The organism is Pseudomonas sp. SDO524_S393 (assembly GCF_054071875.1).
The window spans coordinates 1-56,910 of the sequence record NZ_JBSVVZ010000010.1; the positions used below are offsets into that span (position 1 = coordinate 1).

Consider the following 56,910-nt stretch of genomic DNA (forward strand, 5'->3'; position numbering starts at 1 on the left):
TGCGGTGGGTCAGTCATAGATGTGTCAACTGAACCACCGCATTCGCGAGCAAGCCCGCTCCCACATTTTTTGATCTTCAGTGGCTTTTAGACTGTGTTAGATCAAATCTTGGCAGCCGCCAGGATCAGCGCTTTCATCTCGGCCACAGCCCCCTTGAAACCGACGAACAGGGCATGGGCCACCAGCGCATGGCCGATGTTCAGTTCGTTGATGCCTTTGATTGCGGCTACCGCTTCAACGTTGTGGTAGTGCAGGCCGTGGCCGGCGTTGACGATCAAGCCTTCCTTGAGGCCACAGCTCACGCCGTCGATGATACGTTGCAGTTCATCAGCCACTTCGGTTGGCGTGGTCGCATCGGCGTAGCGCCCGGTGTGCAGTTCGATTGCCGGTGCGCCAACGCGGCGCGAGGCTTCGATCTGACGCTCGTCGGCATCGATAAACAGCGAAACCTCACTGCCGATCTTCGACAGCCGCTCCACCGCCGCCTTGATCCGCGCCTCTTGGCCAGCCACGTCGAGGCCGCCTTCGGTGGTCAGTTCCTGGCGGGTTTCCGGCACCAGGCAGATGTGCGCCGGACGGATGCGCTCGGCAAACTGCATCATTTCTTCGGTGACGCCCATTTCGAAGTTCATGCGGGTTTGCAGCACGTCCTTGAGCACCAGCACATCACGCTCCTGGATGTGGCGACGGTCTTCGCGCAGGTGCACGGTGATGCCATCGGCGCCTGCTTCTTCGGCGTCCAGCGCGGCCTTGACCGGGTCCGGGTAACGGGTGCCCCGGGCCTGACGCAGGGTGGCGACGTGGTCGATGTTGACGCCAAGAAGAATGCGATTGCTGGTGGTCACGGAAGCGCTCCTGAAAAGGGAAAGAAACGCCGCACAGCATACACGGGGTTGTCAGGGCTTTCGAAACAACTCGCGGCTGACCAGCGGCCGTCCGCCCAAATGCACGGCCAGGGCCTGGCGCATCAGGCGCTTGGCAGCGGACAAGGCGCCGGGCGCTGTCCAGTCGGCCTCGCTCATGGCCAGCAACTCGGTGCCCTGGAACAGACCGGGTTGAAGCAGGTAGACACGTTCAAGACCCGCGTCCACTTGCAGGCGGTACATGCCGTCAGCGGCGATGGGCTCGCCGTGCAAGTCATTGGCCAGCTCAAAGCCGTAGCCCAAATCATCGAGCAGGCGCCATTCGAAGGCGCGCAGCAAGGGCTCGAGCGGGCGGCCTTCGGCAAGGGCGAGCAAGGTGGCGGCATAGTGATCGAACAGCCCCGGGTGCGGATCCTCGGCGGGCAGCAGGCGGGTCAGCAGTTCATTGAGGTACAGGCCACTGAACAACGCATCGCCGTTGAGCCAGGCGGAGGTACCGACGCTTTCCATGCGCCCGACGTTTTTCAGCTCGCCCTTGCCGCGAAACTCCACGTCCAGGGCCACAAATGGTCGCGCCAGCGTACCCGCCTTGCCCCGCGCGCTGCGCAGCACCGCACGCAAGCGACCCTGGGGCGTAAGGAAGTCCACCAGAGCACTGGTCTCGCGGTAGGCGCGGCTGTGCAGGACGTAGGCGGGTTGGCTGGGGAGTGGGGATTGGGACATGGAAGCCTCATTGCAGAACTCAAGAACAGCAACAAACCAATGTGGGAGCGGGCTTGCCCGCGATAGCTGTAGTGAATTCACCACCGCTATCGCAGGCAAGCCAGCTCCCACACAAGCCCGCTCACACAGAGGTTCCGCAGTGTGTCAGAGGTCGCCGTAGCCCAGGGAGCGCAGCGCACGCTCGTCATCGGACCAGCCGCCCTTAACCTTCACCCACAGGTTGAGCATGATCTTGGAGTCGAACAGCAACTCCATATCCTTGCGCGCCTCGGTGCCGATGCGCTTGATGCGCTCGCCCTTGTCACCAATGATGATTTTCTTCTGGCCATCGCGCTCGACGAGGATCAGCGCATGGATATGCAAGGTCTTGCCCTGCTGCTTGAACTCTTCGATTTCAACGGTGATCTGGTACGGCAACTCGGCGCCCATCTGGCGCATGATTTTCTCGCGCACCAGTTCGGCGGCAAGGAAACGGCTGCTACGGTCGGTGATCTGGTCTTCCGGGAAGAAATGCTCGTTCTCCGGCAGGTGCTCGGCAATCACACGTTCCAGGGCATCGAGGTTGTGCCCGTGCTGGGCCGAGATCGGGATGATCTGCGCGTTCGGCAACTGCTCCTGCAACCACGTAAGGTGCGGCATCAGCTCGGCCTTGTCTTCGATGCGGTCGGTCTTGTTCAGCGCGACGATCAGCGGGCCGGTGACGTACTGCACACGCTCCAGAACCATCTGGTCTTCTTCGGTCCACTTGGTGCGGTCGACCACGAAGATCACTACGTCCACGTCTTTCAACGCCGCGGAAGCGGTCTTGTTCATGTAGCGGTTCAGAGCCTTTTCGCCGCCCTTGTGCATGCCCGGGGTGTCGACGTAGACCGCTTGCACGTTGCCTTCGGTCTTGATGCCCAGCATGTTGTGGCGGGTGGTCTGCGGCTTGCGCGAGGTGATCGCCAGCTTCTGGCCCAGGATGTGGTTCAGCAGCGTGGACTTGCCCACGTTGGGACGGCCGACGATGGCAACATAGCCACAGCGCGTTGCGGTTGATTCAGTCATGGCCATTCTCCACGCCCAGGGCAATCAGTGCTGCTGCAGCCGCTACCTGTTCGGCAATACGACGGCTCACACCCTGACCTCGGCTTTTTTCGTTCAGTAAGGTGACTTCACATTCCACGAAGAACACGCGGCAATGGGGCTCACCCTGGATATCCACCACTTCGTAGCGTGGCAGTTCACACCCGCGGGACTGCAGGAATTCCTGCAGGCGGGTCTTGGGGTCTTTGTTGGTGTCGACCAGCGTCAGGCTCTCGATCTCGGAGGTCAGCCACGCGGTGACACGTTCCTTGGCCGCTTCGATACCCGCATCGAGGTAGATCGCGCCGATCAACGCTTCGAGCGCATCGGCCAGGATCGATTCGCGGCGAAAACCACCGCTTTTCAATTCGCCGGAGCCCAGGCGCAGGTATTCACCCAAGCCAAAGCCACGGGCCAGCACGGCCAGGGTCTCGCCCTTCACCAGGCGTGCGCGCAAGCGCGACAACTGGCCTTCACGGGCCTGGGGAAAGCGTTCGAACAACGCCTCGCCTGCGACGAAATTGAGGATGGCATCACCGAGGAATTCCAGGCGCTCGTTATTGCGCCCTGCAAAGCTGCGGTGTGTGAGGGCAAGGACCATCAATTCCTGGTCCTTGAAGGTGTAGCCGAGCTGGCGCTCGAGGCGGCTTAAAGAAACGCTCACGGTTTACCCATATCTGTTTGGTGGCACCGGCGGCCATCGACGATTGACGCAGTGTTCAAATTCAAATCCTGATTGGTACGGCATGGGGGCAGGCCATGAATTGTCCCTCCCCCAGAAAAGCATTCGGCGCTGTGATCACAGCGCCGCCTGTATTACTTGATCAGCCCGACCCGCGAGAAGTTCGGCAGGTGACTGAGCTTCGGTTCCGGCCAGCTCATCCAGACCGCGAAGGCCTTGCCGACGATGTTCTGGTCGGGAACCATGCCCAGCAGGTCCTTGGGAATGTTGGGATCATCCCAGTAACGGCTGTCATTGGAGTTGTCACGGTTGTCGCCCATCATGAAGTAGTGCCCGGCAGGCACCTTCCATTCGGTGTCAGGCGGCGAACGGTAGCGGCTCATTTCCTTGCGGATTTCGTGCTCCACCGCACCGAGTTTTTCCTGGTACAACTCGGCGCTGCCCAAGGTGTTCGGCTCGGCACCCAGCAGTTTCTCGGCCACCGACTCACCGTTGATGAACAGCCGCTTGTCGCTGGTGTAGCGAATCACGTCGCCCGGCAGCCCCACCACACGCTTGATGTAGTTGACGTTCGGGTCGCTCGGGTAGCGGAACACCATCACATCGCCACGCTGCGGATCACCGACTTCGATGATCTTCTTGTCGATCACCGGCAGACGGATCCCGTAGGAAAACTTGTTCACCAGGATGAAGTCGCCCACATCCAGGGTAGGTTTCATCGACCCCGAAGGAATCTGAAACGGCTCCACCAGGAACGAACGCAGCACCAGCACGATGAACAACACCGGGAAGAACGACTTGCCGTATTCAACCAGCAAGGGTTCCTTGTTCAGCTTCTCGATCACCACGCCATCGGGCTGGCTGACGCTGCCCTGATAGGACGCGATAGCCGCCCGCCGACGCGGGGCGAAGAACACCAGATCGAGCAACGCCAGGAAACCACAGACGGCTACGGCGATGACCAGCAACAGCGGGAAATTTAGCGACATAGGACCTAACTATCCAACCTGAGCACCGCAAGGAAGGCTTCTTGTGGAACTTCCACGTTACCTACTTGCTTCATGCGTTTTTTACCGGCCTTTTGCTTCTCGAGCAGCTTGCGCTTACGACTGACGTCACCGCCGTAGCATTTGGCCAATACGTTCTTTCTGAGTGCCTTGACGGAGGTCCGCGCAATGATCTGCCCGCCAATGGCGGCCTGGATCGCGACGTCGAACATCTGGCGCGGAATCAGCTCTTTCATCTTCTCGGTCAACTGCCGACCTTTGTAGTGCGCGTTGTCCTTGTGCACGATCAGTGCCAGGGCATCCACCTTGTCGCCGTTGATCAGCACGTCCAGTTTCACCAGATTAGCCGATTGGTAGCGATCGAAATGGTAGTCCAGCGAAGCATAGCCGCGACTGGTGGACTTGAGACGGTCGAAGAAGTCCAGGACCACTTCGTTCATCGGCAAATCGTAAGTCACTTGCACCTGGTTACCGAGGAACAGCATGTCGTGTTGCACGCCACGCTTCTCGATGCACAGGGTAATGACGTTGCCCAGGTGTTCCTGCGGCACAAGAATATTGGCCCGCACGATAGGCTCGCGCATATCGTCGATGGAGGACACGTCCGGAAGCTTGGACGGGTTGTCCACGTAAATCGTTTCACCGGTTTTCAGCAACAGCTCAAAAATAACCGTTGGCGCGGTGGTGATCAGGTCCAGGTCGTATTCGCGCTCGAGGCGCTCCTGGATGATTTCCATGTGCAGCATGCCCAGGAAGCCGCAGCGGAAACCGAAGCCCAACGCATCGGAGCTTTCCGGGGTGTATTGCAGGGAAGAGTCGTTGAGGGTCAGCTTTTGCAGCGCCTCGCGGAAGTCTTCGAAGTCGTCGGAACTGACCGGGAACAGACCCGCGTACACCTGTGGCTGAATGCGCTTGAAGCCTGGCAGCACGTCCACTTCAGGGGTGGAGCTCAGGGTCAGGGTGTCACCCACCGGTGCACCATGAATGTCCTTGATGCTGGCGATGATGAAGCCCACTTCACCGGCTTTCAGATCAGCGGTGGCGGTGTGCTTGGGGTTGAACACGCCCACGCTGTCGACCAGATGCACCTTGCCGGTGGACTTGACGAGGATCTTGTCGCCTTTCTTCACGCGACCGTTGCGCACGCGCACCAGGGAAACAACGCCCAGGTAGTTGTCGAACCAGGAGTCGATGATCAAAGCTTGCAGCGGACCTTCGATTTCGCCGGTCGGCGCCGGAATGGTCTGCACCAGGCGTTCGAGCACTTCGTCGACACCCAGGCCGGTCTTGGCGCTGCAGGTCACGGCGTCCGTGGCGTCGATGCCGATGATCTTCTCGATCTCGTCCTTGACGCGCTCGGGCTCGGCCTGGGGCAGGTCGATCTTGTTCAGTACCGGCATCACTTCCAGGCCCTGCTCGATTGCCGTGTAGCAGTTGGCAACCGATTGCGCCTCGACGCCCTGGCCGGCGTCCACCACCAGCAGCGCACCTTCACAGGCCGCCAGGGACCGGCTGACTTCGTAGGTGAAGTCGACGTGGCCCGGGGTGTCAATGAAGTTCAGCTGATAGGTGATGCCGTCTTTGGCCTTGTAATACAGGGTAACGCTGTGGGCCTTGATGGTGATCCCGCGCTCGCGCTCGAGGTCCATGGAGTCCAGCACCTGGGCTTCCATTTCACGCTCGGCGAGGCCGCCGCACATCTGGATGAATCGATCGGCCAGCGTCGACTTGCCATGGTCAATGTGGGCGATGATGGAGAAATTGCGGATATGACTCAAATCACTCACGGGTCAACACTCAAAAAGGCTGCAGGCAGATTGCCCGCCGAAAAATAGCCGGGAATTGTACCTGATGCTCAGCCCAGACGTCATCTTTGCTGACCAGAACAAAAATGCCCCGGCAGGGAGACCGGGGCATTTTTTGTTCATAAGCGCGGTATCAACCGGCCCGGCGTAGCAGCCAGAAGCCGGCCAGGGCACAAATGGCCGTCGGTACCAGCACCGCAAACAGCGGCGAGAAACCGAACACCAGGCTCGAAGGGCCGAGCAGATCCTGAGCAATACGGAAGGTGAAGCCCACCAGCACACCAGTGAATACGCGCTGACCCAGGGTCACCGAGCGCAGCGGACCAAAGATGAACGAGATGGCCATCAGCACCAGCGCAGCGGTCACCACCGGCTGCAACACTTTGACCCAGAACGCCAGCCAGTAACGGCCATTGTTCAGCCCCTGATCCTTCAGATAGTGGATATACCCCCATAGCCCGGAGATCGGCAGGCTTTCGGGGATCATCACGACCGTACTGAGCAATTGAGGCTTTAGCGCAATGTCCCACTGCTCGGTCGGCACGTTGATCACTTCAGTACTGGCCTTGGTGCCTTGGCCGACATTGCGGAAGTAAGTAGTGGTGATATCGGTCAGTTGCCACTTTTCGTCAGTGTATTGCGCACGTTTGGCGAAACTGGACGACAACAGGTGACGCTCCTTGTCGAAGGTGTAGCGCGTCACCCCAATCAGCAGGCCGCCAGGTTGCACGGCGTTGATATGAATGAACTCGTCACCCTGACGGTGCCACAGGCCATGCTTGGAACTTTGCGCGTCACCCGAACCCTGGGCCAGGGCGCGGTTGGCCTGGGCCGTGGTTTCGGACGGCGGCGCCACGTATTCACCAATCAGCACGCTGCACAGCATCAGCAGCAGCATGGGTTTCATCACCGCCCAGACGATACGACCGATGGACACGCCCGCCGCACGCATGATGGTCAGTTCGCTGTTGCTGGCCAGGCTGCCCAGGCCGATCAGGCAGCCGATCAGCGCTGCCATCGGCATCATGTCGTAGAGACGGCGCGGCGCGGTCAGGGCGACGAAGCTCAATACATCCCAAACCGTGTAGGTATCACTGACATTGCCCACTTCATCGATGAAGGCGAACAACGACGCCAACCCAAGAATGATGCCCAACACCGCCAGGATGGCGATCAGTACGCTGCTACCAATGTAGCGATCGAGCTTAGCCACGAGCCAACTCCTTCTGGCCGCGACGGCTCATCATTTTCAAGCGGATCGGCTCCCAGTAGAGCAACCCAAGGCCGATGGCCAGGAAAATTGCGTGTACCCACCACAGACCCAGGGTCGGCGACAGCTTGCCCTTCTCCAGGGAGCCACGGGCGGAAATCAGGATGGTCAGATAAGCCATGTACAGCAGGATTGCCGGCAACAGCTTGAGGAAACGGCCCTGGCGCGGATTGACGCGCGACAGCGGCACAGCCATCAGGGTCACGATAAACACCAGCAACGGCAGGGAAATACGCCATTGCAGCTCGGCGATGGAACGCAGTTCCTTGCTGCCCAGCAGGTCGGGCGTGGGGATGGCGTCGCGGTCGGTCACTTCATCGCTGACGTCCGGGCGAGCCAGCATCACGCCATAGGTGTCGTACTGGATAGCACGGTAATCGGCCTGACCAGGGCTGCCGTCATAGCGATAGCCATTTTCGAGGATCAGGTAACGGCTGCCGTCCGGACGCACTTCCTGGCGACCGGAATCGGCCACCAGCACGGAAATGCCACGGTCTTTCTTGTCCTGACCCAGGCGCTTCTCGGAAATGAACACCCCGCCCAGGTTGGCACGGTCATCGGTCAGGGTTTCGGTGTAGGTCACCCGCGTGCCGTCATTGAGTGCCTGGAAACGGCCCGGCTCGAGAGTGTCGAACTCGGTCATGGCGTCCTGCTTGTTGAGTACCAGCTGGAATTGCATCGCGCCCTGGGGCGCCAGGCTCAGGCTCAGCCAGGCCACGATCAGCGCGACACCGGCGGCCGGGATCATGGTCATGCCCAGCAGGCGCTGCTGGCTCATGCCGGTGGCCGACAAGACGGTCATTTCGCTTTCGAGGTACAACCGGCCATAGGCCAGCAGGATCCCGAGAAACAGCCCCAGGGGCAGGATCAGTTGCAGGAAGCCCGGCAGGCGAAAGCCCATGATCAGGAACAGCGACCCCGGATCCAGGGCCCCCGAAGCAGCCTGGGCCAGGTATTTGACGAAACGACCACTCATGATGATGACCAGCAATACCGCACTCACGGCACTCAGGGTCAACAGGACTTCGCGGGACAGATAACGGAAGACGATCAAACCAGACACTCCAGGGTTGTCAGGCTAAGGCGGCCAAACAAGCAAGCATACCGAGTCAGCCTGTTTGCACCAGGCCGACTAAAAAGATGGCGCATTATCCTGTGATTGACCGCGCCTGTCACTGCGCAACCTCGCGCACATGCACAAAGCTGCCGCCAAGGGTTGTCAGCCTCCGCTGGCGAGGTTCAAACTGCGGCCTTTGTCGCTGGCGGTTTACACAGCCGCCAAGCTTTAAAGCCTGGGTACAGACGCCAGGCTCTCAAGACCTTTATAAAGGGACCCGAACATGGAATTGGTTGTAAAAAGCGTTAGCCCCGAAACGTTGAAAACCGCCACCCTCGTGGTCGCTGTCGGCGAAGGCCGCAAGCTCGGCGTTGCCGCCAAACAACTCGACGAACTGAGCGGCGGCGCCATCAGCGCGGTCCTCAAGCGTGGTGACCTGGCCGGCAAAGTGGGCCAGAGTCTGCTGCTGCAAAGCCTGCCCAACCTCAAGGCCGACCGCGTATTGCTGGTGGGCGTGGGCAAGGACGCCGAACTGGGCGACCGCCCGTTCCGCAAAATCGTCAGCGGCATTCTGACTACCCTCAAAGGCCTGGGCGGCAGCGATGCAACCCTGGCGCTCGATGAAATCGTGGTCAAAGGCCGCGACAGCTATGGCAAGACCCGCCTGCTGGCTGAAAGCCTGGTGGACGGCGGTTACATCTTCGACCAGTTCAAGAGCCAGAAAGCCGAACCCCGCGCCCTGAAGAAAATCACCTTGCTGACCATCAAGGCGGCACAGGCTGAAGTCCAACGAGCCGTCACCCATGCCACGGCCATCGCCAACGGCATGTCGTTCACCCGCGACCTGGGCAACCTGCCGCCGAACATCTGCCACCCGACGTTCCTTGGCGAACAGGCCAAGGCACTGGGCAAAGAGTTCAAGGGCCTGAAGGTCGAAGTGCTGGACGAGAAGAAGATCAAGGAACTGGGCATGGGCTCGTTCTATGCCGTAGGCCAGGGCAGCGACCAGCCACCACGCTTGATCGTGATGCAATACAACGGCGGCAAAAAGTCCGAAAAACCTTACGCCCTGGTGGGTAAAGGCATCACCTTCGATACCGGCGGCATCAGCCTCAAGCCGGGTCTGGGCATGGACGAAATGAAGTACGACATGGGCGGTGCCGCCAGCGTGTTCGGCACCCTGCGCGCCGTGCTGGAGCTGAAACTGCCGATCAACCTGGTGTGCATCCTGGCCTGCGCCGAGAACATGCCGAGCGGCGGCGCCACCCGTCCGGGCGACATTGTCACCACCTTGAGCGGCCAGACTGTCGAAATCCTCAACACCGACGCCGAAGGCCGCCTGGTGCTGTGCGATGCCCTGACCTACGCCGAACGCTTCAAGCCGCAGGCCGTGATCGACATCGCCACCCTGACCGGCGCCTGCATCGTCGCCCTGGGTTCCCACACCTCGGGCCTGCTGGGCAACAGCGACGAACTGATCGAGCAACTGCTCAGCGCCGGTAAAGCAGCCGACGACCGCGCCTGGCAACTGCCGCTGTTCGACGAATACCAGGAACAGCTGGACAGCCCGTTCGCCGACATCGCCAACATCGGTGGCCCGAAAGCCGGCACCATCACGGCCGCCTGCTTCCTGTCGCGCTTTGCCAAAAACTTCAACTGGGCCCACCTGGACATCGCCGGCACCGCCTGGACCAGCGGCGGCAAGGACAAGGGCGCCACCGGCCGTCCGGTGCCGTTGCTGACCCAGTACCTGCTGGATCGCGCCAAGGCCTGACACTGAAGAATCCGGGGCGGCCCTCACGCCACCCCGGTCTCGGGAACCGCAATGACCCAAGTCGACTTCTATATCCTGCCCAGCGCCGACCCGCTCGCGCGCCTGGACTTCGCCTGCAAACTCACGGAAAAAGCCTGGCGCATGGGCCACCGCATCTACCTGCATTGCAGCGATGCCGCCCAGCGTGACGAGCTTGACGCACGCCTGTGGCGCTTCAAGGGCGAAAGCTTTGTGCCCCACGGCCCCGCCGAGTCGGAACCCGAAGGCCTGGTGGTGCTGGGTTTGGGCAATAGCTGCGGCGATCACAAGGACCTGCTGGTCAACCTGGACCTGAAAGTGCCGTCCTTCGCCAACTCTTTCGCCCGCGTGGCCGAAGTGGTGGTGGAAGACCCGGCTATTCGTCAGGCCGCGCGGGAGAGTTTCCGTTTCTATCGGGAACAGGGCTATCCTTTGCAGGATCACCGGCTACAACGACTTTGAGTACACGATGGACACGCCAAATCCTCTAAAAAAAGATGACCACCTGCTGGATGACCTCGAGTCGATCCGCCAGTTGTTGGGTGATGATGACTTGCAACCGCCGCTGCTGACCGAATCGGTCGAGGGCGAGGTACAGATTCCGCTGTTGTTCGATATGGTCGGCGGCAAACCCGCAGCGCCGGAGCCTGCCGAGGCAGCGCCCATTGCAGAAGAAGCCCCCGCTGCGGTTGAAAAAGCCCCGGACGCCCTGCTGCTGCACCTGGACAACGAGCTACGCGCCGCTGCGCAACTGATCATGCAGGACGTGATCGACGACTTTGCCCCGCATATCGAGACCGAGATCAAGCGTCGGCTGGATGCGCGGATGGAGCGGTTGCTCAGCCAGTACCAATCCTGAGACAGACAAAGATCGCCTGTGGGAGCTGGCTTGCCTGCTCCCACATTGTTATGCATCGACCTTTAGACCGTCTTCAACTCGCCCTCCACGCCCTGCCCCGTTATACTTGCCGGCTTTCCTGAATAAATGCCAACTAGGGTCCCGCCGCGCATGGATAAGACCTACCAGCCGCACGCTATCGAAACTTCCTGGTACCAGACCTGGGAATCCGAGAATTATTTCGCCCCGCAAGGCGCGGGCGATTCCTACACCATCATGATTCCGCCACCGAACGTCACTGGCAGCCTGCACATGGGCCATGGCTTCAACAATGCGATCATGGACGCGTTGATCCGTTTCCGCCGCATGCAGGGCCGCAACACCCTGTGGCAGCCAGGCACCGACCACGCCGGTATCGCCACCCAGATGCTGGTGGAGCGTCAACTCGAAGCCACGGGCCAGAACCGCCACGACCTGGGCCGCGAGAAATTCCTGGAAAAAATCTGGGAATGGAAGGACCAGTCCGGTGGCAACATCAGCCGTCAGATCCGTCGTCTGGGTTCGTCCGTCGACTGGAGCCGCGAGCGCTTCACCATGGACGACGGCCTTTCGGAAGCCGTAAAAGAAGCCTTCGTACGCCTGCACGAAGACGGCCTGATCTACCGCGGCAAGCGCCTGGTCAACTGGGACACCAAGTTGCACACGGCGATTTCCGACCTCGAAGTGGAAAACCACGACGAGAAAGGCTTCCTCTGGAACCTCAAGTACCCATTGGCCGACGGCGCCAAGACCGCTGAAGACAATGACTACCTGATCGTCGCCACCACCCGTCCGGAAACCATGCTCGGCGATTCCGCCGTCGCGGTTAACCCGAACGACGCGCGTTACCAGGCCCTGATCGGCAAGTTCGTCGAGCTGCCGCTGGTTGGCCGTCGCATCCCGATCATCGCGGACGACTACTGCGACCCTGAATTCGGCACCGGCTGCGTGAAAATCACCCCGGCCCACGATTTCAACGACTATGAAGTCGGCAAGCGTCACAACCTGCCGTTGCTGAACATCTTCGACAAGAACGCCTCCGTGTTGCCGGCCTGCCAGGTGTTCAACCTGGACGGTACGCTGAACGAGAGCATCGACGGCAAGATTCCGGCTGAATTCGCCGGCCTCGACCGTTTCGAAGCACGCAAGCAGATCGTTGCCGCCTTCGACGCCGCCGGCCTGCTGATCAGCGTCGACGACCACGGCCTGAAAGTGCCGAAGGGCGACCGCTCCGGCACCGTGATCGAGCCGTGGCTGACCGACCAGTGGTACGTGTCCACCCAAGCGCTGGCCGAACCGGCCATTGCCGCAGTGGAAGACGGCCGCATCCAGTTCGTGCCCAAGCAATACGAAAACATGTACTTCTCGTGGATGCGCGACATCCAGGATTGGTGCATCAGCCGTCAGCTGTGGTGGGGCCACCGCATTCCGGCCTGGTACGACGCTTCGGGCAAGGTTTACGTGGGCCGCGACGAAGCCGAAGTGCGCGCCAAGCACAACCTCGGCCCGGACGTTGCGCTGCAACAGGACAACGACGTACTGGACACCTGGTTCAGCTCGGGCCTGTGGACCTTCTCCACCCTCGGCTGGCCGGAAAAAACCGACGCCCTCAAGACCTTCCACCCGACCGACGTGCTGGTATCGGGTTTCGACATCATTTTCTTCTGGGTTGCCCGGATGATCATGCTGACCATGCACCTGGTGAAGAACGAGGATGGCACGCCGCAGGTCCCGTTCAAGACCGTCTACATGCACGGCCTGGTGCGCGATGGTCAGGGCCAGAAGATGTCCAAGTCCAAGGGCAACGTCCTGGACCCGCTGGACATCATCGACGGCATCGACCTGGAATCCCTGGTGCAGAAACGCACTTCGGGCCTGATGCAGCCAAAACTGGCGAAGAAGATCGAGAAGCAGACCCGCGACGAATTCGCCGATGGCATCGCCAGCTACGGCACCGACGCACTGCGTTTTACCTTCTGCTCGCTGGCGTCCACCGGTCGCGACATCAAGTTCGACATGGGCCGCGTCGAAGGCTATCGCAATTTCTGCAACAAGATCTGGAACGCTGCACGCTACGTGCTGGACAAAGGCGAAGACTGCGGTCAGAACGGCGAAGCCGTCGAATTGAGCCTGGCCGATCGCTGGATCATCTCGCAATTGCAGCGCACCGAAGCCGAAGTGACCCGCCAGCTCGACCAGTTCCGTTTCGACCTGGCCGCGCAGTCCTTGTACGAGTTCATCTGGAACCAGTATTGCGACTGGTACCTGGAACTGTCCAAGCCCGTGCTGTGGGACGAAAACGCGCCAATCGAACGCCAGCGCGGCACTCGCCGCACTCTGGTGCGCGTGCTGGAAGTGGCGCTGCGCCTGGCGCACCCGTTCATGCCGTTCATCACCGAAGAAATCTGGCAGCGTCTCGCGCCGCTGGCCGGCATTCAGGGCAAGACCATCATGCTGCAACCTTGGCCGGTGGCCAACGAATCGCGCATCGACGAAGCCGCCGAAAGCGATATCGAATGGCTCAAGACCCTGATGCTCGGCACGCGCAACATCCGCGCCGAAATGAACATCGGACCAGGCAAGCCACTGGCGGTGTTCGTGAAGAACGCCAGCGCTGAAGATCAGCGCCGTCTTGGCGAGAACGATGCGCTGCTCAAGAAGCTGGCGAAGCTGGAGTCCATCACCGTATTGGCAGCCGATGCCGAAGCACCGCTGTCTGCCACCGCCCTGGTCGGTGAGATGGAAGTGCTGGTGCCAATGGCCGGCTTGATCGACAAGGGTGCGGAACTGGCCCGTCTCGACAAGGAAATCGCGCGCCTGCAAGGCGAAGTGCAGCGAGTGGGCGGCAAGCTGTCCAACGCGGCGTTCGTCGACAAGGCGCCGGCCGAGGTGATCGAGAAGGAGCGCGCCAAACTGACCGAGGCCGAACAGGCGCTGGGCAAGCTGGCGGAGCAACATGCGCGGATTTCGAGCCTGTAAGGTGCGAGTCGCTTAAAAAGAGACCTTCGGGTCTCTTTTTTTTTGCCTTGAAAACATCACGCCCAGCTGAACACCCGTAGTTGACCGGGTTGAGCTCAGGATGTGTGACAATGTCCGCCACTTTGAGTCCAGTACCCGAATCATCATGACCGCCCCAACCTCGCCCAAACCACCCCGCAAGAAGCCCAACGCCGTGACGCCGGCCAAGCCCGTCACGGTGCGCAAAGAAGCCACCTTGCACCCACGCAATCGCCATCAGGGCCGTTACGACTTCCCGGCGTTGATCAAGACCACGCCGGAGCTGGCGAAATTCGTGATCATCAACCCCTATGGCAAGGAAAGCATCGACTTCGCCAGCCCGGATGCAGTGCGCGTCTTCAACCGAGCGCTGCTGAAAGCGTTCTATGGCATTCAGCACTGGGACATCCCGGCCGACTACCTGTGCCCGCCCGTACCAGGTCGCGCCGACTATGTGCACTTCCTCGCCGACCTGCTGGCCAGCGTCAACGAAGGCGTGATTCCCCGCGGCGCGCCAGTGAAGGTGCTCGACGTGGGCATGGGCGCCAACTGCGTCTACCCGCTGATCGGCTACAGCGATTACCGCTGGCACTTCCTCGGATCCGAGATCGACGCCACCGCCCTGGCGTCCGCCAAGGCCATTGTGCAATCCAACGGGCTGAACAAGGCCATCCAATTGCGCCAGCAAACCAACCCCAAGCAGATCCTGCTGGGCCTGCTGGAGCCGGGCGAACGGTTTGACCTGACGATGTGCAACCCACCCTTCCATGCCTCGCTGGAGGAAGCCACGCGGGGTAGCCAGCGCAAATGGCGTGCTTTGGGCAAGGCCGATCCAAAACGCAAGTTGCCGGTACTGAACTTCGGTGGCCAGGCGGCCGAGCTTTGGTGTGAGGGCGGCGAAGCGCGATTCGTCACGCAGCTGATCGCTGAAAGCGCGCAAATCGGCCATCGGGTCTTGTGGTTCAGCACCCTGGTGTCAAAAGCATCGAACCTGCCAGCCATCGAAACCGCACTGAAAAAGGCCGGCGTGCTGGAAAGCCAAGTGGTGGAGATGTCTCAGGGGCAGAAACAGAGTCGTTTTGTCGCCTGGACCTTCCAGACCCACAACGAACAACAGGTGTGGCGCCAAGGCTGGGCGCCCAAGCGCTGATAAATCACAGGCAACAAAAAACCGTGCCTGGATCGCTCCAGAGCACGGTTTTTTTTTGCGGCGTCTTACTTGTTGATGCTGTCGGTCAGCACTTTGGCTGGAACGAACTTCACCACTTTCTTGGCAGCGATTTCGATGGCAGCGCCAGTCGAAGGGTTGCGGCCGGTACGGGCAGGACGCTCGGTCACTTTCAGTTTGCCGATGCCTGGCAGAGTGATTTCGGCGCCGTTTTCCAGCTGATCGGCAACGATCTGGCCCAGTTGTTCCAGAGCTGCGCGCGCGGTGGTTTTTGGCGCGTCGATAGCTTCAGCGATATCAGCGATCAGTTGGTCTTTAGTCAAAGCCATTGTGGTGTTCCTTCCCTATCAAATTCATATGGATTGCAGAGTGCAGTGTCAGCCGTCGAGCCTGACCGTCTAGGCCTGGCACCCCCGGCCATAACCACGGAGATCGGGGTTATAGATGCCTGAAACGGGGATTGGTTCGACCTGACAGATGCTGAATGCACGCTTAACGCCGATACTTGGCGTAAGACGGGGCAAAACTAGCACAGAGACGGGGAAATATCCGCTTCTACCTACCCATTTGGTCAGCTTTATCGCTCTAAACCGTGAAAAAAAGGCATATGGCCCGTCGGAGACCACCCAAAATGGCCTTCGAAGCGCGTCTTGGCCAATGGGTGCGGTACACTGGGCGACTTTTCGGGGAGGCCCACCGCTCCCCTTCAACCAGCCGAGAAGCCCATGCCGATCCGTCATTGCATCGTCCACCTGATCGACAAAAAACCCGACGGCACACCCGCAGTTCTTCATGCCCGTGATTCGGAATTGTCCGAGTCGGCCGCCATCGAGAACATGCTTGCCGACCTCAACGAGAGCTACAACGCCAAACAAGGCAAGGCCTGGGGCTTTTTCCACGCCGAGTCCGGCGCGCACCCGTTCAGCGGCTGGTTGAAGGACTATTTCGACGGTGGCCAGGATTTCACCACGTTCAGCCGTACCGCAGTCGAGCACCTGCAGAAGCTGATGGAAGAGTCCAACCTGTCCACCGGCGGCCATGTGCTGTTTGCCCACTACCAACAAGGCATGACTGACTACCTGGCCATCGCCCTGCTGCACCACAGCGAAGGCGTAGCGGTAACCGACGAGCTGGACGTGACCCCTTCGCGCCATCTGGACCTGGGCCAGTTGCACCTGGCAGCACGGATCAACGTGTCCGAGTGGCAGAACAACAAACAATCCAAGCAGTACATTTCGTTCATCAAGGGCAAGAACGGCAAGAAGGTCTCGGAATATTTCCGTGACTTCATCGGTTGCCAGGAGGGCGTCGACGGCCCGGGCGAGACCCGCACCCTGCTCAAGGCATTCAGTGACTTCGTCGAAAGCGAAGACCTGCCGGACGAATCCGCCCGCGAAAAAACCAAGACCCTGGTCGATTACGCCAGCAGCCAGGCCAAGCTGGGCGAACCCATGGGCCTGGAGGAACTGTCGGGGCTGATCGATGAAGATCGACCAAAAGCCTTCTATGACCACATCCGCAACAAGGACTACGGCCTGTCGCCGGAAATCCCGGCGGACAAACGCACCCTCAACCAGTTTCGCCGCTTTACCGGGCGTGCAGAAGGCTTGTCCATCAGCTTCGAAGCGCATTTGCTGGGCGACAAGATCGAGTATGACGAAGCCGCCGGTACCTTGATCATCAAGGGCCTGCCGACCCAATTGACCGACCAGCTCAAGCGCCGCAACTGATGCTCGGCGGGGTCTTCAAGAAAGTCCTGCTGGTCTTGCTCGTGGTGGTGGTGTTTCAGAACTGGGGCAAGATCGAGCGGGTGTTCAACCCCTCGCAGGGGGTGCCGGAGCACGTACGCGCCTCGGCTCGCGTGACACTCTATGCCACCGAGTGGTGTGGCTACTGCAAGCAGATCCGCCGGTTCCTCGATCAGAAGGGCATTCCCTACCAGGCGTTCGATATCGAGAAGGACGCCCAGGCGCGCAAGGCGTATGAGGCGCTGGGGGGCGGCGGGATTCCGTTTGTGGACGTGAATGGGGTCTTGATTCGGGATTACAATCCGAAGGCCATAGAACACGCCTTGTCTGTATCAGAGGCACTGCGTAGCGCCTCTGATACAGGGATAGATCACAAATGATTGCAGCCGTACTTACGGGAGTTTGCGGTCGTGGTGGCAGGACGGAAAGGTTCGAGGTTCCATTGCGGTTTATTCCGTGCATCCAAGTAATGACAGATTAACTGCTCACGCATACTGGCCCCTGCGCCGGGTGGGGACTTCCACTGCGGATCGTTACCAAACAGTTTGACAATCTCAGCCATCACCTGGACGGTGGTGGCGTCATCCCTCACATTACGACCAAGATCGGTGGGGGTTAGTCGCAAACTCCATTCATTCTTGCCAGTACCGGGATCGTATCGATTGATCCACTCGCCTTTCTGAATGTATTGACCTACGGCGGGTGGCGGAACGCATGCCTTTTGGTCACCGGGATTGTAACTAAAGGTCGCCTTCTCTTGAGCAGTCTTTGGTAGAGTCAACCGAATAATCGGCAGAAACTTATCCGTGTACTTACAGTAATCGCCCTGATCATATTGAGCATCCAACAACCCCTGCCCTGCCCCCTGAGGATTGGGTATGAAATACACAGCTCTTATAGGCAAGGTAGCGGGGTCATTGTAGTCCCAGTAAACCGGATCATTCAGATTTGCAGGATTCGCAATACCCAACATGACTTCATTCTGTTGATTCAGAGGTTGTGGTGTAAGAAGCTTAGACGCCTCCACAAAAGCTTTAAATGCGTCCAGCGCGTCGATGCCTCGCCCCTCCCTTAAATTAAAGCTGCATTGCTTTTGATTGTCATACCCCTCTGACTTAAATTTTCCAATCCATTGAACACCCGTCAAGATATTTTGTGTCTCGCAGGATGCGCTTACAGCACCGCCATTTGAACTTACCCCGCACCCTTCTTGATTACGGAAATCAGTCCAACCATCTTTTGGGAACGCACAATTGATTGTAATATCTTTTTTATCAGGACGATTACCAATAGGCGGATCAACAAAAAAACCATTATCATCATCCCTTATCGTCCTATCAAAGTTTATGTCCCTACGCAGGTATGAAAATGACAGGCCATTTTTTTTTGCCGCATTCGGGCTAACCCCCCAGAACCGGAAGGTTGGGCCGGGAACCGTTGACCTTAACAAAACACCATTACACACAATACCCGGTGCTTTTGGACAACCATCACTTGTGTCATCGTATCGTTTGCTTAGTACCGTAGCAGCCTCTTGACCAATGGCATCCTCTGCAGGGCCAGCCAAAACTTCCCGCAGGGCTGCATTAGACAAGACCATGCCCAAGAGCACGAAAGCGCGCACGCAATTAGTTTTCATGAAAGTATCTCCTTACTGCCAAACCAGATTATTTAAAGCCAAACGATCGGCCCATTAATCCCCCGTTCCAAACTGGATCCCGTAAGTAGTTCAATTTAGGAGGGGTTGCACCCGGCAGCCACAGCTACTGCTTGGGTGGTATCTGACCTGAAAGGCTCTAAATTGTAATTTGTATTATCACGGTATGTTGCAAGGAGACAGGCTAATTGACGGCGCACACCTCCGTTATACTCAGCAACCCATTGAGGGTCCTTCCCATGTTTATCAACTATCTCCTTGTAGAAATTATCCAGTTGATTGGCCTGACTCAGTCGGCCGCAATCGGTAGGTGTCACTGACAAGGTCCATTTGTTGGCCTTGGCACCGGGATCATAGCGATTCACCCACTCGGTTTTATCTACAAAGCGGCGGCACATCACTGTGTTCAACGGTGCCTGGTCCGCTGGCGCGTAGAAAAACGTGGCATCCTCAGCCGGGGTCATAGGAAGGGTTATTCGGACAATCGGAAGGAAGTGGCCAGAGTCTTCATATATAGCCATCTGATCTTTTTGAGCCTCACTTTTTCCCGCTTCAGTTGCAGCCCCCGTCACAGTGTCTTTACTAATCCAAAAAATGGCCCAAATGGGTACTCGACTCCCATCACTTTGCGGCCATGACGCTATGCGAATTTCATTGTTGCTCAATAGATCCGCAGCGAAGTGCTCACTCTGAACTTCAGCAAAGGAATGAGCTTTAATAAATTGCATAAAAATATTCGCACTCGCCGGCTCAGTCGCGGGTTTTAAATCAAACAGGCACTGGCGATAGTGGGACTTTCCGTTTACCAAATAGTAAGCAAGCCATGCATCGGCAGTAGTAATACCTTGAGCCTGACAACTGCGTTCCACCTGCTCGGTATTGACAGCATCCCCGCAGCCCTTTTCTGTCACTCTACCGTGAGAGCCGGCGTCATTCACTGCGGCACATAACACTTGCAACTGAATATAATCATCCGGCGAATAAAACATTGAACGAATGATATAGCCATGTCGATGATCAGACGCCAATTGGCGAAATTTTGCATCTTTACGAATATAGGAAAACGCTGTCGCCTCCTTTGAAGCGGGACCAAAGTTCCAAAACCTGTATTCGGCGGAGTAAACGGTCCCTCGTATGAATATGCCAGAGCAGAGAAACGCAGGCCGCTTTGCCGACCCGCAATCAGCCACGGTCTTCTTGTAGGCGGCGTACATGTCAAATACTGTCTGCGCGCCCACTTGATCATGATTGAGATACTGAGCCGCTGCCAGGTTCGTCAAAAAAACATGAAACAGAAATATAAAATATATACATACACGTTTCATAGCATGCGCCTCCACACGTCGTTTAAATCTTCGACTTAATGGAAACGCACTCGCTTAAAATGATCTACTGTGAAGTCTGACAGGACCGAATACTCATTAGCAATTAACAACTAACTGTTATTCCAAAATTATTCAAACTATCGTCGGACTGCCAACATTAACAGTATCAAAACAGGGTGATTTCAGGCAAAGGACGCTTCAACGCAGCACAATCATCCGCCCCAGCACATGGTGCTGTTCAAACCCCAGCACCGCCTGCAATGCATTCAACACCGCCTGCGGGTCTTTGCTCGGAAAGCTGCCACTGACGCGCCGGGCGCCCATCTCGTCGTTGAGCAACAGGATGCGCCCCGGGTAGTAGCGCCCCAGGTCCTTGACCACATCGGCCAGCGGCGCCTTGTAATAATTGAGCCAGCCATCACGCCAGGCCAGGCGCGATTCGCTGTCCACGGCCTGCACAGCGTCGGCAACGCCCTCGGCATAGGCCACTTGCTGTCCAGCGGTCAGAATTTGCTGTGTGCCCTGCCGGGACGGTGTTACGCCGACCCGGCCGGACAACACGGTCACCTGAGCGCCGGCCGGCTGCAGGCGCACTTCGAATTGCGTGCCCAACACCCGCGTTTCGCCGCTGTCCGCTTCCACCACAAAGGATTGGCCGGTGTGGGTCACGCTGAAAAAGCCGGCGCCGCGCCGCAATTGGATATGCCGTTCGCCATGGCTGAAGTCCACGGCAATGGCACTGTCGGCGTCGAGGGTCACTTGGGATTGGTCGGCCAGCGTGACGGTTTTGATTTCGCCCGGCGCCGTCACGTAGTCCGCGCCGATGTGATCGACCCAGCGCGACGGCTGCCAGCCGGCGCCCATGGACACCATCAACAGCAGGCAGGCCGCCATCGCCAAAGCGCCGGACCAACGTATCGCCCGCGAGCGCTTTGAGGTGTTCATCGCATTGAGGTAGCCCTGCAACGCCAAGGCCTCCTCGCCTGCCAGCTTGCGCGCCGGCTCTTCACTCAGTTCCCATACCACCTGCGCCTGGGAGTACGCCTCGACATGCGCGGGGTCGGCGCGCAGCCACTGGCTGAACGTGGCCTGATCACCGCTGCTGGGTTGATCGTGCAGCAGGCTCAACCAGGCCAGTGCGGCTTGTTCCTGAGCGGGCGTGGGCGTGGTGGTCACGGTGCTTTCCCTGGCGTGCGTGGAGGCGATGGTTCACGAAGGCTGGCTTTGCAGGCTTCGAGGGCACGCATCATATGTTTTTCCACGGCACTTTGGGACAGGCCCATGGCCTTGGCGATTTGCGTGTAAGTGCGGCCGTGAATGCGGTTAAGCAGAAAGATATGCCGGGTGCGCTCCGGCAGGCTACGAAGGGCGGCTTCCACGTGACGCAGATCATTACCGGCTTCGAGGGCAGCCTGAGGCTCGCAACCCTGGTGGTCATGCTGTTCCGGCAGCCAGCCTTCACTGCTGCGCACGCGGGCGCCTTCGCTGCGCAGATGGTCGATGGCGATATTGCCGGCACACCGCAGCAGGTACGTGCTGAGTTCCTCGACCTGCACCAACGGCCGGCGCCAGAAGCGCAGGAACAGGTCCTGCACCAGGTCGGCCGCGGTCGCACGGCAGCCGACGCGGCGGCTGACCAGGGCTTCCATCTGCGAACGCTGGGACAAAAACACCTGCAGAAAATGCGCACGCCCACCTGCCGCATCGGCGTGCTGGCTGTCCTGGGACTCGGGTGGAGTGCTGATCATCATGCAGAGCTCAGAGGATGGCGAATGCCGCAACGGGGCTGGCCAGCAGACCGAAGCCCGCCAGGATCAAGGCCAGCCTTGGCCGATAGGGCAACAACAGCACCAGCAACAAGGCGCTGAGCATTAACACCGCACACCACTCCACCAGGCCCTGGGCCCAACCGGCAGCATCCACTGCCGGCCAGATCGAAACACTCAACAGGCCCGCACCGACAATGCGCAACACCAGACGCCGGCGCGCCGACAATTTGCGGCGCAACAGCTCACCGTGATGGCGATCGGTGGCCAGGCACAAAGCGGTGAACCCGGCGTAGCACATCAACAAGGCGACGAGCATTCAGTGGGCCTCGCGCTTGAGGGTCAACGGACGTGCGCGCTCGGCCTTGGGTAGGGGCGCCGCGCGCTGCTGCATCTTCCAGGCGGCCCAGGTGAGGAATACGCCGCTGCCCAGGCACGTGAGGTCAAAGCCGGCCATGGCCCAGTCGCCGGAGGCGAGTGAAACGCCCAGGTGATGCGATGTGGTCAGCGCGTTCAACAATGGGATCGCGACAAACATGAGTGCGGCCAGGCTCAGTTGCTCGACCCATCCCTGGCGCCCCCGGCGCAGCGCGGCGTGCAGCAGGCTCAGGCCCCAGGCGATGAAAAAGGTTTGCACCTCCCAGTCAGAACGCTCGGCAAGACCGATCGGCAGTACACGGTTGGCCCAGAAAAACGCCGCAATCGCGATGAGCAGCCCCGACATGCTGGTCATGTTCAGCACGTCGACCAAACGCAATTCAAACGGCATCACGCCGGTTTTCGCATGCTTGAGTTGGCGCTTGCCCAGCCAGATCACCAGGCCGGTGCCGATCATCGCCGTTCCCGCCAAACCGCAGATAAAGTACAGCCAGCGCAGCAGCGGGCCGGCGAAATGCCCCATGTGCAGGCCATAGAAACTGCCGCCGATCACCGCTGGCAACGACTGTTCGCCACTGACCCGCAACAGCTCGCCAGTGGCGCCGTTGAACGAGACGGTACTGCCAAAATCATGCACCACACGGTCGGAGCCGGCGCGGAACACATTGACCGACGCGTTCACATCCCCCGGATTGTTCACCGCCAGCCTGCCGACATGGCCGCCTGCCCACTGTGCGCGTGCCTGTTCGTACAGAGGCACCAGCGGCAACAGCTTGGCGGACTGGCCCGACGCCTGGGCGTTGTTGGTGGCGGGAAACACTTCGCTGAAGAAAGCGCGGGTGTCATTGCCATAAGAGGCGAGAATCGGCGCCGGCATGACCAGGCTCATGAAGATCACCAGGCTGCTGTAGGTGATCATCAAATGGAACGGCAGCACCAGCACGCCCACTGCGTTGTGCCCGTCAAGCCAGGAGCGCTGCCCCTTGCGGGGACGGAAGGTGAAGAAGTCCTTGAAGATTTTCTTGTGGGTGATGATGCCGGTGATCAGCGCGACGAACATCACCATCGCCGCGATGGTCGACAGCCAGCGGCCCCACGGATGGGGCATTTGCAACTGGAAATGGAACCGGTAGAAGAACTCGCCGCCCATGCTTTCACGGGCCTGGACCGGCTGGCCGGTGACGGGGTCGAGGACTTTCTGAATGAAGTCTCCGCGTTTGCCGGGGTCAACCTTGTCTTGCCACATCACCGACAGACCAGGGTCGCGGCTGTTGGGCAAGGTGATGAACCAGCGTGCGGCATTGGGCGCCTGCTGTTGCAGATAGGTTTGGGCCGCGCTCAGGCTGCGCGCGTCGTCAAGCGCGTGAGCCTGCACCTCGGGCTGCATCCAATGGCTGATCTCATCCTTGAAATACGCCAGGGTCCCAGTCAGAAAAATCGCAAAAAGCAGCCAGCCAAATACCAACCCGGCCCAGGTGTGCAACCAGGCCATGGCCTGGCGAAATCCCTCTTTCATGAACGCGCCACCCAAAAGCCGACACCCGCCAACGTGGCAAACAACGCACTGGGCAACATCACCCCAAACCAGGCGCGTGCGGCGCTACGGCAGGCGAAACACCAGAGCACCGCCAGCAGATAGAACACGAATGAACTCATCATCCCGGTAATCACCGCATCGGCGCGGGAAGTCGGCATCCATAACGCCAGGCAGATACTGGCCAGCGAGGCCATGAGATAACCGCCCACCACCGCGGCCAGCACGCGCGAGGTCACGGCGAGGCGATAGGAGACGGGCAGTGAGGTTTTGCTTTTCATGGGGAGACGCCCTGTTCATCAGAGCGCGATATTAATGATAAATATTCTCATAAGCAAAACAGAACAGATGAATCACCGCACCTGACGGATTGCCGAAGCAAACCTTGCGCCCTACAATGCGAACAATTCTTGTTCTCTAGAGCATGTTCATGCTTGCGGAGTGTTCGCGTTGCAACCGTCCAACCCTGTCGAAGTCCTGTATCACGACCATCACCACTGGCTCACCGGCTGGTTGCGACGCAAGCTCGGCTGCCCGGAAAGTGCCGCCGATCTGGCGCAGGACACCTTCATCCGCGTGCTCACCGCGCGCGAAACGCCGACATTGATCGAACCCCGCGCCTTCCTCACCACTATCGCCAAGCGGGTGTTATTCAACTTCTATCGACGCCAGGACCTGGAACGCGCCTACCTCGACGCACTGGCCCAAATGCCCGAACAGGTGGCGCCGTCGGAAGAAGAGCGCGCGATCATCCTGCAAACGCTGCTGGAGCTGGACCAACTGCTCGACGGCCTGCCCACCCAGGTCAAGCGCGCATTCCTGCTGGCGCAACTCGACGGCCTGACCTACGCCCAGATCGGCGCCGAACTGGGCATCTCGATTGCCACGGTCAAGCGCCACCTGAACAAAGCGGCGATGCGCTGCTATTTCGCCCTATGAACGTTTCTACCCAGGTCGCCGAACAAGCCGTGCACTGGCTGATGGAAATGCAGCAGGGCGCGCTCAACCCGCGTCAGCAGGCCGCCTGGCAACAGTGGCTCAATGCCCACAGCGAGCATCAGCGCGCGTGGGACCACATCCAGCGCGTCAATCAGCGCCTGCGCGGCATGCCTGCGCCTTTGGTCCATGCCGCGCTGAACGCACCGCAATCCGGCAGTCGTCGTCAGGCGCTCAAGTTGCTGTTGATCCTCGGCGCCGGTTCCGCCGCGGCCTGGAGCCTGCGCCAGCAACATATTCTGCCGCCCTTGACCGCCGACTATCGCAGCCCCATCGGCCAGCGCCGCAAGGTGCAACTGGCTGACGGAAGCCAGTTGCAGCTCAACACCGGCAGTGCAGTGGATGTGCATTTCGACGGCCAGCAACGGCTGATTCGCCTGCTCGAAGGCGAGATCATGCTCACCGGCCTGGCCGGCAATGCGCCCTTGCAGGTGCTGACCGGCCAGGGCTTGCTCACCAGCCAGGCCGCACGCCTGAATGTGCGCCAGTTCAACGACCACACCCAGGTAGCGGTATTCAATGGCCACGTCAGTGCCATGCCTAACCACTACAGCGGCTTGCCGTTGACGGTCGACGCTGCGCGCCAGGTCAATTTCACCCGCAAAGGCTGGGACACCCCACGCCCCACCGACGCCAACAGCGGCGCCTGGGCCGACGGCATGCTGGTGGCCGCCCATATGCGCCTGGAAGACTTCCTCGCCGAACTCGGCCGCTACCGCCGTGGCCAGCTCAATTGCGATCCGCAGGTGGCCAATCTGCTGCTGTCCGGCAGCTACCCGCTGGACGACAGCGAGCGCATCCTGGACCTGCTGGAAGTCAGCCTGCCGGTCAAGGTGCGACGATTTACCCGCTACTGGGTGACGGTGCAGGCGCGCGCCTGAAACTATTTTCAACCACGATGAGCCGTTTTCCAGCCCTCGCGTGACAGAGAAGGAAAGCCCCCTTGATCCTTCCTTCTCAGGACCGCTCTTTATGCTCCAGCACCCCACCCCTCTCGCCCGCACCCTGCGTCATCTGCTGCTGGGCGCCAGCCTCGGCTTTACGGTATTGCCCCCGCTGATGGCGGCCGAGGCCAAGCCTTATCACATCGCTCCAGCGTCACTGGAGGCCGCGTTGAATCAATTCGGGCGCGAAGCGGGCGTGCTGATTTCCTTTGGTTCCGAGGTCACCGCCGGCTTGCACAGCCCCGGTCTGAACGGCAATTACAGCGCCGCCGATGGCCTGCAAAAACTGTTGGAAGGTACCGGCCTGCAAGCGCGCGCCGAAGGCGATAACGCTTACAGCCTGCAACCTGCGAACGCGCCGGCGACCCTGGAGCTGAGTACGTCCAGTGTGGTCGGTGACTGGCTGGGCGATGCCGCGCAAACCCATGTGTTCGAACACCCCGGCGCCCGTGACGTGATCCGTCGCGAGGAATTCGAACGCCAGGGCGCTACCCAGGCCCGCGACGTGCTCAACCGCATCCCCGGCGTCAACGCGCCGGACAACAACGGCACCGGCAGCCACGACATGGCACTGAACTTCGGCATACGCGGCCTCAACCCGCGGCTCGCGTCGCGCTCCACCGTATTGATGGACGGCATCCCGGTACCGTTCGCGCCTTACGGCCAGCCGCAGCTGTCATTCGCGCCTATCAGCATGGGCAACATGGACGCCGTGGACGTGGTGCGCGGCGGCGGTGCGGTGCGCTACGGCCCGCAGAACGTCGGCGGCATCGTCAACTTCGTGACCCGCGCCATTCCCGATGCGCCGACGGTCAAAGGCGGCCTGCAGACCGAAACCAGCCCGTCTTCCAGCCACGATGGTTTCAAGACCACCGGCAACCTGCTGGCCGGCGGCACCGCCGACAACGGTCTGGGCGGCGCGCTGCTGTATTCCGGCACCCGTGGTGGCGACTGGCGCGAAAACAGTAATACCCGCATCGACGACCTGATTCTCAAGGGCAAATACCAGTTCGACGACGCCAACAGTTTCAACGCCATGGCGCAGTACTACGAAGGCCAAGCCGATATGCCCGGCGGCTTGAACGTCAAGGACTACAAGGCCGATCCGTATCAGTCCACCCGCCCCTACGACAAATTCTGGGGCCGCCGTACGATGTTCAACGTCGGCTATCGCTACGAGCAGGACCGTCGCGAATTCACCGTCAACAGCTTCTTCACCAAAACCCTGCGCAGCGGCTACCTGGACCAGGGCACGTTCCTCTCGCTGTCTCCGCGTGAGTACTGGGTGCGCGGCCTCGAAACCCGTTTTGCCCAAGGCTTCGACCTCGGCCCCACCAGCCACGAAGTGGGCGTGGGTTACCGTTACATCAACGAAGCGGGCCACGAGCTGCGCTATCGCACGCCCATCAGCGCCAACCAGCAGATCCCCAACACCAGCAGCCGCAACGACCGTGACACGCGGGGCGGCACCGAAGCGAATGCATTCTTCGTCGACGACCGCATCGATATCGGCAAATGGACGATCACCCCGGGTATTCGCTACGAGATGATCGAGTCCCAGCAGACCAACAACCTGAGCAACGTCAAATACAAGGGCGACTACAACACCGCGTTGCCGGCGTTGAACGTGCTCTACCATCTGACCGACGACTGGAACCTCTACGCCAACACCGAAGGCTCCTTCGGCAGCGTACAGTACAGCCAGATGCCCAACCGCGTGACCAGTGGCGAAGTGAAACCGGAAAAGGCCCGCACTTGGGAACTCGGCACCCGCTACGACAATGGCACCCTGCGTGGGGAAATCGGCGCGTTCCTGATCAACTTTGACAACCAGTACGACAGCAACCAGACCAACGACTCGGTGATTGCCCGCGGTGAAACGCGCCATCAAGGCATCGAATCGAGCATCAACTATGCCCTGGACGGTTTGAGCCCTGCACTGGCCGGTTTCGATGTGTACGCCACTTACGCCTACGTCGACGCCACCATCCGCGAAGACGGCCCGAACAAAGGCAACCGCGTGCCCTTCTCGTCCAAGCACAAAGGCACCCTGGGCGTGGGCTACACCGAGGGGCGCTGGAAACTCAACCTGGACAGCAGCTACCAGAGCAGCCAATTCGCCGACAACGCCAACACCCGGATGGAAAGCGCCGACGGCAGTACCGGACGCATCCCCGGCTACATGCTGTTCAGCAGCCGCGCGGCGTATGACTTCGGCCCGCAGCTGTCGGATTTGAATGTGGCGGTCGGAGTGAAAAACATCTTCAACAAGCAGTACTACACGCGCTCGTTCGACGATAACAACAAGGGCAAATACGTCGGTGAACCACGCACGGTGTACGTGCAGACATCCATCGCGTTTTGATCACCTGAAACCTTGATTTACCAGCAATGGCGATCCCCTGTGGGAGCAGGCTTGTCGGGTCGCCGCATCGCTGCGAAGACGGCGGCACTGCCGACACAGATGCCGACTGACCCACCGCTTTCGTAGACTCGCCGGGGCTCGACAACTCCCACAGGGGATTGGCAGTGGCTGAAAAAATTCTGTCAGCAGGGCCGGGCGCTTTCTCGCCAACAATAGAGATCCAATGTGAGAAGCCGGCCTTGCCGAGGAGCGGGTTTAACTACCCGCCAGGCAACTGGGGGTGCCCGCAACCAATGCATCGATTGCGCAGCGAACCTTGGCAGGCATGTGCGGTGCTGTGGGCCAGACCACATGGATCGGCGAAGGCTGGTTGCGATGGTTCGGCAACACAGCTTCCAGTTGCCCGCGCAATACGTAGTGAGCAATCAGCCAGCTTGGCAACCAGGCCAGGCCCACCCCCGCGATGGCGGCGTCGGCCACGGCCTGGAGGTCGTCCAGAATCAGCGGAGAGCTCAGCCGCGAACGCTGCGCAACGGTGCGGTAGGCAATCCCACGATGCCCGGCGAGGTCCGCGAGAGATTCGATACGCCCCACTCGTTGCAGGTACGCCGGTGACGCGGCCAGTCCCACCGACTGCTCGCCCAGGCGGCGGGCGCTCAAGCGGTCCGTGTCAGGCAAAGTGCCAATGCGCACGGCAATATCGAAGCCTTCCTGTGCCAGGTCTGTCATGCGGTCCGAGAAGCAAATCTCGATTTCCAGCGCCGGATAACGCTCCATCAACCCCCACAATGCAGGCGCCGCATAGTGATGCCCGAAAATCAGCGGCACGCTGGCGCGCAGGCGTCCGCGTGGCTGTTGTCGGCCACTGTCCAGCACTGACTCGGCGGCCTCCAACTCAGCCAGCGCCCGCAGACAGTGCTCGTAGTACGCCTGCCCATCTTCGGTCAGACGCTGACGCCGCGTGGAGCGTTGCAGCAGACGTGTGCCCAGGCGCGCTTCCAGTCGCGCCAGGCCTTTGCCCACAGCTGAGCGTGTGAGGTTCAGGCGTTCGGCAGCTTGCGTCAGGTTGCCGCTTTCGACCACCTGGAGGAACAGTTCAATGCCGTCGAAACGTGGAATGGCCATGTGTCAATTGTCGCTCTTTATTCCCTTATCAACGGAAAACTTATCACGAATAAAGAACTGGATTCCCCTGAAAATAATCCGATCCCCACCTTCAGGAGAATGTCATGCCATCCACCGCCACTGCGTCGGCCCTCAGCCCTCCACATACCCAACGAAATGGCCTCGCCCTCACCGCCGTGTGCCTGGTGCCCCTGATGTTCGGCCTGGAAATCTCCAGCGTGCCGGTCATCCTGCCCACCCTTGAACAGCAACTGGGCACGGGCTTCCAGGACGCTCAATGGATCATGAACGCCTACACCCTGGCCTGCACCAGCGTGCTGATGGCGGCAGGCACGCTGGCCGACCGCTTCGGACGTCGGCGCATCCTGGTGCTGTGCCTGTGGTTGTTTGGCTTGGCTTCTCTGGCTTGCGGACTGGCGGAGGATGCCGCCACCTTGATCGCCGCGCGTTTCGCTCAGGGCGTGGGTGGCGGAGCCATGATGATCTGCCAGTTCGCCATTCTGTCGCACCTGTTCCGCGAACCGGCGGCACGTGCGCGAGCCTTTGCGATCTGGGGCGTGATCGCCGGCGTGGGCCTGGGCTTCGGTTCCATCGTGGGCGCGTCGATCCTCGCCGTAGCGGATTGGCGCTGGGTGTTTCTCGTGCACGTGCCGCTCACCCTGGTCACACTGGGATTGCTGTGCATCAGCGTGCAAGAGTCCCGCGACCCGGCAAACAAACGCCTGGACATCGCCGGCATGCTCACCCTGACCCTCTCGGTGTTTGCCCTGGTTTACTTCATCACCCAAGGCACCGAAAGCGGCTTCGGCACGCCAGCCATGTTGGGCTGGGCCGGGTTTTCGCTGGTCACGCTGGTGCTTTTCCTGGTGATCGAAAAGCGCAGCGCGCACCCGATGTTCGATTTCTCGGTGTTCCGCCTGCCGCGTTTCAACGGTGCGTTGATGGGATCGATTGGGATGAACTTCAGTTTCTGGCCGTTCATGATCTACCTGCCGCTCTATTTCCAGGCGGGCCTGGGCTACGACACCCTGACCACCGGTGGCGCGCTGCTCGCCTACACAGTGCCCACGTTGCTGGTACCTCCACTGGCCGAACGCCTCGCCTTGCACTACGGCGCCGAACGCATCATCCCAATGGGCCTCGGCCTGATGGGCTCAGGTTTTATCGCCATGGCTGCGGCCAACAGCGTCGAGCATCCGAATATCGGGCTGGTGCTGCTCGGTTGCGCGATCGCCGGTATTGGCCTGGCCCTGACCAACTCGCCCACCACCAATACCACCACGGGTTCGGTGTCGGCTGATCGCGCAGGCATGGCCTCGGGCATCGACCTCAGCGCACGGTTGATTACCCTGGCATTGAACATTGCGTTGATGGGGCTGGTGTTGTTGCTGGGCATTGGTCATCGACTCGCCGAACTACCGCCCCTCGACATCGCCGCAGACTGGTCGAGCATCAGCCAGACTATTGCAGCGGGCAAGGTGGACGCCCTGAGCGCGCTGGGCCTGGCCGACTCGGCAGCCCGGTCCGCCCTGCGTCACGGCGTCGGCTGGGCCATGTTGTTCGCTGGCCTGGGCGCATGTGGGCTGGCGCTGTTGAGCCGGTATTTTTTCCGACCTATCCGATAAACGAAAACGGGCCTGCATCCGCAGGCCCGTCGTGGGGAGAGAAAGAACAGTCAGCTATTCAGCGCCGCGTTCTCGTTTTCCAGAAATTCCTCTTCAAGCGCATCATCGTTCACGGTGTTGGCCGAGCGATTTTTCGCGGCAGCGCGGGGCTTGCCTTGCAGTTTGCCGAACAGATGCTCCAGCGCATGTTCCAGCTTGGTGGCCGCACCGTCGATCGCCTGTTCCAGGGTATCGGCCTTGTGCAATACCGACAGCGGTTGATGGCCTTTTGGCCGCGCTTCCAGGCGGCAACTCAAATCATGGGGGCCCGGCTTGTCACCGTTCTCATCCCGCAGGTAGACCTCCACTCGGGTCAGATCTTCTTCGTAGCGTTCGAGCGTGCTCTCAATGGTCGTACGTACCCACTCCTCCAGTCGGATGCTGCTTTCAATATGGTTATCGCTATTGACTTGGATTTGCATAGTTCTTCCCTTATTTCAGCTAGCTCGCGGGAGGTCACAACTGCAACACCGGTGTGGTGAAACCATGACCTCTTGATTACAAGATTGAGCAGTCAGAAGAACAATTCAACCCCTTAGCAAAGATAAATCGCACATTACAAATTAAGTCTGACTACAAGCAAAAACGCTGGTAGGGTGGGGAGTTAGTTACATCTTCTTACGCCAGCCTTTCTCATCATTGCCCCTCTCCCAAGGGGTGCAATTCGCGAAAAATCCCGGCTTCTTCCACCAGCCAATCATGCACCGCCCGCACACCCGGATGGCTCAGCGCGCCCGGTGCGTAGAGCAGCACATAGCGCTTGTAATTGGGCACGGCAAGGCCAAAGGGGACGATCAAGGTGCCGCGCTCCAGCTCATCGTTGAGCAGGGTGCGTCGAGCGATGGCCACGCCCATGCCGGCGATGGCCGCCTCGATGGTCAGGTGGTTGCGGTTGAAGGTGTGCCCGCGCCGCACATCGGCGTCGTGGCAGCCGATGGCATTCAGGTAGAACTCCCACTCGGCGTACTCATAACTCCCACGCCAGGCGGTGATGTCGTGCAGCAGCGGAAAGTGCACCAGGTCGGCCGGCCCGTGCAACGGTGGGCGCCCGCGCAGCAGGCTTGGCGCGCACACCGGAAAGATCTGCTCGTCCAGCAGCGCTGTGGATAACAAGCCCGGGTAGCTGCCGTCGTTGAGGTCGATGGCCAGGTCGAAGTCGCCTTCATGCAGGGCGATGCTGCTGTCTTCGGCCACCATGCGCAACTGAATGTCCGGAAAACGTTGCTGCAACCGCGGCAGGCGCGGGGTCAGCCACTTGCCGAGAAACGACGGGATCGAACGCAAGCGCAAGGTTCCGCTGATCATCCCCGCATCCAGGCGCTGCAATTCAGCGTCGATACTGCCATAGGCCTCCCCCACTGTTTTTGCCAGCCGCTGGCCTTCGGCGCTGAGCTCCACGCCCCGGGCCCGTCGATGAAACAAACGAAACCCCAGACGCTCCTCCAATTGACGAATCTGCTGGCTCACCGCCCCCGGGGTGATGTGCAGTTCTTCGGCACAGCGGGTGAACGACAAATGCCGCGCCGCACAGGAAAAAACATGCAGCCAGACATACGTCTGGCCATGGAGAGGCCGCGTCATAGGGTTTAGTCCTGCTAAAGGGTGTCTTAGGATAATTCGTTGGTCAGTGCCGTTCCAGAGGCTCAGTATCGCGCCAATTCCGCTCGTCCTACAAAACATGGCAGCGATTTTTACTCCATTGCTTGTAAGGCTTTAGCATGGCTATCAGTGTTTTCGATCTATTCAAAGTGGGCATTGGTCCATCCAGTTCCCATACCGTCGGCCCCATGCGGGCGGCGGCGACCTTCGCCCAGGCCCTGACCGACCAACAATTGCTCAGCGAAACCCGCCGCGTCGAAGTGCGTTTGTACGGTTCACTGTCTGCCACCGGTGTCGGTCACGCTACCGATCGCGCCTGTGTCATGGGCCTGATGGGCGAATGGCCGGATCAGGTCGACCCCACCTCGATCAATCCGCGCATTCAGCAACTGCGTGAATCCGGTCGGCTATTGCTCGCCGGCCGGCAGGACATTGCCTTCAACTGGCAGCGCGACCTCCTGCTGCTGGACGAGAGCCTGCCCTACCATCCCAACGCCATGTCCCTGCACGCCTACGGCGACAACGGCCTGTTGAGCGAACAGACCTATTACTCGGTGGGCGGCGGTTTCATCATCGATGCCGCCGAGGCTGAGTCTGGGGCTGCACCGTCCGGCACCGTGCAGTTGCCTTATGACTTTTCCAGCGCCGCCGAGCTGCTGACCCTCTGCAACAAGCACGGCCTGCGGGTTTCAGAGCTGATGATGGCCAACGAGCGCGCGTGGCGCAGCGACGAACAGATCCGCAGCGGCCTGTTGCATATTTGGTCAGTAATGCGCGCCTGCGTGGAACAAGGCCTGCGCGATGAAGGCATCTTGCCAGGTGGCCTGGATGTGCCACGGCGCGCGGCGAAACTGCACCGCAGCCTGCTGGAAATCGGCAAGCCGAATGTCATCACCTCGACCCTGTCGGCCATGGAATGGGTCAACCTGTTCGCCCTCGCCGTCAACGAAGAAAATGCGGCCGGCGGGCGCATGGTCACCGCGCCGACCAATGGCGCGGCAGGAATCATTCCGGCGGTGCTGCACTACTACATGAAGTTCAACAGCGATGCGTCTGACGACGACGTGGTCAATTTTTTTCTGGCCGCTGCCGCAGTCGGCATTCTCTGCAAGAAAAACGCTTCGATCTCCGGCGCCGAAGTCGGCTGCCAAGGCGAAGTCGGTTCGGCCTGCGCCATGGCCGCCGCCGGCCTGGCGGACGTGCTGGGGGCCACCCCAGAGCAACTGGAAAACGCCGCCGAAATCGGCCTGGAACACAACCTCGGCCTGACCTGCGACCCGGTGGGCGGCCTGGTGCAAGTGCCGTGCATCGAGCGCAACGCCATCGCTGCCGTCAAGGCAATCAACGCCACGCAGATGGCCCTGCGCGGTGATGGCAAACACTTCATCTCCCTCGACCGGGTGATCCGCACCATGCGCGATACCGGCGCCGACATGCATGACAAATACAAAGAAACTTCACGGGGCGGCCTGGCCGTGAGCTGGGTGGAATGCTGAGGAGCATTTCCTGACCGCCCCAACGTGAGCCCGCGCAAAAATAATAACGAGGCAATAACGATGACCGATGTACGTACACCGGCAGCTGAAAATCCGGCTGCCACCGCCACCACCGTGACGTCCGGCTGGACCCGACACGACACCACCTGGATGCTCGGCCTCTACGGCACGGCCATTGGCGCCGGCACCCTGTTCCTGCCGATCAACGCCGGCGTCGGTGGCTTCTGGCCGCTGATCATCCTGGCGCTGCTGGCCTTTCCGATGACCTTCTTCGCCCAACGTGGGCTGACGCGCTTTGTGTTGTCGGGCAAATCCGGCGATATCACCGAAGTGGTCGAAGAACACTTCGGCGTGGGCGCGGGCAAGCTGATCACCCTGCTCTACTTCTTTGCGATCTTCCCGATCCTGCTGGTGTACAGCGTGGCCTTGACCAACACCCTGGGCAGTTTCATGCAACACCAACTGCACATGACACCGCCGCCCCGCGCCGTATTGTCACTGGTGCTGATCCTCGGCCTGATGGCCATCGTACGCTGCGGCCAGGGGGTGATCGTCAAAGCCATGAGCGTGCTGGTATACCCGTTCGTCGCCGCCCTGCTGTTGCTGGCATTCAGCCTGATCCCCAACTGGAACGGCGCGTTCTTCGCCTCTGCCGCTGAGGGCATGCCGCTGCCGGTGTTCTTCAAGACCTTGTGGCTGGCGATCCCGGTGATGGTGTTCTCGTTCAACCATTCGCCGATCATCTCCGCGTTCGCGGTCGATCAGAAACGCGTATACGGCCCCCAGGCCGAACGCAAAAGCAGCGGCATTCTCGCCACCGCACACGGCATGATGGTGCTGACCGTGATGTTCTTCTGCTTCAGCTGTGTACTGGCGCTATCGCCGGCTGACCTGGCCGCCGCCAAGGCGCAGAACATTTCGATCCTGTCGTACCTGGCCAACCACTTCCAGACGCCGGTCATCGCCTACGCCGCGCCCTTGATCGCGCTGGTGGCCATTACCAAATCCTTCCTCGGCCACTACATCGGAGCCAGCGAAGGCTTCCAGGGTCTGATCGTCAAATCCCTGCGCAGCCGCCAGCGCACGCTGTCGTCGAAATGGCTGGAACGCTGCACCGCACTGTTCATGGTGCTCACCTGCTGGGCCGTGGCCACGTTCAACCCGAGCATCCTGGGCATGATCGAAACCCTGGGCGGACCGGTCATCGCCTGCCTGCTGTTCCTGATGCCGATGTACGCGATCCGCCGCGTGCCATCCCTGCGCCAGTATTCGGGCCAGGTGTCGAATGTGTTTGTGGTGGTGATCGGGTTGATTGCGCTGTCTGCGATCGTTTTTTCCGTGTTGCCCTGAAACAACGCACAAGCCGCAAGAACAGCACTGAATCGATGTGGGAGCGGGCTTGCTCGCGAAAGCGGTGTTTCAGCTAATAAATACTTGGCTGAAGGACCGCATTCGCGGGCAAGCCCGCTCCCACATTGGCACCTCACCGCCAGGGAGCGCTCTAGACGGCACGGCCCTTGCTGTAGCGCTTGGGAGGGAAACGGACTTTGGCCGGTGGTCAGGCAACGCGAACTAATCCCGACATCGGTCGTCAATGACTGCAGGTTCTTATCAGGCGGTACGCACCATGGACAATCCTTTTCAGATCATCACCGACACCTTTACCCCCGACTACCGCGTCAACCTGAGCATCCAACGGCTCGACGGCAGCATCATGCTCACCCTCTCCAATGAGGACGGCGTGGTGGCCAAACGCATGATCAGCGCCGAGCAGCGCAACGACCCGCAGCGGCTCAAGCGCCTGGTACAAAGCATCCAATTCGGCATTGCCATCGAGCAGGGCCACAGTGCCCTGGACATTCTGGCCGTGATGACGGAGGGCGACAGCCACAAACTCTTGCAGCCGCCAGCCTCCCGCACCTTGCCCTTCAGCGTCGGGCTTTAAAGCTCGCCCTTCTCGGTTTCCAGGCTCGCCTCGCCCTTGCGACGCGGGCCTTCGACCTTCACCGACGGAAACGCCGACGACGCATAGCGCACCACCAGAATCGAGAACGCCAACAGCAGAATCCCGCCGCACAGGTAGATGATGCCCAGGTCCGGCGGGTTGTGGTGGGACACGTTGGAGATCAGCAGACGTGTGAGTGCGGTGATCGCCACGTAGATCAGGAAGCGCACCGGCATGTGGTTGGTCTTGAAGTAAATCCCGACCATCGCCCCCAGTTCCAGGTAGATGAACAGCAGCAGGATGTCATCGATCTTGATGTGCCCATTCTCCAGCATCCCCAGGAATTCCATCACGGCCGCCCAGGCGGTCACCGCACCAATGGCGAACAGCGCCAGGTAGTGGAACGACTCGACGAACAGGTTACCCAGGGACTCGGCCAGTTCATGCACGTTCTGGCGCAGCCTTTCGGCCCAGTTGATTTTCACGATGATGCTTCCTTAGGTCGACTCGACCGGATAATGCGGGTTGGACGTGACGGTTGTTCTGCATGCAGAAAAAAGGCCAGAGGCCGATATAGGATGATGGCGGCGTGACATGAGGCACGCCGAACCGCCATTTAGCGGCTACATTAAAAAACTGCTACCCAAACCCCGGTGGTTTGGCTTAACCTTTTAGCTGTATATAAATACAGTATTGGCAACACCCGAACACAAGGGCAACTCCCCTTCACTACTGCACCCTGATGACGAGGCCAAAAAATGGCTGTTGAAACCCTGTATCGCAGTACCCGCGACTTGGAGACTACATTCGTGGATCGCAAACTTGCCGACGCACACGACCAGATGCTTGAACTGGCAGAGTCTCTGATGGACGTCCTGTTGAAAAACGTCGAAGGCTTGACTGAAAAACAGGCAGAAGATGCCGGTATTTTCATGGCCAAGAACCGCGCAGCGTTCGCGGCGGCGTTCAAGAACAACGCCGCCGCACTGGCGGAAATCGGTCAGCCCGAAGCCGAGTAAGGGGGCCATGCCCCCTTGTTTTCCCCCTTTATGTACCACTGTGTATAGGCGCACCGGCGCGACATATTGAGGATACAAATCACCTGTCTACTGGGTCGGCATCCACCTTTCATTGCGAAAGGCAAATGCGCAAACACCTCGGACCCGGAGAACAAGAATGCATACCTCAGCACCGGTTGATCGCCTGCACGTCAACACCTATACCAATGGCCTCATCGGCCCAAGCCAGAAGATGCTCGGCCCGCTCGCCGACGGCGGCACGCTGGTTACCGGGACACCGCCTGGCTGCTGGGGCCCGATGATCACGCCGGCGTTCGAAGGCGGCCATGAAGTGACACAACCCGTCTTCATCGACGGTGCCGAAGTCGGTGATTCCGTCGCCCTGAAAATCAAGCGCATGCGCGTGACGTCCCAGGCCACATCCTCCGGCGTGATGAGCTTTGTCGAAGGGCGTTATCACGGCGATCCCTTTGTCGCCAAGTTCTGCTCCAACTGTGGGCAGGAACACCCCGCCAGTCATGTCGAAGGCATCGGCGCCGACGCCATTCGCTGCAATGCCTGCGGTGCGGAAGTCAGCGCGTTTCGTTTCAGCCATGGCTACGTCATCGTGCTCGACGACGAGCACCAGGTGAGCCTGACCGTGAACCAGGCCGTGGCCGATCGCCTGGCCGGTCGGGCGCCCGAAATCGCGGCGCTGCCGGAACTGTCCGCACAGCACTCCATTCTGTCCCTGGCCCGCGCCGATATCCCTGGGCTGGCCGCCCATATGCGGCCCTTCCTCGGCAATATTGGCACCACGCCTTCGCGCGACCTGCCGGACTCCCACAACTGCGCCGACTTTGGCCAGTACCTGGTCGGCGCCCCCCACCGCTACGGCATGACGCATGAGCAATTGCATGCGGCAAAGACCGATGGGCATATGGACACCAATTCGGTACGTGAGGGTTGCGTGCTGATCTGCCCGGTGAAAGTGCCGGGCGCCGGCGTTTACATGGGCGATATGCACGCCCAGCAAGGCAATGGCGAGATTGCCGGGCACGCCACCGATGTCTCCGGGGAAACCGAACTCACCGCCCACGTGATCAAGGGCCTGAGCCTCGAAGGCCCGATCCTGCTGCAAAATCTCGATGACCTGCCGCCCATGGCACGCCCGATGACCGCCGAGCAACGGCAACACGTCAAGGCATTGGGCGAGCGCTGGGGGCAGGTCGAAATCGAAGAGAATGGGCCCATTACCTTTATCGGCAGCGGCGCCAACCTCAACCTTGCCACGGACAACGGCCTGGAACGCGCCGCTGCGGTAACCGGGTTGTCCCTGGATGAAGTGCGCAACCGCGCCACGCTCAACGGCTCGATTGAAATCAGCCGATTGCCGGGGACGGTCCGCGTCACGATCCTGTGCCCTATGCATATCCTTGACCGCATCGGGCTGGGCTCACTGGTACGCGAGAAGTACCAGCTCTGACACTTCAGCGGTACAGCAAGCGCTCGGCCAGCTCGTCCGCCACCCGTGCGGGCGAGCGTTTTTCCGCCTGGGCGTGGGCAAAGATTTCCGTCAGGCGTGAACCGATATTCGACAGGTGGGCGGTGATGGTCGCCAGCTCAGCGCCGCCATGCTTGAGCGCCACGTAGATCAAACCACCGGAATTGATCACGTAGTCAGGCGCATAGAGGATGCCCCGGCCCTCCAACTGATCGGCGACTTGCAGGTTGGTCAATTGCGCACTGGCAGAGCCAGCCACGGCGGCACAACGCAGTTGACCGACGCTGTGGCGATTGAACACGGCGCCGAGCCCGCAGGGCGCAAGGATATCGCAAGGTGTGCTGAGCAGGGCGTCGTTGGCGATAGGGTGTGCGCCCAGTTGCTCCATGGCCAGTTGAACCTTGCCATGGTCGATGTCGCTGACCAGCAGCTCGGCACCCGCCGCATGCAATTGTTCGGCAAGGGCGTAACCGACATTGCCCAGCCCCTGGACTGCCACACGCAACCCTTCAAGGTTATCGCTGCCCAAACGCGCCATGGCCGTGGTGCGAATGCCGGTGAACACCCCCATCGCCGCATGGGGCGAGGGGTCGCCGGCGGCGGTGGTGCTGGTGACGAAACGGGTTTGTTGGGCGATGCAGTCCATGTCGGCAACTGAAGTGCCACTGTCGATCGCGGTAATGAAGCGGCCATCGAGCTGTTCGATGCAACGACCAAACGCCTCGAACAAGGCCGCGCGGCTTTCCACATGGGCCGGTCGCAGGATCACCGCCGTTCCGCCGCCCACCGGCAGACCCGCCAGGGCCGCTTTGTAGCTCATGCCCCGGGCCAGGCGCGCGGCATCGGCCACGGCACTTTCGTCGTCGGGGTAGGAAAGGTAGCGACAACCGCCCAGCGCGGGGCCCAGGCGGCTGTTGTGGATGGCTATGACCGCCTTCAGCCCGGTTACCGGGTCGATGCTCAAGTGCAGCGATTCAAGGCGGGTGCTGTGCATGAGAGCGAACATCGTCAAGCTCCCGAATCACTTCTGGTAGAGGCCCAAGTATAGGCTTGCGGCAGAAAACTGCCGGAGCGCGCTGGAATAAGCCGTGCGGTTTCGCGGGCGCGGCGACATAAGAGAGTGGGAAACTTCTCAAGGTGCTGGACGAAAATTCACGGCAAGGCTAAAACGGGGGCATCCGCCGGAGAACGCAATGAATCCCCGCACAGCCTTTCTCGCCTGCCTGGAACGCTCCCCCCCTGCGCTGTTCGAAGCGGCGCTGTGGATTGCCGCCGAGCATGACCCGGCGGTGCAGCCCTTGGCGATCCTGCAGGATTTCACCGCACTGCAACAGCAGGTCAGCCTGGGGATGCCCATGCTGCCGGCGGATGAACTCGGCCAACCCTTGCTGCGCCGCATGAATGACCTGGGTTTTGCCCAGGACGACTTCACTCCGCTGCGCCCCGCCGCCGCGCTGCTGGACAAGGTATTGCAGCGCAAGCGCGGGCAGCCCCTGGCCATGGGCCTGATCGCCCTGGAGCTGGCGCGCCGCCTGAACATTCCCATGGTGGGCGTGAACTTCCCCGGCCACTTCCTGTTGCGGGTGCCCAGTGCCGATCACTTGCTGGACCCTTGCGGCGGGCGGCGCCTGTATCCCAACGATTGTCGCGAGCTGCTGCAACGCCAATACGGTCCCAACCTCAAGTTACAGGCCGACCACCTGCACACCGCCGACCCGCGCGCGATCCTGCAGCGCTTGTCGCGCAACCTGCGGCAACTGCACCTGTCCAACGACGCCCCGCTGGATGCCCTGATCGACGCCGAGCGCGTACTGGAACTGGGCAACGCCAGCGCCGCCGATTACCTGGCCCGGGCCAGCCTGTACCAGCGCCTGGACTGCCCCAATGCCGAGCGGTTCGATCTGGAGCATGCGCTACTGCTCAGCGAAGACCCGATCCAGCGTCTGCGCCTGACCGAACGCTTGGGGCACCTTCCGCCCAACAGCGTTGTGCACTGACAAGCCAGCTCCCACATTTAATCGGCAGTGAATCAGTGATGTGACGGCGCCTTGAGAATATCCCCATGCAACGGGCTTTTCGGTGGCTCACTCCCCGGCGAGCGCACCTGGATGATCAGCAACGCCGCCATCACCGCCGGAATCGCGCAGAAGAAGAAAATCTGCGCCACCGGAATATGCATCGCCAGCAGCAAACTGCCGAACAACGGCCCCAGGATGGATCCGAACCGCCCCACACCCAGCGCCCAGCCCGTTCCCGTGGCACGCACGTGGGCCGGGTAGAAGTTGCTGGCAAACGCGTTAAGGGTCAGTTGACCACCAATGATGCAAAACCCGGCGGCAAACACACAGGCCACCAGATAGCGCGGGTTGTCATGGTTCAGCCCCAGCAGAATCGTGCACACCGCCGCCGCAGCCAACACACCGGACAGTAGCCGCACCTTGCTTTTCAGTCGGTCGGCAAACCAGGCCATGCCGATGGCGCCCAGGGTGCCGGCGAACAGGAACATCGAGGTCACCAGGTTAGCTTCCTTGAGCACCAGGCCACTTTCCAGCAACAGTGACGGCAGCCAGCTGATCATGAAATACAGCAGGATCAGGCTGACAAAAAAGGTCGACCAGATAAGCAGCGTGGGACGCGCGTAGCCATTGCGAAACAGCTCCAGCACCGTCAGTTTGCTGCCCTGGGCCTGACGTGTGTCTTGCTCCGTCGCCAGCGGCGGCTGCCAACCCGGCAGCACCTGCGCCGTGACCGCTTGCAACCGGCGATACGGCGGCGCGTCGCGCAGCAGGCGCGGAAGGGATTCGGGCAACAGCCACACCAGGAACGGAAACAGCAGCAAGGGCGTCACGCCGCCGGCCAGGAACACCGCCTGCCAACCGAAGCCCTCGATAAACCCGGCAGCCACAAAGCCCCCCGCCGCACCACCGAATGAAAACCCGCAGGCCGCCAGCGTCACCATCAGGGTACGCAAGCGTGGCGGCGAATAGTCCGACATCAATGCCATGGCACTGGGCATCGCACCGCCCATGCCGATGCCACAGATAAAGCGCGCCGCCATCAAAGTGCCGAGCGAGTTGGCGAACACCATCAACACCGTGAGGGTGGCGTAGATCAGCACGCAACCCAGCAGGATGCGCCGCACACCAAAACGGTCCGCCAGGGGCGTCACCAACAGCGAGCCCAGGGTCAGTCCCAACAGGTTGGCGCTGAACACCGGACCGAACGCGGCCTTTTCCAGCGCCCAATCCTTGGCCAGTGCTGGCACCACATAGCCCAGCACCTGGGCGTCATAACCATCGGTGACCAGCAGCAAGGCCAGCAACAGAAGAATCAACCACTGGTAACGCGACACCGGGCGGGCGTCGAGTGCCGCACGAAAGCTGGCAATCTGATTGTGCATCGCAAGAACCTGCTTTTATTTTTATGAACCAAAACGTCAGGCAGCCGGGGTATCCGGCTGGTTGGCAGGGTGTGCCTGCACGAACGCCGGGTGCTGTGCTGCCAGCGCCGCGACGCGCCCGATGCGCGGGTAGGCCGCCAGCGGCACCTTGAAGCGTTCGGCGGCGTACAACTGAGGAATCAGGAACACATCGGCCATCCCGGGCTGTTCGCCAAAACAAAAACCCGTGTCGCCGATCAATTGCTCCACCGCCCCCAGGCCCTGACTGACCCAGTGGCCGATCCATTCCTGTAGCTGTGCCTCGTCATGTCCCCATTGGCGCAACAGGTTCTGAGTACTGGAGTTATGCAGTGGGTGGATATCGCAGCCGATGATCGACGCCACCGCACGCTCATGGGCACGGGTCGCCAGGTCTTTTGAAAGCAGCGGTGCCTGGGGATAACACTCTTCCAGGTATTCGATGATCGCCGGTGACTGAATCAGCAACTCGCCGTCATCGGTGCGCAAGGCGGGAACACGGCCCTGGGGGTTGATCGCCAGGTAGGCCGGCTGCCGGTTGGCCCCGCCCGCCGGCACCAACAGGTTGACCGGCACGGCCGTGGCATCCAGCCCCTTAAGCGCCAACGCAATGCGCACCCGGTATGACGAAGTGGAGCGGTAGTAGGTGTAGAGTTCCATCGCCCTGCCCTCTTAGCGCGCCGCGATCACAGTGCCCCGGCATTCGCCGAAGCCGATGGAGGCAAAGCCTTCGCGACTGCAACGCGCCCGTAGGATGATTTCGTCACCGTCCTCGAGGAACTTGCGCACCTCGCCGGACGGCAGCTCGACCGCTTTCTTGCCACCCTCGGTCATTTCCAGCAGGCTGCCGAGCTGACCCGCCTGCGGCCCGGACAACGTGCCCGAACCGAACAGATCACCCGCTTGCAACTGGCAACCGTTGACGCTGTGGTGCGCCACCAATTGCGCGACCGTCCAGTACATGTGCAGGCTGTTGCTCAAGGCCAGGCGATGGGCCGGCAGGTTCTGTTCACGCATGGCGGCGGTGGTCAGCAGGACTTCCAATTCAATATCCAGCGCACCGGCGGCCTGATCCCGCTTGTCCAGCAAGTACGACAATGGCTGCGGGTCGCCTTCCGGCCTTGCCGGCTGCGCCTTGCGGAACGGCTCCAGCGCCTCGACGGTCACCACCCACGGAGAAATGGTGGTGATGAAACTCTTGGACAGGAACGGCCCCAGCGGCTGGTATTCCCAAGCCTGGATGTCCCGTGCCGACCAGTCGTTGAGCAGGCAGAAACCCGCGATATGGTCCGCCGCGTCGCCAATGGCGATCGAGTCGCCCATGGCATTGCCCTGGCCGATCCAGATACCCAGTTCCAGTTCGTAGTCGAGCCGCGCGCAGGGGCCGAAGGTGGGTTCGGTTTGTCCAGCTGGCAGAGTCTGGCCTTTGGGTCGGCGCACGTCGGTGCCCGAGGTGCGAATGGTTGACGCACGGCCGTGGTAGCCAATCGGCACGTACTTGTAGTTGGGCAGCAATGGGTTGTCGGGGCGGAACAGTTTGCCCACGTTTTGCGCATGTTCGATGCCGACGTAGAAATCGGTGTAGTCATTGATCCGCGCCGGTACGTGCATCTGGCAATCGGCGGCACGGTGCAACACCTGGGCCTCACGGGTTTGCAGCTTGCTGCCTTCAGCCAGCAGCTCCAGCAGGCGTTCGCGCAAGGCCACACGCGGGCCACGGCCCAGTTCGAAAAACCCGTTCAATTGGCCACCGGCGGTCGCCTCGACGGCGCGGCGGGCTTCCCCCTGGAATTCATCGAGGGCGGCGTGCAGATCCAGGATCGCATCACCAATCGCCACGCCCGCGCGCGGCGCCGAGCCATTGATGCTGAACACGCCCAGCGGCAGGTTCTGCAGGGGAAAGTCCGAATGACCATTGGCGGAAGCTACCCAACTGCGGGTAAGGGTGGGCTGAGTCATGGTTATCTCCGGTTCGGGTTGAAGGTGACGGGCAGCGAGGCCCAGCACGCGTCGTAAGTGTTTTGCCGTTGCGGGCATTCCAGGGCGAACTGGGTGGGACGCAGCACTTGGCTGGTCTCGAACATGAACGCCATGGTGCTATCGATCTTGTGGGGCGCCAGTTCCGCGTTGATGGCTTTGGTGCAGGTCTCGCCGTCCGGGCCGTGGGCGCTCATGCAACTGTGCAGCGACGCGCCGCCGGGCAGAAAACCCTCGGCCTTGGCGTCGTAGGCGCCGTGGATCAGGCCCATGTATTCGTTCATCAGGTTGCGGTGGAACCACGGTGGGCGGAAGGTGTTTTCAGCCACCATCCAGCGCGGCGGGAAGATCACGAAGTCGAGGTTGGCCAGGCCGTGGGTGCTGGTGGGCGAGGTCAGTACGGTGAAGATCGACGGGTCCGGATGGTCGAAACTTACCGTGCCGATGGTGTTGAAGCGGCGCAGGTCGTACTTGTACGGCACGTTGTTGCCATGCCACGCCACCACGTTGAGCGGCGAATGATCCAGCTCGCAGGCCCACAGCTCACCGAGGAACTTCTGCACCAGCGTGGTCGGCTTTTGCAGGTCTTCGTAGTGGGCCACCGGGGTGAGGAAGTCTCGCGGGTTGGCCAGGCCGTTGCTGCCGATGGGCCCCAGGTCGGGCAGGCGCAACGGCGCACCGTGGTTTTCCGCGACATACCCGCGCACTTGGGCGTCCAGCAGTTCGACGCGGAATTTAAGACCCCGCGGCAGCACGACGATGTCCAGCGGCTCCACCTCCAGCACGCCCAGCTCGGTGGCGATACGCAGACGGCCTTGCTCGGGAACGATCAACAGTTCGCCATCGGCATTGAAAAACACCCGCTCCATGGAGCGGTTGGCGCGGTAGTGATGAATGCTGATGCCTGAAGGTTTTTCCGACCCGGAATTAGCAACCATCCCTACGAGCCCATCGATGAAGTCTGTCGGCTCGCTCGGAACATCCAACGGGTTCCAGCGCAGGCGATTGGGCGTCACCGGGCCCAATGGGCCACCGGACAATTGCCGTTCAAGCTTGACGAACGCCGGGTGATTGGCCGACGGCTGAATGCGGTACAGCCAGGTACGCCGGGCTTCGCTGCGCGGCATGGTGAAGGCCGTACCGGAGAACAGTTCGGTGTACAGACCGTAAGGGGCTTTTTGCGGGGAGTTCTGGCCGACGGGCAGCGCACCGGGCAGCGCCTCGCTGGCGAATTCATTGCCGAAGCCGGACAGGTATTCGAGGGTCATGGATCATCCTCAGCTCGGAAGTTGTTTTTATCGTAATCCAGTTACGCATAACGTAATTTGATCACTCTCGACCGTCAAGCTATAAAGACGCCCACTTATCTCTCGGATTCTCGCCCTTCCATGGAAAAGCCCCGCGACACCGGTAAACAGAAAGTCCGCTCGGCCGAAGTGGGCACCGACATTCTCAAGGCGTTGGCCGAGCTGTCGCCAGCGACCTCGCTGTCGCGCCTGGCCGACCACGTGCAGATGCCGGCAAGCAAGGTGCACCGCTACCTGCAAGCGTTGATTGCCTCGGGGTTTGCCGAACAGGACACCGCCACCAACCATTACGGCCTGGGCCGCGAAGCGTTGCGCGTGGGCCTGGCGGCGCTGGGCAGCATGGATGTGTTGAAAGTCGGCGCGATGCCCTTGGCGGAGTTGCGCGATGAATTGAATGAAACCTGCTTCCTGGCGGTGTGGGGCAACCAGGGCGCGACCGTGGTGCAGATCGAACCGGCGGTGCGCGCCGTCACGGTGGTCACGCAGTTGGGCTCGGTACTGCCACTGCTCAGCTCCTCCACCGGACTGGTGTTCAGCGCCTACCTGCCCGCCCGGGAAACCGTGGAATTGCGCGAGCGCGAGGTCCAGGCCGGACTCGCTCACGCCCTGGCGGACGACCAGGCCTACGCCACTGCGTGCGAGCAGATCCGCCGCCGTGGCCTGCATTTTGTGCATGGTTTGCTGATGCCGGGGGTGGATGCGCTCTCAGCGCCAGTGTTCAATGCCATCGGCCAGGTGGCGGCGGTAATGACCGTGGTCGGCCCGACCTCGCTGTTCCACGCCGACGAAGACGGCCCGGCGGCGCAGCGTTTGCTGGCCGCCACCCGCGCCGTGAGCTGGCGCATGGGCTATCAGCCCTGAGCTAGTCGTGCCATTGGGTCAGGGCCAGCGCCACACGATTCTCCAGCGCGCGGACCGGCGCGGCATCGCTGAGGTAGTTATTGCTCACCATCGAGAACACCAGGCGTCGCCCGCTGGCGTCGGTGATATAGCCGCTCAACGACGACACGCCGGCCATGGAACCGGTCTTGGCGTGCAGGTTGTTTTCCGCCGCTGTGCCACGCAGGCGGTAGCGCAGGCTGCCACCGGTCATGCGGTCAGGGTTACCGGCGATCGGTAAAGCGTTGTACCAGGCGTCAAACCACGGCTGCCGGGACGTGGCCAGCAGCAAATCGGTAAGGGTTTGCGACGACACCAGGTTGCGCCGCGACAAGCCTGAGCCATCGACCTGACTGAGCGTCATCGGGTCCAGGCCCTGGCGCCGCATGAAATCCGCCACTGCCGCGACACCGGCTTGTGCTGTCCCTGCATTGGACACCTTGCGGCCCATGGCCTTGAGCAAGACCTCGGACATGCTGTTGTTCGATAGTTTGAGCAGCGGCGTGATCAACGTTTGCAGCGGTGCCGAGCGATGCTCGGCCAACACCGTGGCCGTCGCCGGGCTGGCGCCGCCGATCACCCGACGGCCCAGCACCTTGATCCCCTGCTGCGCCAACGCCTGTTCGAACAGGTTCGCCACCAGTTGCGTCGGCTCCCACACACTCACCCATTGCCGGTTCTGCTTGCCCGGCGCCAATGCCCCGCTGAGTTGCAGCAGGTTGGTGCCGTGCTGGCGGGTGATCGCATAGCTGTTGCCGGGGCCGCTGACGGCGCGGTTGTTGAGTTGCACATAATCGGTGGACGGGCTCACCACCACGCTCACCGGCTGCCCCACCATGACCGGCGCCTTCGCCGTTACCTGCAAAGTGCCGGCATCGAAGTCCGTATTGGGCGACACGGTCAGCGCGGAAATCTGCGCACCATAGTAGGTGCTTTCGTCGTCTTGCGACCAGTCCACACCCAGCCGTTCGCCGTCGAACCAGGTGTCATCGAACACCAGATCGCCCTGCACCTGCCGCACGCCCTGGCTCGCCAGTTGCGCGGCCAAGGCCTGGTAATCGGCGAACTGCAAGGTCGGGTCGCCCAGGCCGCGCAGGTACAGGTTGCCGGCCAGAACCTCACCTTGCTGGCGGCCGTTGCTCAGCAACTGGGTGGAAAAACGATAATCAGGGCCCAACACCTCCATCGCCGCCGCAGTCGTCAGCAACTTGAGATTGGAGGCAGGGATCAACCGCGTGCGCGGATTGTGTTGATACAACGTACTGCCGCTGTGGGCATCGCGCACCGTCAGCGAGACCGTAGCGCCATTGAGCGCCGGGTCAGTCAGCAAGTGCTCCAGGGTTGCCGAGGTGGAGGTCGGTGAAACGCTGGCACAGCCCCCCAGTAAAAAACTCAAGCCCGCCAGCATCGCGCTGGCATGCATCCATCTTCCCAACTGCATCAGTACCGTTTTCCGCAAAACCTTCAGTGGCGGCCACGCTAACAGCTCCACCCCTTTGTGGCGAGCGGGCAAGCCTGCTCACCACAAAAGCACCAGCACAAACAAAGCTCTCTGTAGTGAGCGGGCTTGCCGAATCGTCGTACCGCCCGCGCCGGGGCGCGAAGCGCCCCCAATAACGGCTCCGCGATTCAACCGCAAAACCGCAGCGGCAGGTCTTGGGGCCGCTGCGCAGCCCAGCGCAGGGCAAGCCTGCTCACTACAATAAGTACCGTTAGAACGTGAGGGTGCTGGACACCGACACCTGCCGCGCATCACCGATGGAAACGAACTGCGTATTCACCGATGAGGTGTAGTAAGTGCGGTCGAACAGGTTCTTCACATTCAGCTGGAACTTGACCTTTTGCCCATCGATTTTGGTGTCGTAAGTAGCGAACGCATCGGCCACGGTGTAGCTCGGCAGCTCAAAGCTGTTGGCCGCGTCTCCTGCCCGCTCGCCCACATACCGCGCCCCCGCGCCGACCCGCAGTTGGTCGCCGCCCAGAATGCTGCCGACGTCATACACCGCCGACAGCGAACCGGTATTTTTTGCCACGTTCTGCAGGCGATTGCCTTTGAAGGCGGGGTCTTGCGTCACCTCGGCGTCGGTGTAGGCATAGCTGCCGATCAGGCTCCATTTGTCGGTCAATTGCCCGCTGGCGTCCAGTTCCAGACCACGGGAGCGCACCTTGCCGGCAACGCTGTAGACCGAGGCCAGTCCATCACCGACCTGCACCAGCACGTTGCGCTTCTCGATGTCGAAGAGGGCCGCGCTCGCCGTGATGCGCCCCGGCAGGTCGAACTTGCTGCCCAGCTCCCAGGCCTTGGATTGTTCCGGCTCGAGACTGCCGTCGAGTACGCTTTTGTTCGCCAGCGGTGCAATGGTGGAGTTGGGTTTGAACGACTCCGTGTAGCTGCCGTAGAACGACAGCTCATCGGTATAGCGATACACCAGCCCCGCGCGCGGCACCCATTTCTGGCCGTTGCCGTCAGTGTTGGCGGTGAACGGTACGCCCTTGCCGGCATATTGGTCGTACATCTGGTAGCGCGCGCCGCCCACCAGAATCCACTGGTCGTTCAAATGAATCGCATCCTGGAAGAACAGCGAATCACTGCGCAACAGGTCGGTCTGATTGCTGTCCGGGGCGCTGACATTGGTGCCCGCCACCTCGTTGCCATACACCGGGTTGTTGTAGTTGAAGACACCGCGCGGCGCCTGGCGAATCAGGTCGGCCCGGTAGATTTTGCGGTACTCGTCGTCCAGACCGAACACCAGGTCGTGTTGCATGCCCGCGAGGTTGACCTTGCCCTCAAGGCTCGTGGTGGCGAAACGGTCAGTGGTCAGCGCGCCCTGGGTACCGTCCATGCTGCGGGTGAGGGTGCCGTTGGTGTTGACCTTGACCACCCGCACCTGGCTGGCATCGTACGTCTCACGGTTCCAGCTGTAGCCGAAGTGGGCTTTCCAGTCATCGTTCAAGTCGTGGTCGACTTCGAGACGATACAGGTCGGAACGGCCCTCCATGTTGTTGAACGGCTCATCCAGGCGACGGGTCGCGGGGATGTTCAGCGGGTGATTGGTCTTGGGGTCGATGGCGGTGCCCCGGTCGAACGGCGAGAGAAATTCGCGGTGTTCGTAGGCGAAAACCACTTTGGTGGTATCGCCGTACCAGGCCAGGGAAGGTGCGATCAGGCTCTCGCGGTGGGTGCCATAGTTGCGCCAGTAGTCTTCATCTTCATGATCGACGATCAGGCGATACGCCAGGCCGCTGTCACCGATAGGCCCGGTGGTGTCGAGGTTGCCGCCGCTGCCGTTCTTGCCGTCACCGAAGGTCGAGCCACGCGCCGTGAGCGAGGTGGACTGCACCAGTTCGGGCTTTTTACTGACGATGTTGATGACGCCGCCCGGGTCCTGGATACCGTACAACAACGAGGCCGGCCCCTTGAGCACTTCGACGCGCTCAGCCGTGGAATTCAACGCCCGACCCTGCACGATGGGCATGCCGTCCTGCATGATCGAACCGTTACGGTTATCGCCAAAGCCGCGCAGCATCACCGCGTCCTGGGTGCTGCCGAGGGTGTTGGCCTGGGTGATGCCGCTGATATTGCCCAGGGCGTCATCCAGGTTGCGCGGTTGTTGATCGCGCAGCACTTGGGCGGGCACCACGTTGACGGTTTGCGGGGTTTCCAGCAGCAAGCCGTGGGAACGCATGACCGAGCTGGTAGGCGGCGGCTGGTAGCTGGTGGTGTCTTGCGTCGGGTTGGCGCCGCTGATGGTGGTGGCGCCCAGGTTGACGGCACCGTCGGTGGGCACCGGCTCCAGGGCCAGGGTGCGGGCGTCGATCTGGCGGAAGGTGAAGCCCGAATTGCCGAGCAGGCGTTGCAAAGCCTGGGTTGCGCTCATCTGCCCGCTGACCGCCGGGGCGCTCAAGCCGTACGGTGCTTCATCGGTGTAGATCACGCTGATCCCGGTCACCCGGCTGAACTCGCTCAATGCCTGGGGCAGCGGCTTGGCTGCCAGGGCGAAGGTGAACTGGGCACTTTGCTGCTCCTGCGCCCGCGCCACGCTCAAGGGCAGCAACGCCAGCCCCGATACCGCCAATACCGAGGCTCCCAGCCACTGTTTAACCCAACCGCCCGCCGTCGACTTCATGCTCTGAGAACCCGTGTAGAAAACGCTGTTAATGCGAATTGATCGCAGTTTCAAGCACTACACGGATGGGCCGACGGTTTACCTCACCTTTCTTTGCAAAATATTTTTTCATTGCGCCTGGAGGCGAAAACCCAGACGCGGGAAGTGCACATGCACGGTGCCGGCGCGCTCGTCACTGCGACGCAGGATCAGCTCCTCACGGCCGGCAAACAGCAACTCGCCAACCACCGGATCGGTGCCGTAGTCAGTGGCGCAAATAGCCACCTGCTGACCCGCCTTGAAGCCGTTCAAGTCCTCAAAGGCTTCATCGGGCAACACCGCCGGGCTGGCAAGACGAGCCACTTCCAGGGCCTGCTCGGCGCTCATCGACGTCGAGGTGCCATGGCCTAACCCCAACACCCGGTCCAGCCAGGCAGCGACCACCGGATAAGCATCCACCAGGGGCGCAGTCACGGCGGTGCCCTTGAGAAACCACAAAGGATGGGCCAGGGCGAAGTCGGCGATGGACGGTTCGCCAAACAGGAAATCCCCCGCCTGATGGCGCAATTGCTGCTCGATGCGACTGATGATCGCCGGCCATTGATGCCTGGCCTGGTCCAGTTGCAGGCGACTCGCCGTCCCCCCACTGAACAGCTTGGTGCGGTCAGCCACCAGTGCCTGGATCATTTCCGGCGGCACCTTGGCAAATTTCACCGCCAAAGATTCAGGCTGGAACACCAGTGCGACGGCATGGGAAAACACCAGCGTGTCCGCCCAGGCGGCGAAACCCTGGGCCACCAGTGCCTGGCCTTGGGGAAACAGCGTCGGGCCGGCTTTCTCTTGTTCAAGGCGACGGGCAATCAGCGCAGTGTCGCAGTAGATATCGGCGCCTACCTGCAACACCGGCGTCTTGCGATAGCCACCCGTCAACGCCGTGAGGTCAGGCTTGGGCAACATCGGCGGGATGTGCACGGAGTGCCAGGACAGGCCTTTGAAGCCCAGCAACAGGCGGGCTTTTTCAGCGAAAGGGGATTGCGGGTAGTGGTGCAGGATCAACTCGGACATGCCAGGCTCCGCTTGAGAAGTGAGCCGCCAGCTTAGCCTGCAAAAACGCCCGTGGGTGTAATTGAAACCCATCAGTCAAATTGATGAGCCGGTTGCCGCCAGGCACTCCTTGGCGCTCTTCTTGAGCTTCTTGATCAGGCGTTCCTGACGCAACGCCTCGCCCTTGCTCGCGCACTGCTCGGTGTACACCAGCGCCACCGCCGGGCTGGACAGGAAAAACCGCGCGCCCTTGCCGCTCTGGTGCATGGCAAACCGGCGCACCGGGTCATTGCTGATGCCGCAGTACAGTGAGCCATTGGCGGCGCGTACCAGGTAGACAAACCAGGGTTTGGGTTCAGAAGTGTGAGTCACGGGTCGAGCCGGCAAAACCAGAAGAGCACCCAGCTTATCAACGACTGGCCTGGAATGCCTTCAAACCACGCAGGGCTTGGGTGCGCACGGCGTTTTTCACCAGCGGTGTCCAACCCAGCAACAAACCTTTGGTGCCCAGCGCCTGACGCGACCAGCGCCACAGATCGAAGCTGTCATGGTGTTCGCAGATCTTGCCGTCGCGAAACACGAAGCGCGCCTGGATATCGTTGACCACCGTGTTGCCAGTGGCACTGAACAGGTAAGTCGCGACCCAATGCGCGCCGCCGCTGCGCTCATCGCTGCGCACATTGTCGAAGGTCAGGGAAAAGTCCTTGGCGCGGGTGGTGAGCATGCGCCACATGTCACCGGCATCACGCCCGCGCAGCTCACCGAAAGCCGGGTCACTGAAGACCACGTCGTCGGTGTAGCAGGCCGCCATGGCTTCGGCATCAAGGCGCTGGAACGCTTCATAGAAACGGGTGATCAGGGTGGTGTGGGCATCACTCATGGGCAAGCTCCGCGAAATCGTTATGTGTGCTGCACGATAATCTGCAGTGGCGGGGAAAGCCATGGCCATTCGCCACGGGAATGAGTGATGCCAACTCGGCTTACAGGTACACGACGCTGAAACTGAGGTGACCATCCAGTTCAATTTCTTCGTCAAGCGGCAATGTATTTTTGTCGCTGATTAACGGCAGAACGACGACATCCGTCTGCAGGGTTTTCACGGCGAGCGGGAATAGATTGCTACCGCTCCCGCCGCCCAGGGTTCGCATCCAGCCGGGTTGCCAACCTGCACCGTCCACCGACATCCACCCCATCCCAAGGTCGCTGGTCTCGATCATGAAGCCTGAAACACCGTCACCGGTTTCGTTTTGGGTCAGCAGGTCATAGCCGCCGATGCGCTTACCTGAGGTCGACAGCCCCAGCCCGAAGTGACCTCCTGAAGCAGTACCGGTACGGTTATCGGTAGTTTTGATTGCCATCAATGTCTGCGCGTCGCACACGACGGTCAACTGCACCCTCGCTTCGGGAAGCTTGGTGAAGCCCGATGGGTTCAGATCCTGGACGGAGATCTTCCCGTAATCCACCACCCCACCGCCGGGCAGCGATGGCGTGCAGGCTGCCGGAGTGATCACTCCCTTGACCGTCAGATCGATACTGGAAACGGCGAACGTATGGGACGCGCCAGCCAAGGCAGATGCCAAAACGACAGTTTTAATCAGCAACTTCATAACAATGCTCTCTTTTGATCGATTATTTAATTGAAACAGTCGACGCACTTTTACTGCGTCGCCCTCTCAACCATCGATTCGATTAACAGACCAGGGACATCATGTTCAAGCCATACAATCAACGAGAACACCCCAATAATCTAGAGCAACCAACACTCAACTAACATACAAGTAATACGAACACAAAAACTCAAGTAATTACTCTAACAAAGTCTTCCACCAGGCATCATCAAGGCACCATCCCGACATCCCGAGCATACGCGAACAAATCAACATCGGTCGTAATGCACAACCGATGCATCGCGGTACTCTTCTGCTTACTGATCGTCGAAATACTGCGATTAACCCGCGCAGCAATCTGGCTGACGGTCATACCGCTGGCGAGCATGCGCACGACTTCCTGTTCCTTGCCGGAGAGTGTCGGCGTCTGGGTCGGTTGCGAACCACACACCTGGTCCAATTGCACACGCAGGCACTCACTGACAAATTGTCGGCCCTGCACCACGGCATTCAGCGCCTGGGGCAGCTCCCTGGCGGAGGCACTCTTGGCGATCACGCCTCGCGCGCCGTGGCTGAACGCTGCGCGCAGCGTAGCGACATTGGCAAACATGGTCACCAGCACAACCGGTAACGCCGGGTACTTTCGGTTCAACAAACCCAACAGGCCGTACCCATCGGCCTGCTGATTTCCCGGCATGGCGAAGTCGGTCACTATCACGTCGCAGGGTATACGGCTGACCAACGCCAACAATTGATCGGGTCCGTCGGCTTCACCGACCACTTTGCACTTGCCACTTGCCTCAATCACCACTTTTTGCCCAACACGAACAATGGGGTGATCGTCAGCAATAATGATGCGGATCATTGTTTTTTCCATGATGGCAGTTTGAGACTGGCAAAATACCCCGATCGCTTTTCTGCAACAACAGGTAATAACTCGTCATTAAGCGCGCCACCCCGTATTTAAAGCACCTCGAACTAATACCTACACAATTAAGAGAAATGGAATACAGAAAAGTACTACACCACAAAGTATGTGTTCCTTCAAAGCTGCGTAAGATAATTCAGGTACCGCTCGACATCGTGACAGAACGCTCTCAATGCCGGTGTATTGATTGCCACACCGTTTACCTGCACCCGTTTGATCAGGTCCACCGCCCTCGCATCCAGGCCAGTCGCCCCCAAAAACGCGACACTGCCCACTAACCGGTGCAAACGTTGGGCAGCCATAGTCGCGTCCTGAGTGGCCTGCGCGCGAGCCAGCACGGCGAGGTCCGCATCGGCCTCCTGAACCAGACTCAGCAACAGCGGCTCCACAACCTCCCACGTACCAAACGCCTCGATCAAACTGACGCGACTGGGCACAGTGACACCGGGCAAAGCCGCCGCCCCTGCGGGTAACCCCGCCGAAGGCAAGGGCCTCGGCGACGCCAGCCAGTAGCACAGCACTTCACGCAACTGGGCAAACCCTATGGGTTTGATCAGCCAGCCGTCCATTCCACAGGCCACACACTGGCGGATTTCTTCCGGCCCCAGGCCGCCTGTCAGCCCCAGGACAACCAGGGGAAGCCGCCCCTGGGCCTGCTCACGCACTCGCAGTTCGCGAGTCAGGGCGTATCCGTCCATCACCGGCATGCGGCAGTCACTGATCATCAGGTCGAAACACTCGGTAGTCAGCCGTTGCAGAGCCTCTTGACCATTGCAACAACACTGATAAGCGACGCCGAGTCGTTCCAGCAGCGAACCCAGCAGAAAACGATAGGCTGGGTGGTCATCCACTACCAGAACATGCGCCTGAGACACATCGGCATCAGAAAAAGAATCGCTCGAATCGCGTGCAGAAAACTGACCAGGCATGGCGCCCTCGAAAGGGGCGATCAGTTCGCCCGGACTTTTCGCAACTAAACAATGACCCCGATCCTTATAAAGGGATCCGGGCAATCAAAGATCGCGAAAAATATCCGAATACATAGCCGTCAGCGATACAACAACTACGACAACACCCAATAAAACCTATTAACCCAACAGCCCCGCCCCCTTCTGTCATTGCCACCCTGTCATTCGTATTAGTTGCATTTCCCGCCCTGTATCCCGGCGATAAATTCTCCCCCGCTTTCCCTGTAACGGCGCGTGCCCTCAATAAACATAAAACCCTGGGCAACTTCACCGCGCCGACCTGCCTCCCTGGCCCTTGCATAGGAATACCGTTCACATGAAAGACTCACTCATCGCCCTCGCCGGCGCATTGCTGATCGCCCACGGCACACTCGCGCTGGCCGCAAGCTCCGTGGATCTTTCGGTCAAAGGTGCCATTACCCCGAGCGCGTGCACGCCTTCCATCAACCAGGGGGGCTTGGTGGATTTCGGCAAGATACCTGCCAAGCACTTGTCCGCCGACACCACCACCCCCTTGCCATCGACGGTATTGAAACTGGGCGTGAACTGCGATGGCGCGACGTTCTTTGCCCTACGCGGCATCGATAACCGCCTCGGCACCGCCTATCTAGACGACGGTTACAACTATGGCTTGGGTGTGGCCAATGGTGATCCGACGCAAAAACTGGGTATGTATTTTTTAACGCTGTCCAACGCCGTTTCCGACATTGGCCCGTTGGACACGTTGATGAGCCAGGACGGCGGCAAGTTCTGGTGGAACTTCCAAAGTTACTACTGGTTGGTGAGTCATCTATGGGTGGCATTCGGCAGCAGCATTGACGGCATCGCCGCGCCGATTGCCGTGCGGCAGGTAACGGCCGACCTGCAGGTGTATGCCTGGCTCGCTCCCAGCCGCGGCCTGGATCTGAACGAACAAATTTCCCTCGACGGCTTCGCCACCGTAGAGCTGATCTACCTGTAACCCGACGTAGCCTCCCACAAGGATTTGTGCCCATGAAAAGAAATCCCCGCATCACCCTTGCCCTACTGCTGGCCACGATTGCGCCCGGAGCCTTAGCGGCCAGTAGTACGGACCTGAGCGTCTCCGGGACCATCACCCCCAGCGCCTGCGCCCCCGTGCTGTCGAACGGTGGCGTGATCGACCACGGCAAAATGACCTCCAAGGACCTGCAACCCAGCTCCCCCACGTTGCTCGATGCGGCCGAGATGCGCCTTGAAGTGCAGTGCGAGGGTGAGACGTTTTTCACCTTGACCACCGTGGATAACCGCGCGGGCACCTCCGCCATCAACCCGAGGCACCACGGCCTGGGCATGACCGCCGAGAAAGAAAAACTGGGCAGCGTGGCGTTTTCGCTGTTCGACCCGGTGGCCGATGACAAACCGGTCAAGGTCATCACTTCAAGCAACGGCGGCGCCAACTGGGCCGCCTCGATCTACCTGGGACATGAGGCGCTGACCTCGTTTGCTGCCCTCGACGGCCCCAACACGCCCATCGCCCTGAAAACCCTGAATGCCCGGCTGCGCGCATTCACCATCATCGTGCCCGCCACCGACCTGACCCTGCTCGATGAGGTGCCACTGGACGGCCAGGCCACGCTGCAACTCAAGTACTTGTGACCCTTTTCCCTCAACTTGCCTTGAAAGGAGCAACACCATGAAAGCCCTGAATGCCTTGTTCGCCACCCTGCTGCTCACCGGGACCGGCACTGCCCTCGCCGCCTCCAGCGTGGACCTGACCGTGCGCGGGTTGATCACCCCAAGTGCCTGCGAGCCGACGCTGTCCGGCGGCGGCAATGTGGACGTCGGCAAGATTTCGGCCAAGGACCTCAATGCCGATAAAGAAACCTCGCTGGCGAGACACACCCTGCAACTGACCGTCACCTGTGACGCCGCCACCTTGATGGCCATTGAGCCCAAGGACAACCGTGCGGGCTCGACTTCCTATACCGACGACGGCACTTTCGGCCTGGGCCTGGTCAATGGCACCGAAAAGCTGGGCTACTTCGTTATGGATATGGAATCGGCGGTGGCCGATGGCGTCGATGTAAGACCCATTGCTTCGCAAGACAGTGGCCTGACCTGGACACCCAAACTGAACCTGCTCAACAACGGCATCACCTCCGTCGCCGACAGCGCCACCGTCGCCCCCGTTCCGCTGCAATCACTGGTGGCCGAGTTGGTGTTCTGGCCTTTCATTGCCCCGGCCAACAGCCTGACCCTGACCGAGGAAGTGCCGATCGACGGCTCGACGACCCTGACCGTCAAGTACCTGTAATGGAAAACGGGCGCAGCCTTTGCGCGCTGCGCCCAGCGCCGCACTCACGGA

54 protein-coding genes are annotated in these 56,910 nt (G+C 60.6%); 21 read left to right on the forward strand and 33 right to left on the reverse strand.

The features are described from left to right. Positions 1-101 precede the first annotated feature (101 nt). The 8 genes from pdxJ to lptF form a co-directional block, all read right to left on the reverse strand. Complete coding sequence (pdxJ, locus tag ACW9IB_RS06715) at positions 102-845, reverse strand: pyridoxine 5'-phosphate synthase (protein ID WP_457412878.1); 744 nt, start codon at positions 843-845, stop codon at positions 102-104. Between the two features lie 51 nt (positions 846-896). Next, positions 897-1,586 (reverse strand): DNA repair protein RecO, encoded by a 690-nt coding sequence (gene recO / locus ACW9IB_RS06720; protein ID WP_457412879.1) that lies wholly within the window; start codon positions 1,584-1,586, stop codon positions 897-899. Between the two features lie 144 nt (positions 1,587-1,730). After that, positions 1,731-2,633, reverse strand: a complete 903-nt coding sequence (gene era / locus ACW9IB_RS06725) for a GTPase Era (protein ID WP_457368990.1) — start codon at positions 2,631-2,633, stop codon at positions 1,731-1,733. Continuing rightward, a complete protein-coding gene (rnc, locus tag ACW9IB_RS06730) occupies positions 2,626-3,315 on the reverse strand; it encodes a ribonuclease III (RefSeq protein ID WP_457368991.1) in 690 nt (229 codons plus the stop codon). Before rnc ends, era begins: the two co-directional genes overlap by 8 nt. Positions 3,316-3,467: 152 nt before the next feature. Beyond that, on the reverse strand, positions 3,468-4,322 hold the full coding sequence (gene lepB, locus ACW9IB_RS06735; protein ID WP_457368992.1) for a signal peptidase I: 855 nt from the start codon (positions 4,320-4,322) through the stop codon (positions 3,468-3,470). A 5-nt stretch (positions 4,323-4,327) separates the two neighbouring features. Continuing rightward, a complete protein-coding gene (lepA, locus tag ACW9IB_RS06740; RefSeq protein ID WP_457368993.1) occupies positions 4,328-6,127 on the reverse strand; it encodes a translation elongation factor 4 in 1,800 nt (599 codons plus the stop codon). A gap of 151 nt (positions 6,128-6,278) precedes the next feature. Further along, complete coding sequence (gene lptG, locus ACW9IB_RS06745) at positions 6,279-7,358, reverse strand: LPS export ABC transporter permease LptG (RefSeq protein ID WP_457412881.1); 1,080 nt, start codon at positions 7,356-7,358, stop codon at positions 6,279-6,281. Further along, positions 7,351-8,469, reverse strand: a complete 1,119-nt coding sequence (gene lptF, locus ACW9IB_RS06750) for an LPS export ABC transporter permease LptF (RefSeq protein ID WP_457368995.1) — start codon at positions 8,467-8,469, stop codon at positions 7,351-7,353. Before lptF ends, lptG begins: the two co-directional genes overlap by 8 nt. 286 nt (positions 8,470-8,755) lie before the next feature. On the opposite strand from lptF, the gene ACW9IB_RS06755 reads away from it, so the two are divergent. The 5 genes from ACW9IB_RS06755 (at position 8,756) to rlmF (ending at position 15,288) form a co-directional block, all read left to right on the forward strand. Continuing rightward, the gene (locus ACW9IB_RS06755; protein WP_457412883.1) at positions 8,756-10,246 is read left to right on the forward strand and encodes a leucyl aminopeptidase; all 1,491 of its coding nucleotides are present in this window, start codon (positions 8,756-8,758) and stop codon (positions 10,244-10,246) included. A gap of 51 nt (positions 10,247-10,297) precedes the next feature. Further along, positions 10,298-10,726 carry a DNA polymerase III subunit chi gene (locus ACW9IB_RS06760; protein WP_457412884.1) on the forward strand — a complete coding sequence of 143 codons (429 nt, stop codon included), beginning with the start codon at positions 10,298-10,300 and terminating at the stop codon, positions 10,724-10,726. Between the two features lie 7 nt (positions 10,727-10,733). Next, a complete protein-coding gene (locus ACW9IB_RS06765; protein WP_457368998.1) occupies positions 10,734-11,123 on the forward strand; it encodes a DNA polymerase III subunit chi in 390 nt (129 codons plus the stop codon). A gap of 150 nt (positions 11,124-11,273) precedes the next feature. Beyond that, complete coding sequence (locus ACW9IB_RS06770) at positions 11,274-14,120, forward strand: valine--tRNA ligase (RefSeq protein WP_457412886.1); 2,847 nt, start codon at positions 11,274-11,276, stop codon at positions 14,118-14,120. A 145-nt stretch (positions 14,121-14,265) separates the two neighbouring features. Beyond that, positions 14,266-15,288 (forward strand): 23S rRNA (adenine(1618)-N(6))-methyltransferase RlmF, encoded by a 1,023-nt coding sequence (gene rlmF, locus ACW9IB_RS06775; protein ID WP_457412888.1) that lies wholly within the window; start codon positions 14,266-14,268, stop codon positions 15,286-15,288. A gap of 65 nt (positions 15,289-15,353) precedes the next feature. Here rlmF and ACW9IB_RS06780 read toward each other — a convergent pair whose 3' ends face one another. After that, the gene (locus tag ACW9IB_RS06780; protein WP_457369001.1) at positions 15,354-15,635 is read right to left on the reverse strand and encodes an HU family DNA-binding protein; all 282 of its coding nucleotides are present in this window, start codon (positions 15,633-15,635) and stop codon (positions 15,354-15,356) included. Positions 15,636-16,031: 396 nt separating this feature from the next. Between ACW9IB_RS06780 and yejK the strand changes: the two genes are divergently transcribed. Further along, positions 16,032-17,036, forward strand: coding sequence for a nucleoid-associated protein YejK (yejK, locus tag ACW9IB_RS06785; RefSeq protein ID WP_177016398.1), 1,005 nt, complete (start codon positions 16,032-16,034; stop codon positions 17,034-17,036). Then, on the forward strand, positions 17,036-17,434 hold the full coding sequence (locus ACW9IB_RS06790) for a glutaredoxin family protein (protein WP_457412890.1): 399 nt from the start codon (positions 17,036-17,038) through the stop codon (positions 17,432-17,434). The genes yejK and ACW9IB_RS06790 overlap by 1 nt, the downstream gene beginning before the upstream one ends. Here the strand turns inward: ACW9IB_RS06790 and ACW9IB_RS06795 are convergent. The 7 genes from ACW9IB_RS06795 to ACW9IB_RS06825 form a co-directional block, all read right to left on the reverse strand. Beyond that, positions 17,425-18,693, reverse strand: a complete 1,269-nt coding sequence (locus ACW9IB_RS06795) for a DUF2599 domain-containing protein (RefSeq protein WP_457412892.1) — start codon at positions 18,691-18,693, stop codon at positions 17,425-17,427. The genes ACW9IB_RS06790 and ACW9IB_RS06795 overlap by 10 nt on opposite strands. A gap of 95 nt (positions 18,694-18,788) precedes the next feature. Next, a complete protein-coding gene (locus ACW9IB_RS06800; RefSeq protein WP_457412893.1) occupies positions 18,789-20,036 on the reverse strand; it encodes a DUF2599 domain-containing protein in 1,248 nt (415 codons plus the stop codon). Positions 20,037-20,234: 198 nt separating this feature from the next. Next, positions 20,235-21,212, reverse strand: a complete 978-nt coding sequence (locus ACW9IB_RS06805) for a FecR family protein (RefSeq protein ID WP_457412894.1) — start codon at positions 21,210-21,212, stop codon at positions 20,235-20,237. Next, entirely contained in the window at positions 21,209-21,787 is a 579-nt protein-coding gene (locus ACW9IB_RS06810) for an RNA polymerase sigma factor (protein WP_457369195.1), read from the reverse strand. The genes ACW9IB_RS06805 and ACW9IB_RS06810 overlap by 4 nt, the downstream gene beginning before the upstream one ends. A 7-nt stretch (positions 21,788-21,794) precedes the next feature. Beyond that, entirely contained in the window at positions 21,795-22,121 is a 327-nt protein-coding gene (locus ACW9IB_RS06815; RefSeq protein ID WP_457412896.1) for a DUF3325 domain-containing protein, read from the reverse strand. Next, entirely contained in the window at positions 22,122-23,696 is a 1,575-nt protein-coding gene (locus ACW9IB_RS06820) for a PepSY-associated TM helix domain-containing protein (RefSeq protein ID WP_457412897.1), read from the reverse strand. Continuing rightward, positions 23,693-23,995, reverse strand: coding sequence for a DUF3649 domain-containing protein (locus tag ACW9IB_RS06825; RefSeq protein WP_457369192.1), 303 nt, complete (start codon positions 23,993-23,995; stop codon positions 23,693-23,695). Before ACW9IB_RS06825 ends, ACW9IB_RS06820 begins: the two co-directional genes overlap by 4 nt. Before the next feature lie 169 nt (positions 23,996-24,164). On the opposite strand from ACW9IB_RS06825, the gene ACW9IB_RS06830 reads away from it, so the two are divergent. The 3 genes from ACW9IB_RS06830 to fecA all read left to right on the forward strand — a co-directional run bounded on the left by ACW9IB_RS06830 (position 24,165) and on the right by fecA (position 28,019). Continuing rightward, positions 24,165-24,653, forward strand: coding sequence for a sigma-70 family RNA polymerase sigma factor (locus ACW9IB_RS06830; RefSeq protein WP_457369191.1), 489 nt, complete (start codon positions 24,165-24,167; stop codon positions 24,651-24,653). Further along, positions 24,650-25,591: a FecR domain-containing protein gene (locus ACW9IB_RS06835; RefSeq protein ID WP_457412898.1), complete on the forward strand. Its 942-nt coding sequence runs from the start codon at positions 24,650-24,652 to the stop codon at positions 25,589-25,591. Before ACW9IB_RS06830 ends, ACW9IB_RS06835 begins: the two co-directional genes overlap by 4 nt. 91 nt (positions 25,592-25,682) lie before the next feature. Further along, the gene (fecA, locus tag ACW9IB_RS06840) at positions 25,683-28,019 is read left to right on the forward strand and encodes a TonB-dependent Fe(3+) dicitrate receptor FecA (RefSeq protein ID WP_457412899.1); all 2,337 of its coding nucleotides are present in this window, start codon (positions 25,683-25,685) and stop codon (positions 28,017-28,019) included. A 255-nt stretch (positions 28,020-28,274) separates the two neighbouring features. Here the strand turns inward: fecA and ACW9IB_RS06845 are convergent, their stop codons facing one another. Next, positions 28,275-29,144, reverse strand: coding sequence for a LysR family transcriptional regulator (locus ACW9IB_RS06845; RefSeq protein WP_457412901.1), 870 nt, complete (start codon positions 29,142-29,144; stop codon positions 28,275-28,277). 104 nt (positions 29,145-29,248) lie between these two features. Here ACW9IB_RS06845 and ACW9IB_RS06850 point away from each other — a divergent pair, with 104 nt between their 5' ends. Then, positions 29,249-30,769: an MFS transporter gene (locus ACW9IB_RS06850; protein ID WP_457412902.1), complete on the forward strand. Its 1,521-nt coding sequence runs from the start codon at positions 29,249-29,251 to the stop codon at positions 30,767-30,769. A gap of 50 nt (positions 30,770-30,819) precedes the next feature. Here ACW9IB_RS06850 and ACW9IB_RS06855 read toward each other — a convergent pair whose 3' ends face one another. After that, positions 30,820-31,230, reverse strand: coding sequence for an HPF/RaiA family ribosome-associated protein (locus ACW9IB_RS06855; RefSeq protein WP_457367120.1), 411 nt, complete (start codon positions 31,228-31,230; stop codon positions 30,820-30,822). A gap of 214 nt (positions 31,231-31,444) precedes the next feature. Next, positions 31,445-32,389, reverse strand: coding sequence for a LysR substrate-binding domain-containing protein (locus tag ACW9IB_RS06860; protein WP_457412903.1), 945 nt, complete (start codon positions 32,387-32,389; stop codon positions 31,445-31,447). A gap of 137 nt (positions 32,390-32,526) precedes the next feature. On the opposite strand from ACW9IB_RS06860, the gene ACW9IB_RS06865 reads away from it, so the two are divergent. The 3 genes from ACW9IB_RS06865 to ACW9IB_RS06875 all read left to right on the forward strand — a co-directional run bounded on the left by ACW9IB_RS06865 (position 32,527) and on the right by ACW9IB_RS06875 (position 35,848). Then, a complete protein-coding gene (locus ACW9IB_RS06865) occupies positions 32,527-33,903 on the forward strand; it encodes an L-serine ammonia-lyase (protein WP_457367118.1) in 1,377 nt (458 codons plus the stop codon). A 60-nt stretch (positions 33,904-33,963) separates the two neighbouring features. Then, positions 33,964-35,253, forward strand: a complete 1,290-nt coding sequence (locus ACW9IB_RS06870; protein WP_457412904.1) for a serine/threonine transporter — start codon at positions 33,964-33,966, stop codon at positions 35,251-35,253. Positions 35,254-35,530: 277 nt separating this feature from the next. Next, entirely contained in the window at positions 35,531-35,848 is a 318-nt protein-coding gene (locus tag ACW9IB_RS06875; RefSeq protein ID WP_457367116.1) for a DUF3509 domain-containing protein, read from the forward strand. Here ACW9IB_RS06875 and ACW9IB_RS06880 read toward each other — a convergent pair. Then, entirely contained in the window at positions 35,845-36,333 is a 489-nt protein-coding gene (locus ACW9IB_RS06880) for a phosphate-starvation-inducible protein PsiE (RefSeq protein ID WP_457367115.1), read from the reverse strand. The two genes, ACW9IB_RS06875 and ACW9IB_RS06880, sit on opposite strands and share 4 nt — an antisense overlap. 273 nt (positions 36,334-36,606) lie before the next feature. Here ACW9IB_RS06880 and ACW9IB_RS06885 point away from each other — a divergent pair, with 273 nt between their 5' ends. Continuing rightward, positions 36,607-36,867, forward strand: coding sequence for a YebG family protein (locus ACW9IB_RS06885; protein WP_457367114.1), 261 nt, complete (start codon positions 36,607-36,609; stop codon positions 36,865-36,867). 157 nt (positions 36,868-37,024) lie between these two features. Beyond that, on the forward strand, positions 37,025-38,332 hold the full coding sequence (locus ACW9IB_RS06890; RefSeq protein WP_457412905.1) for an acetamidase/formamidase family protein: 1,308 nt from the start codon (positions 37,025-37,027) through the stop codon (positions 38,330-38,332). A 4-nt stretch (positions 38,333-38,336) separates the two neighbouring features. On the opposite strand, the gene ACW9IB_RS06895 is transcribed toward ACW9IB_RS06890, so the two are convergent. Then, the gene (locus ACW9IB_RS06895; protein WP_457367112.1) at positions 38,337-39,356 is read right to left on the reverse strand and encodes a Leu/Phe/Val dehydrogenase; all 1,020 of its coding nucleotides are present in this window, start codon (positions 39,354-39,356) and stop codon (positions 38,337-38,339) included. Positions 39,357-39,543: 187 nt separating this feature from the next. On the opposite strand from ACW9IB_RS06895, the gene ACW9IB_RS06900 reads away from it, so the two are divergent. Then, a complete protein-coding gene (locus ACW9IB_RS06900) occupies positions 39,544-40,347 on the forward strand; it encodes a SirB1 family protein (RefSeq protein WP_457412907.1) in 804 nt (267 codons plus the stop codon). Between the two features lie 32 nt (positions 40,348-40,379). Here ACW9IB_RS06900 and ACW9IB_RS06905 read toward each other — a convergent pair whose 3' ends face one another. The 4 genes from ACW9IB_RS06905 to hmgA are packed head-to-tail and all read right to left on the reverse strand — an operon-like array spanning position 40,380 to position 45,013. Continuing rightward, positions 40,380-41,750, reverse strand: a complete 1,371-nt coding sequence (locus ACW9IB_RS06905; RefSeq protein WP_457412908.1) for an MFS transporter — start codon at positions 41,748-41,750, stop codon at positions 40,380-40,382. Between the two features lie 36 nt (positions 41,751-41,786). Further along, entirely contained in the window at positions 41,787-42,428 is a 642-nt protein-coding gene (gene maiA, locus ACW9IB_RS06910; protein ID WP_457412909.1) for a maleylacetoacetate isomerase, read from the reverse strand. Between the two features lie 12 nt (positions 42,429-42,440). After that, positions 42,441-43,727: a fumarylacetoacetase gene (gene fahA, locus ACW9IB_RS06915; RefSeq protein ID WP_457412911.1), complete on the reverse strand. Its 1,287-nt coding sequence runs from the start codon at positions 43,725-43,727 to the stop codon at positions 42,441-42,443. 2 nt (positions 43,728-43,729) lie between these two features. Next, the gene (gene hmgA / locus ACW9IB_RS06920; RefSeq protein ID WP_457412912.1) at positions 43,730-45,013 is read right to left on the reverse strand and encodes a homogentisate 1,2-dioxygenase; all 1,284 of its coding nucleotides are present in this window, start codon (positions 45,011-45,013) and stop codon (positions 43,730-43,732) included. A gap of 120 nt (positions 45,014-45,133) precedes the next feature. Here hmgA and ACW9IB_RS06925 point away from each other — a divergent pair, with 120 nt between their 5' ends. Further along, positions 45,134-45,913 carry an IclR family transcriptional regulator gene (locus tag ACW9IB_RS06925; RefSeq protein WP_457412914.1) on the forward strand — a complete coding sequence of 260 codons (780 nt, stop codon included), beginning with the start codon at positions 45,134-45,136 and terminating at the stop codon, positions 45,911-45,913. Position 45,914: 1 nt separating this feature from the next. Here ACW9IB_RS06925 and dacB read toward each other — a convergent pair whose 3' ends face one another. From dacB to ACW9IB_RS06965, 8 genes are all read right to left on the reverse strand, one after another. Further along, positions 45,915-47,372: a D-alanyl-D-alanine carboxypeptidase/D-alanyl-D-alanine endopeptidase gene (gene dacB, locus ACW9IB_RS06930; protein ID WP_457412915.1), complete on the reverse strand. Its 1,458-nt coding sequence runs from the start codon at positions 47,370-47,372 to the stop codon at positions 45,915-45,917. Between the two features lie 271 nt (positions 47,373-47,643). Continuing rightward, complete coding sequence (locus ACW9IB_RS06935; protein ID WP_457412916.1) at positions 47,644-50,058, reverse strand: TonB-dependent siderophore receptor; 2,415 nt, start codon at positions 50,056-50,058, stop codon at positions 47,644-47,646. Between the two features lie 108 nt (positions 50,059-50,166). Further along, a complete protein-coding gene (locus ACW9IB_RS06940) occupies positions 50,167-51,102 on the reverse strand; it encodes a glutathione S-transferase family protein (RefSeq protein ID WP_457412918.1) in 936 nt (311 codons plus the stop codon). Between the two features lie 75 nt (positions 51,103-51,177). Then, positions 51,178-51,453 carry a GIY-YIG nuclease family protein gene (locus ACW9IB_RS06945; RefSeq protein ID WP_457412919.1) on the reverse strand — a complete coding sequence of 92 codons (276 nt, stop codon included), beginning with the start codon at positions 51,451-51,453 and terminating at the stop codon, positions 51,178-51,180. A gap of 37 nt (positions 51,454-51,490) precedes the next feature. Beyond that, positions 51,491-51,961 carry a nuclear transport factor 2 family protein gene (locus ACW9IB_RS06950; protein ID WP_457412920.1) on the reverse strand — a complete coding sequence of 157 codons (471 nt, stop codon included), beginning with the start codon at positions 51,959-51,961 and terminating at the stop codon, positions 51,491-51,493. A 100-nt stretch (positions 51,962-52,061) separates the two neighbouring features. Next, complete coding sequence (locus ACW9IB_RS06955; RefSeq protein ID WP_457412921.1) at positions 52,062-52,688, reverse strand: DUF1120 domain-containing protein; 627 nt, start codon at positions 52,686-52,688, stop codon at positions 52,062-52,064. Between the two features lie 229 nt (positions 52,689-52,917). Continuing rightward, on the reverse strand, positions 52,918-53,553 hold the full coding sequence (locus ACW9IB_RS06960; RefSeq protein WP_457412922.1) for a response regulator: 636 nt from the start codon (positions 53,551-53,553) through the stop codon (positions 52,918-52,920). A 179-nt stretch (positions 53,554-53,732) separates the two neighbouring features. Then, positions 53,733-54,545 carry a response regulator gene (locus ACW9IB_RS06965; protein WP_457412923.1) on the reverse strand — a complete coding sequence of 271 codons (813 nt, stop codon included), beginning with the start codon at positions 54,543-54,545 and terminating at the stop codon, positions 53,733-53,735. Positions 54,546-54,900: 355 nt separating this feature from the next. On the opposite strand from ACW9IB_RS06965, the gene ACW9IB_RS06970 reads away from it, so the two are divergent. The 3 genes from ACW9IB_RS06970 to ACW9IB_RS06980 are packed head-to-tail and all read left to right on the forward strand — an operon-like array spanning position 54,901 to position 56,859. Then, complete coding sequence (locus ACW9IB_RS06970) at positions 54,901-55,545, forward strand: DUF1120 domain-containing protein (protein WP_457412925.1); 645 nt, start codon at positions 54,901-54,903, stop codon at positions 55,543-55,545. 32 nt (positions 55,546-55,577) lie between these two features. Then, positions 55,578-56,201 (forward strand): DUF1120 domain-containing protein, encoded by a 624-nt coding sequence (locus ACW9IB_RS06975; protein WP_457412926.1) that lies wholly within the window; start codon positions 55,578-55,580, stop codon positions 56,199-56,201. Positions 56,202-56,238: 37 nt separating this feature from the next. Then, on the forward strand, positions 56,239-56,859 hold the full coding sequence (locus ACW9IB_RS06980; RefSeq protein WP_457412927.1) for a DUF1120 domain-containing protein: 621 nt from the start codon (positions 56,239-56,241) through the stop codon (positions 56,857-56,859). The last annotated feature ends 51 nt before the right edge of the window (positions 56,860-56,910 follow it).

Bases quoted from the DNA above. Each gene is read 5' to 3' on its own strand.
- ACW9IB_RS06810 (WP_457369195.1), bottom strand. From the start codon at position 21,787: ATGATGATCAGCACTCCACCCGAGTCCCAGGACAGCCAGCACGCCGAT.
- lepB (WP_457368992.1), bottom strand. From the start codon at position 4,322: ATGTCGCTAAATTTCCCGCTGTTGCTGGTCATCGCCGTAGCCGTCTGT.
- ACW9IB_RS06965 (WP_457412923.1), bottom strand. From the start codon at position 54,545: ATGCCTGGTCAGTTTTCTGCACGCGATTCGAGCGATTCTTTTTCTGAT.
- ACW9IB_RS06795 (WP_457412892.1), bottom strand. From the start codon at position 18,693: ATGAAAACTAATTGCGTGCGCGCTTTCGTGCTCTTGGGCATGGTCTTG.
- ACW9IB_RS06780 (WP_457369001.1), bottom strand. From the start codon at position 15,635: ATGGCTTTGACTAAAGACCAACTGATCGCTGATATCGCTGAAGCTATC.
- ACW9IB_RS06905 (WP_457412908.1), bottom strand. From the start codon at position 41,750: ATGCACAATCAGATTGCCAGCTTTCGTGCGGCACTCGACGCCCGCCCG.
- ACW9IB_RS06885 (WP_457367114.1), top strand. From the start codon at position 36,607: ATGGCTGTTGAAACCCTGTATCGCAGTACCCGCGACTTGGAGACTACA.
- rlmF (WP_457412888.1), top strand. From the start codon at position 14,266: ATGACCGCCCCAACCTCGCCCAAACCACCCCGCAAGAAGCCCAACGCC.
- ACW9IB_RS06865 (WP_457367118.1), top strand. From the start codon at position 32,527: ATGGCTATCAGTGTTTTCGATCTATTCAAAGTGGGCATTGGTCCATCC.
- ACW9IB_RS06970 (WP_457412925.1), top strand. From the start codon at position 54,901: ATGAAAGACTCACTCATCGCCCTCGCCGGCGCATTGCTGATCGCCCAC.
- hmgA (WP_457412912.1), bottom strand. From the start codon at position 45,013: ATGACCCTCGAATACCTGTCCGGCTTCGGCAATGAATTCGCCAGCGAG.
- ACW9IB_RS06900 (WP_457412907.1), top strand. From the start codon at position 39,544: ATGAATCCCCGCACAGCCTTTCTCGCCTGCCTGGAACGCTCCCCCCCT.
- ACW9IB_RS06800 (WP_457412893.1), bottom strand. From the start codon at position 20,036: ATGAAACGTGTATGTATATATTTTATATTTCTGTTTCATGTTTTTTTG.
- era (WP_457368990.1), bottom strand. From the start codon at position 2,633: ATGACTGAATCAACCGCAACGCGCTGTGGCTATGTTGCCATCGTCGGC.
- ACW9IB_RS06860 (WP_457412903.1), bottom strand. From the start codon at position 32,389: ATGACGCGGCCTCTCCATGGCCAGACGTATGTCTGGCTGCATGTTTTT.
- ACW9IB_RS06820 (WP_457412897.1), bottom strand. From the start codon at position 23,696: ATGAAAGAGGGATTTCGCCAGGCCATGGCCTGGTTGCACACCTGGGCC.
- ACW9IB_RS06950 (WP_457412920.1), bottom strand. From the start codon at position 51,961: ATGAGTGATGCCCACACCACCCTGATCACCCGTTTCTATGAAGCGTTC.
- ACW9IB_RS06980 (WP_457412927.1), top strand. From the start codon at position 56,239: ATGAAAGCCCTGAATGCCTTGTTCGCCACCCTGCTGCTCACCGGGACC.
- ACW9IB_RS06835 (WP_457412898.1), top strand. From the start codon at position 24,650: ATGAACGTTTCTACCCAGGTCGCCGAACAAGCCGTGCACTGGCTGATG.
- ACW9IB_RS06955 (WP_457412921.1), bottom strand. From the start codon at position 52,688: ATGAAGTTGCTGATTAAAACTGTCGTTTTGGCATCTGCCTTGGCTGGC.
- ACW9IB_RS06770 (WP_457412886.1), top strand. From the start codon at position 11,274: ATGGATAAGACCTACCAGCCGCACGCTATCGAAACTTCCTGGTACCAG.
- maiA (WP_457412909.1), bottom strand. From the start codon at position 42,428: ATGGAACTCTACACCTACTACCGCTCCACTTCGTCATACCGGGTGCGC.
- ACW9IB_RS06815 (WP_457412896.1), bottom strand. From the start codon at position 22,121: ATGCTCGTCGCCTTGTTGATGTGCTACGCCGGGTTCACCGCTTTGTGC.
- ACW9IB_RS06850 (WP_457412902.1), top strand. From the start codon at position 29,249: ATGCCATCCACCGCCACTGCGTCGGCCCTCAGCCCTCCACATACCCAA.
- fecA (WP_457412899.1), top strand. From the start codon at position 25,683: ATGCTCCAGCACCCCACCCCTCTCGCCCGCACCCTGCGTCATCTGCTG.
- fahA (WP_457412911.1), bottom strand. From the start codon at position 43,727: ATGACTCAGCCCACCCTTACCCGCAGTTGGGTAGCTTCCGCCAATGGT.
- ACW9IB_RS06925 (WP_457412914.1), top strand. From the start codon at position 45,134: ATGGAAAAGCCCCGCGACACCGGTAAACAGAAAGTCCGCTCGGCCGAA.
- yejK (WP_177016398.1), top strand. From the start codon at position 16,032: ATGCCGATCCGTCATTGCATCGTCCACCTGATCGACAAAAAACCCGAC.
- ACW9IB_RS06875 (WP_457367116.1), top strand. From the start codon at position 35,531: ATGGACAATCCTTTTCAGATCATCACCGACACCTTTACCCCCGACTAC.
- ACW9IB_RS06790 (WP_457412890.1), top strand. From the start codon at position 17,036: ATGCTCGGCGGGGTCTTCAAGAAAGTCCTGCTGGTCTTGCTCGTGGTG.
- ACW9IB_RS06825 (WP_457369192.1), bottom strand. From the start codon at position 23,995: ATGAAAAGCAAAACCTCACTGCCCGTCTCCTATCGCCTCGCCGTGACC.
- ACW9IB_RS06845 (WP_457412901.1), bottom strand. From the start codon at position 29,144: ATGGCCATTCCACGTTTCGACGGCATTGAACTGTTCCTCCAGGTGGTC.
- dacB (WP_457412915.1), bottom strand. From the start codon at position 47,372: ATGCAGTTGGGAAGATGGATGCATGCCAGCGCGATGCTGGCGGGCTTG.
- ACW9IB_RS06975 (WP_457412926.1), top strand. From the start codon at position 55,578: ATGAAAAGAAATCCCCGCATCACCCTTGCCCTACTGCTGGCCACGATT.
- recO (WP_457412879.1), bottom strand. From the start codon at position 1,586: ATGTCCCAATCCCCACTCCCCAGCCAACCCGCCTACGTCCTGCACAGC.
- ACW9IB_RS06940 (WP_457412918.1), bottom strand. From the start codon at position 51,102: ATGTCCGAGTTGATCCTGCACCACTACCCGCAATCCCCTTTCGCTGAA.
- ACW9IB_RS06855 (WP_457367120.1), bottom strand. From the start codon at position 31,230: ATGCAAATCCAAGTCAATAGCGATAACCATATTGAAAGCAGCATCCGA.
- ACW9IB_RS06890 (WP_457412905.1), top strand. From the start codon at position 37,025: ATGCATACCTCAGCACCGGTTGATCGCCTGCACGTCAACACCTATACC.
- ACW9IB_RS06760 (WP_457412884.1), top strand. From the start codon at position 10,298: ATGACCCAAGTCGACTTCTATATCCTGCCCAGCGCCGACCCGCTCGCG.
- ACW9IB_RS06960 (WP_457412922.1), bottom strand. From the start codon at position 53,553: ATGATCCGCATCATTATTGCTGACGATCACCCCATTGTTCGTGTTGGG.
- ACW9IB_RS06870 (WP_457412904.1), top strand. From the start codon at position 33,964: ATGACCGATGTACGTACACCGGCAGCTGAAAATCCGGCTGCCACCGCC.
- ACW9IB_RS06895 (WP_457367112.1), bottom strand. From the start codon at position 39,356: ATGTTCGCTCTCATGCACAGCACCCGCCTTGAATCGCTGCACTTGAGC.
- ACW9IB_RS06755 (WP_457412883.1), top strand. From the start codon at position 8,756: ATGGAATTGGTTGTAAAAAGCGTTAGCCCCGAAACGTTGAAAACCGCC.
- ACW9IB_RS06935 (WP_457412916.1), bottom strand. From the start codon at position 50,058: ATGAAGTCGACGGCGGGCGGTTGGGTTAAACAGTGGCTGGGAGCCTCG.
- ACW9IB_RS06765 (WP_457368998.1), top strand. From the start codon at position 10,734: ATGGACACGCCAAATCCTCTAAAAAAAGATGACCACCTGCTGGATGAC.